The following is a 57,252-nucleotide window of genomic DNA, read 5'->3' on the forward strand; positions in this document are numbered from 1 at the left end:
CAGCGGGAGGTGCGGGCGGCGGCGTCGAGGGGCGCGATCCGCCGGCGCCCGGAATGAACGAGAAATCTTCGGCCAACGACGAGGAAATCCACGGCACCTGCTCGCCGCGCGAGGCGCGGGTGACGCCCATCTTGGTGCGGTTCAGCGTCTCCTCGGCCATCAGGTCGGGAACGCGGATTTCCTTCAGCAGCTCCTGGACGAACAGGCTGCGGTCGCCGCCGGCGTCCGAGACCACCGAGGCCAGCGCCGCCGAGTACATCACCAGCGTGCCGTTCGGTGCGATCACCGGGGTCAGGCCCGCTGAGAAGCTGCGGAACCGGCGCTCGAACGGGTTGCGCCTGGACGCATCGACCAGCGCGATCTTGACGCCGGCGCCGCGGGTGTTGAGCTCGCCGAGGACCGTCTCGAGGCTGAAGCCATCGCGGCGCACGTCGGACTCGGTCCAGATCTGCGCATCCACCGGCAGCAGGTAGCTCTGGCGCGCGGACTGGATGCCGAAACCCGAGAAGAACACCAGCGCGACCGAGCCCGGCTTGATCTTGCCGTAGAGCTTGTCGAAGGCGCGGCGCATGGCGTCGCCGGTCAGATTCTCGCCGAGCTCGACCGAAAAGCCATCGCGCTTGAGCTCGTCGGCGACGGCGCGCGCATCGTTGATCGGTTCCTTCAGCGGGGCATCCGCATCCGGATATTTGGCGTTGCCGATGACCAGCGCAAAACGGTCGCCGGCCGCAAGCGAGGGGGCCGTCGGGACGAGCGAGATCAGCAAGGGCAGAAGAAAAAAGAAGCGAATTTTCATAATCAGCGCGGTCCAGCCAAAAGGGCGCCGTTCCAGCTTGCGCCGCGGCGACCTTAACTTACGCTTACCTCATTATCAAACCGGGGACGGAGGGCGTCAACTGCTTGGAGATTCGACCTTATCCCGATGATGGACCGCAGCGGATGGGCATGCCGCGAGAGGAATGGATGGGTTGTCATGACGGTCCTCGGTACCTCGATGCTGTCGGCGGACCCTAGCGCAGCCAGGGCGGTGAAGACGTGATCGATCTCACATTGCAGCCTCGCCTCCGGGTTTGACCTTTCCTGCCGGCGGTGGCTTGGTGTGCGCGATCGTCCAGGATCCAACTCTAAAAAAAAGCGAGCCCATGGGAAACGTCTACGAGATCTACGCCCTGCGCTATGCGACGATGTCGCCGCGCACCCCCCACATGAACTTCCTCGTGCCCGACCCGCATGACAGCGCGGCGCAGGACCTCGATTATTTCGTCTGGCTGGTTCGAGGGCACGGCCGCGACATTCTGGTCGATACCGGCTTCAACGCCGAGGAGGCGAGCGCGCGGGCGCGCAAGCTCACGCTCAATCCCGTCGATGCGCTGGAGCGTTTCGGCGTCGCGGCGTCGGCCATTCGTGACGTCATCGTGACGCATCTGCATTACGACCACGCCGGCAATCTCGACCGCTTTCCCAACGCGCGCTTCCATCTGCAGGAGCGCGAGATGACCTACGCCACCGGGCGCTGCATGTGCAACGGCTTGCTGCGCCACCCGTTCTCGGTCGAGCATGTCACGCTGATGGTGCGCCACGTCTATGGCGAGCGCGTGACCTTCTATTCCGGCGACGGCGAGGTTGCTCCCGGCGTGACCGTGCACCGCGTCGGCGGCCATTCCGACGGCTTGCAGGTGGTGAAGGTCGAGACTGCGCGCGGCTCCGTGGTGCTGGCCTCCGATGCCGCGCATTACTACGCCAATCTGCAGCGCAGGAGCCCGTTCCCGATCGTCTACAATGTCGGCGACATGGCGCAAGGCTGGGACACGATCGAGCGCCTCGCCGGCCATCCCGACAGGTTTATCCCCGGTCATGATCCGATCGTGACGGAGATCTATCCCCGCGCCAGCGAGAAGGTCGATGTCTGGGCGCTGCATTTGCCGCCGACGCGCTCGTTTGCGAAGTGACGGCGAAGCTGTCATTCCGGGGACGCGCGAGCGCGAACCCGGAATCCAGACGTCATCGCGCTTCAGCTTGTCGTTGCGCATAGCCTTTCCGGCAAACCGCACTTGCACGTTTCCGGATCATGCTTCAGACGATGAAATCGGTCGCGTGTAGGTCCGCCGTATGGACGCCCTGAAGGGTAATCGTGTCGCTGGCCGTCAGGAGAATCACGGCATTGCCCGAGCTGTCGTCGCTGATCAGGCTCTTCAGCGCACTCCAGTCCGCAAAGCCGTAGTCGCGCACGTCGATCAGATCGTGCTCCGGCGTCGTGCCGCCGACGGTCATGTTGCCTTGATCGAAGTGGCTAACGATGACAGTCGTTTCGATACTTTTGCGGTGTCGCTCAAAGGATGTTAAGCAAGGGGATCACAATTTGGCTCACGAGCCGTTCCCGGCGACTGCAATCATCCAACCTCTAAAGGGGCGCGATCATGCTCGTATCCGGCAGGACTTCAGAGGTCGATATCTACATCGAAGTGGCGGATCAGGAGAGGCTGTCGTGAGGCTTGGACCGAGCGGAAGCCGCTCCTTCAACGGGTAACGGCACTTCGGCCTGTGGCCCTCAGTCGACCTGGCAAGCGGATGGTGCAGCGGACGCCCCTCTGAAAAGTCTGGAGATGGCCTATGAAACTCGCGCGTGATGGCGTGCAGCTGTCGTTTGACATTGCAGGCGAGGGACCACTTCAATTCCTGTTCGTCCATGGCCTGGGCGGGGATCGCACGCATTTTGCGCCGCAGATGGAGTATTTCGCCCGCCAGGGTCGGGCGTTGAATGCCGAGCTGCGGGGGCATGGCGAGAGCGACAAGCCGCAACAGGAATATTCGATCGAAGGCTTCGCCGACGATCTCGTCTGGCTGTGCAACCGGCAGCAGATCACCAATCCGGTCATCGTGGGTCAAAGCATGGGCGGCAACATGGCGCTCGAAATCGCCGCCCGCTATCCGGACTTTCCTGCAGGTCTGGTGTTGCTCGATTCAGGGGTGCTCTTCCCTGCCTCGGCAGGGGCGGTGTTCGCCGGTTATCTGGAGGGCTTACGGGGCGCGGATTTTGCCAGCGAGGTGCGGAGGATCGTGGCGGACTCCTGTCTGCCGACCGACAGATGCCGCGCCCGTGTTGAACAGACCTTTCTGGCGACGCCACAGCACGTGCTGGTGTCCACGTTTACAGGTCTGTTCCCCTGGGATTTGCATCGGGCGCGTGAGTGCGCCCAGGCGTGCCGGGTCCCACTGCTCTACATCGAAGCGGCCCATCGGCTCGCGGATCTGGATCGTTTTGCGGCGCTGTGTCCGCAACTGGTCACGGCCAAGGCCGTCGGCTCCGGGCATTTCCTGTCGCTTGAGGTGCCGGAGCAGATCAACCCGATGATCGATCGGTTTATCGCGCTCTACGTGCGAAGACACAGGTAAGCGTTATCGCTGCCGGGCAGTGCGGCGATCGACCGCCTCACTCACGCCGTGGCATCACGATAGCCAACGCACCAGGCGACAGAGCTGATCGTTCACCGCGTCTGCTTCGAGAGTAGAGCAGACCTGGCCTGTCTCGAATGCCCCGAAGCTGCCTATGCTCCGCATTGTGAAATTGCCGATCAAGGCTCAAATTGATGTAGGCTGAACGGCGCGAAGCGAGGTGATACTTGTTCTGCCCCCGCTGACTGTGGAAGCGACATGCGGAGATCGTTGGCGCCCACTATCGTATTGGCTGGAATAGGATTGCTTGCGGGCGGCATCTATCGTTACCTTGTCGACGACCCGGGCGAAGCTACGCTTGCAAACTACCTCCGCAGCGGCCTGCATGGGATGGGTGTCGCACTCGCGGCTTGGGCGGTTCACCTCCATTTCACCTCGCGCAGCAGCGCGTGGGTGACGAAATGGCCGCTCGTCGGCGAACTGCTCGTCAAATCTGTCGTCATGGCCATCGTGGTCGCGGTGGCTGCGATTGGGCTGCAAGCCGCACTCTATGGACACCGGATTGACGCCGCGTGGCTCGCGGCGGGCCTGCCTCGCATCGTCGGCGTCGCTTTCTTGATGTCAATGCTGATCAGCTCGGCCTACGAATTGATACGGCTTATCGGCGGCCGTGTTCTTCTCAGCGTCGTCCTCGGTCGATACCGGCGTCCGACGCGTGAAGAGCGCGCGCTATTGTTTCTCGATCTTGTAGGCTCGACATCACTCGCCGAGTCGATGGGCGAGTTGCGAATACAGGAGCTTCTCACCCGCGTGTTTTTCGACATAGATGAAGTCATCCTCGCTCATGGCGGCGAGGTGCACGCCTACGTCGGGGACGAGGTTATCGTTACATGGCGGGTGACTGCCAATCTGTCGGCGCGGCGCTGTATCGGTTGCTTCTTCGCCATCCAGGACAGGATTGTCGACCACGCCGCTTTTTATGTTCGCGAATTCGGCATAGTGCCACGCTTTCGCGGAGGAATGCATGCCGGCTTGGTGGCGATCAGCGAATGCGGCGATTCACGCCGACAGATTGCCTATTTTGGCGATACCGTGAACGTCGCGGCGCGGTTGCAGGAGCATTGCAAGGAGATCGATCGACCGCTGCTTGTTTCAGCCGACCTGTTGCGCTTGGCGAATCCTACCGCCGACCTTGTGGTCGAACCATTGGGGCCAACGCGGTTGCGCGGACGCCGCGCGCCAATCGACGTGCTCGCCGTCGAGCGCCGTCCATTGACCGACGCGTGAGCCCCTTGCTCAGTAGCAATACGAAAGATTGAGGTGAACTCTAGGTCTTCGGCTGCCTGATGAAGCCAAAGTAAAGGCAGACCAAGAAGAGAATGAAATGGACGACGGAACGGCCGCCGCTGACCAGCGGTGTCTCGACGAAGTCTGTTCCCAACAGAGGCACAGAAACTTCGGCGACAAAGAGATAGAACAAGATGCCTGATGATACAAAGAATGCGCCTGCCAAGAATTTGCGAAATTCCCTGTTTCGCCACGCGAAAAAGAGGCTTCCGACGGCCATGATGAGGCCTGCGGCGACGTAGAGGACAATGATCATGTTTTCCTCACGGGATCAGGCGCGGTCCACAAAACTTAGTTGGTCGCCAAATTCAGAAGCGCCAGATGCTCTGCCCAGTGGTTACATGTAGGTCGTTCCCCGGCGACCGGTCGGCATCTGCTGCACTGCGCAAGTCCGGAGTTGGCCCATCATGCCGCTATCCGGTCAGCACGGCCCGACAAATGACGCCCCTGACGAACTCAGAAGGAGAGAAGGATGCTAGAAAAAGCGAAGGTCGCCGCCCGTCTTCCAGCCAAGGATTTAGATCGGGCGCGGGCGTTCTATTCCGAGAAACTCGGGCTCGACCCGGTCGAACAGCGCGAAGGTGGTCTGCGCTACGTCTGCGCAAGCGGAGAGTTTGCAATATTCATCTCGGCCGGAGTGCAATCCGGCACGCACACGCAGATGGGCTGGGAAGTCGAGGACATCGAATCGACGGTGCGGGAACTTCGTGCAAGGGGAGCAAAGTTCGAGGAATACGACTTGCCCGGCCTGAAGACCGTTGACGGGATCGCCGAGATAGCTGGGAATTACGCAAGCAAGGGCATCGGTGAGAGAGGCGCATGGTTCCGCGACAGCGAAGGCAACCTTCTTGGAATTGGGCAGCCTATTCGATCTTGACAGTCGGACATTGCGGCTCGCTCAACGACGGCTCGTTCGCAGCTCTCACTCTATCGTTGCACTCACGGTCATGACCGATCGGCCCGAGCCGTATGGACCCTTTCCTTCACCATAGATGGCGAACGTATCGTTGCCCTTGTAGCCGGATGCCGCGGTGTACCTGAACGTCGTGACGTTGACCTGTCTGAGCGTGCCGTGCGCAGGTTTCCGGGACACGCCCGATCGATGCATTGCTCCCGGAATCCGCATCGGGAAATTGCACGTTTCGCCCGACCTAACCGTGAAGTAGGCCGTCATGTCCACGCCAAACACGGATGGGTTACCGGTGACTCTGCACTCGGAGATGGCGAAGGCCGTAGCCGGCGTCAGGCTCACGACAGCAGCGAGAGCTAATATCCGCATGCGCATCTCCCCTCGGGATCAAGCGGCAATTGATCTCGAGGCATTGGGGATGACCATTGATATGAATCAACATATCGGCCGCTAATACGCCTGCTTGGCGTCGGCCTCTTCGCTGGTCTGGATCAGATCGAGGCTCTGCTCGATCTTGCCGAGCAGAGCTCGTAGATGGGTTGAGCCCTTGCGAAACCCATCGATCCATCCGCGATGACGCATGATAGGTTTCGCAAGGGCTCAACCGATCCTACGCGCCGAGACGGGCGGCGGACGCGATGTCAACGAGCACCGGCAGGATCCGGGCAAGCAACGATGTCGCGAGGAGATTTTCGAGCCGCCAGCTCCGGAGGAGAGAATACTGCGAGGTATCCTCCGTCCCCTGCGAGCTTATAAGTGGCGATCTCGCGATAGTCGAGGGCGGTCAACTCGCAGCGCAAGAGCTCAATTGGCGTGCCATGCTTCGAGGTCGGAAGCTCAAGATCGACAATTCCGACCCGCGCACCTTGCTTCAAGGCGGGCGCGAGATTGTAGAGGAAGGCATACGGTTGGGCTATCTCGTGATACATATGCACAAGGATTGCGGCGTCCAGCGAGGAAGCGGGCAGACGCGGGTCGTGTGGTTCGCCGAGCGCGAATTGCACGTTCGTCAACTTCAGAAGTCTTGTTCGCCTGGCGAGTTCGACGAGGTAATCCCGCGTGACGTCCTGGGCAACGACAGAGCCGGCGGGGCCGACGAGGTGCGAGAGCCTGACCGTGTGGTAGCCGCTGCCTGCTCCAATGTCGCCGACTGTCATACCTGGTTTCAGTTCAAGAACGCGCGCGATTTGACCGGCCTCATTGAGGGCGTCGCGGCGCTCTTCGGCGGAGCGGCGCGGGCTGACGATCCGTGCGACAGGACGCTGGGGTGAGGGAAACTCGTTTGCAGCGACTCCAGGGGGAGCCAGATGACCTATGTCAGCGGCGTGTGCGCGAGTCGCGGCAAACGCCACAAGTAGCATCGCAATATACGTTGCTGCCGTCACGGTCCTACCTAGCTTTCTCAACCGGACTCCCAAAAGCTGACGTCTGCGCCCTATGGGTGGGCGCCCTAATACGCCTGCTTGGCGTCGGCCTCTTCGCTGGTCTGGATCAGATCGAGGCTCTGCTCGATCTTGCCGAGCAGCGCCGAGAGCTGCTTGCGCTCCTGCGCCGAGAGGCAGGCGAGGATTTCGTCCTCCCGCCGCAGCAATTGCGGGAACAGCTCCTCGTAGAGCGCGCGGCCCTTGCTGGTCAGTTGCAGGCGGAATTCGCGGCGGTCGGCTTCGTTCTCGACCCGCTCGATCAGGCCGTCGCCAAGCAGCGTCGTCACCGCGCGGCTGATGGTCGATTTGTGCGTGCGGGTGCACTGCGCGATGTATTGCGCGCTGCAGGCATCAACGCGGAAGCCGAGCGTGGCGATGACGCGCCAGGCCGGAATGTCGAGGCCGTGGCGCTCCTGATATTCGACCGACAGCGCGGAACTGACCTCCGCTGCGAGTCGGTTGAGCCGGAACGGCACGAACTTGAACAGATCGAGCCGCGGCTTTGGCCTCGTCGAAGCCTCGTCGGCCGCGCGCGCCTTGAGCGCGATGTCGCTGGATGTCCTCGCCAAGGAGATTGCTCCGAATTCCAGTTGACGGCCGGCCGGCTCCGGTCCAAAATAGTTGCACGTGAGACTATCTAGCAGATCGATCCTGTCCTGACCAGAGCCGAGGTTCGTGTATGGCGCCGGCCAATACCCCTCACGCCAAAACCCAGTTCGGCTATCGCCGTCACCCCGATCAGGGCCGTCCCGGGTCGAGCCCCGCGGCGCATCCGGTCGTGATCGTCGGTGCGGGCCCGGTCGGCTTGTCGCTGGCGATCGATCTCGCCCAGCGCGGCCAGCGCGTCGTGCTGCTTGATGATGCCGACCGCATCGGCGAGGGCTCGCGCGCGATCTGCTTCTCGAAGCGGTCGCTGGAATATTGGGACCGGCTCGGCGTCGGCGACCGCATGGTCGAGAAGGGCGTGGTGTGGAGCGTCGGGCGGATCTTCCATGGCGAGTCCCAGCTCTATCAGTTCAACCTCCTGCCGGAAGACGGCCACAAGCGGCCGGCCTTCATCAATCTCCAGCAATACTATGCCGAGGCCTATCTGGTCGATCGCATCAACGAGCTGCCGGAGATCGACCTGCGTTGGCGCAACAAGGTGACGGCGCTCGAGCAGCGCAACGATTCCGCCCTGCTGACGATCGAGACGCCGGAGGGCGCCTATCGCCTGAATGCGCGCTATGTCATCGCCTGCGACGGCGCGCGCTCCTCGCTGCGGCAGATGGTTGGTGCGGAATTCGCCGGCCAGGTGTTCGAGGACCAGTTCCTGATCGCGGACGTCAAGATGACCGCGGAATTTCCGACCGAGCGCTGGTTCTGGTTCGATCCGCCGTTCCATGCCGGGCGTTCGGCGCTGCTGCACCGGCAGCCCGACGACGTCTGGCGCATCGATCTCCAGCTTAACCGTTACGCCGATCCGGTTCTCGAGAAGAAGCCGGAAAACGTGCGGCCGCGGATCGCGCGCATGCTGGGCCATGACAAATTCGAGTTCGAGTGGATTTCGCTCTACAAGTTCCAGTGCCGGCGGATGGATCGCTTCATCCATGGCCGCGTGATCTTCGCCGGCGATTCCGCGCATCAGGTCTCGCCCTTCGGCGCGCGTGGCGCCAACTCGGGACTCGAAGACGCGGAGAATCTGTCCTGGAAGCTCGACCGCGTGCTGCGCGGCAAATCGCCCGCGAGCCTGCTGGAGAGCTACCATCTCGAGCGCAGCATGGCGGCCGACGAGAACATCCGCGAATCCACCCGCTCGACCGACTTCATGGCGCCGAACTCGCATCAGGAGGCGCGGTTGCGCAAGGCGGTGCTGTCGCTGGCCAAGGAGACCGAATTCGGCAAGCGCATGGTCAATGGCGGCCGGCTCTCCGTGCCGTGCAGCTACGAGACGCCGCTGTCCTCGCTCGATGCGGATACGTGGCGCGGTGGACCCTCGCCCGGCAGTTCGATGCTCGACGCGCCCGCCGCAACGCCCGCCGGCGAGCCGATCTATCTGACGGACGCCTTCCGCAAGGGTGGAACGGATTTCACTTTGCTGTCGTTCAGCAATGGCGCGCCGATCGATGCGCCTGCCGGCATCAAGGGCATCCGCATTGGTGTCAAGGACGGACTTGCCGATCCCTCAGGCCTGGTTGCAAAGCGCTACGGCGCCGAGCCGGGTGCCGCCTACCTGCTGAGGCCCGACGGTTATGTCGCGGCGCGCTTCCGCCATCCGACGCGTTCGGCGATCGCGGCGGCGCTGGCGCGAGCCGAAGGTTTGTATTGAGGTTCCGCATGCCGCTCTCCACCAGCTCGAACTTCGCGCGCCCCGACGATGCGTTCCGTGCCATCGTCGAGGCGCATCGCGACCTGACCGAGGAACAGAGCGCCGATTTCGACGCGGCGCTGGTGCTGATCCTCGCCAACCATATCGGCGACATCGACGTGCTGCGCGAGGCGATCGGGCTCGCCAAGCGCCGCATGATCGACGGCCAGCAGCAACAACAGCAACAACAATAGCCTCGTAAGGACGAATTCATGGCGAAGAACTTCGCATCCACCGGCGATCTCTCCGAGAAGAAGATCACCTTCTCCGAGATCGGCACCGATCTCTATGCCTTCACCGCCGAGGGCGATCCCAACACGGCCGTGATCGTCGGCGACGACGGCTGCCTCGTGTTCGACGCCCAGGCAACGCCGGCGATGGCGAACAAGGTGATCGAGCGGGTGCGCGCCGTGACCGACAAGCCGATCAAATATGTCGTGCTGTCGCACTATCACGCCGTGCGCGTGCTGGGCGCCTCTGCCTATCACGCGCAAGGCATCGTCGCGTCGCAAGAGACCTATCGTCTCATCGAAGAGCGCGGCAAGCAGGATTGGGATTCCGAGTACGGCCGCTTTCCGCGCCTGTTCCAGGATGCGCAGAGCATTCCGGGCCTGACCTGGCCGACGCTGACCTTCGAAGGCGAGATGTCGATCTACCTGGGAAAACGCGAGGTGCGCCTGATGCAGCTCGGCGCCGGCCACACCTCCGGCGACATCGTCGCCTGGGTGCCGGATGCGGAGGTGATGTTCTCCGGCGACCTCATCGAATATCACTCGGCCTGCTATTGCGGCGATGCGCATTTGCGCGAATGGCCGATGACGCTGAACGAGATCCGCAATTTCAATCCGAAGGCGATCGCGCCGGGGCGCGGCGATGCGCTGAAGGGCACCGCTACCGTGCGCGAGGCCATCGCGATGACGCGCGACTTCGTCACCTCGCTCTATGGCGCGGCCGAAATCTCGGTCGCCAAGGGCCGCAGCTTGAAGGAATCGATGGCGGCGACGCGCGAGGTGATGGATCCGAAATTCTCGAGCTTCGCCATTTACGAGCACTGCCTGCCGTTCAACGTGTCGCGCGCCTACGACGAGGCGTCCGGTATCGACGACCCCGTGATCTGGACCGACAAGCGCGATCAGGAAATGTGGGCCGCCTTGCAAGGAGGAGGATAGCCATGAACATCAATACCTCGCCTGACCAGATCATCCGCAGCTCGGCCCAGGTGACGCCGGGCTACATGTCCGGCTTCGGCAACTCTTTCGAGACCGAGGCGCTGCCGGGCGCGCTGCCGATCGGGCGCAACTCGCCGCAGCGCTGCGCCTACGGACTCTACGCCGAGCAGCTCTCGGGCTCGCCCTTCACCGCGCCGCGCGGCAGCAATGAGCGCTCCTGGCTCTACCGCATCCGCCCTTCCGTGAAGCATTCCGGCCGCTTCGAGAAGGTCGATGCCGGCCTGTGGCGGTCGGCGCCGTGCCATGAATACGACCTGCCGATCGCGCAGCTGCGCTGGGATCCGACGCCGCTGCCGAAGGAAGAGGTCACCTTCGTGCAGGGCGTGCAGACCATGACGACGGCGGGTGACGTCAACACGCAGGCCGGCATGGCCGCGCATGTCTATCTCATCACCAAGTCGATGGTGGATCAGCATTTCTATGATGCCGACGGCGAGCTGATGTTCGTGCTGCAGCAGGGCAATCTGCGCCTCGTCACCGAGTTCGGCCGCATCGATGCCGAGCCCGGCGAGATCGTGGTGATCCCGCGCGGCGTCAAGTTCCGCGTCGAGATTCCGAACGGTCCGGCGCGCGGCTATCTCTGCGAAAATTACGGCGGCGCCTTCACACTGCCGGAGCGCGGCCCGATCGGCGCCAATTGCCTTGCCAATGCGCGCGACTTCCTGACGCCGGTGGCAAACTACGAGGACAAGGACACGCCGACCGAGCTCTACGTGAAATGGGGTGGCTCGCTGTTCAAGACGGCCCTGCCGCATTCGCCGATCGACGTGGTTGCCTGGCACGGTAATTATGCGCCGTACAAGTATGATCTGCGCACCTTCTCTCCCGTCGGCGCGATCGGCTTCGACCATCCCGATCCCTCGATCTTCACGGTGCTGACCTCGCCCTCGGAGACCGCGGGCACCGCCAATATCGACTTCGTGATCTTCCCCGAGCGCTGGATGGTCGCCGAAAACACCTTCCGGCCGCCCTGGTACCACATGAACATCATGAGCGAGTTCATGGGCCTGATCTACGGCGTCTACGACGCCAAGCCGCAGGGCTTCGTCCCCGGCGGCATCTCCTTGCACAATTGCATGCTGCCGCACGGTCCCGACCGCGACGCCTTCGAGCATGCCAGCAATGGCGAGCTCAAGCCGGTGAAGCTGACCGGCACCATGGCCTTCATGTTCGAGACCCGCTACCCGCAGCGCGTCACCGCCCATGCGGCGAACTCGTCGACTCTGCAGGACGATTACGCCGATTGCTGGAACGGCCTGGAGAAGAAGTTCGATCCGAATAGGCCGTAAGTTTCGCTGTCCGTCATCGCCGGGCTTGACCCGGCGATCCATCCCTCTTGAAATGATGGATGCCCGGGTCAAGCCCGGGCATGACGATTTTCCGATTGGAGAATTCGCGTGCCTCACCCCAACGACCCCAGCCTCCGCTCCTTCATCGACGTCGATCCCGCCTCCGACTTCCCGATCCAGAACCTGCCCTATGGCGTGTTCTCGGCGAATGGATTGGCGCCGCGCGTTGGTGTCGCCATCGGCGCCTACATTCTTGATCTGTGGGAGCTCGAGCAGGATGGCCGCCTCGATGTCGGGCAGCCGGGGACCTTTGCGGCAGGCAGCCTGAATCCGTTCATGTCGTTGGGCCCGAAGGTGTGGTCGACGACCCGTGCGCGGATCAGCGAGCTTTTGCGGCACGACAATCCCGAATTGCGCGACAACGAGGAGCTGCGCAAGCTGGCCCTGGTGCCGATGCGCGATGCCAGACTGCATCTACCCTTCACCGTCTCCGGCTACACCGATTTCTATTCGTCAAAAGAGCATGCCACCAATGTCGGCGTGATGTTCCGCGGCAAGGACAATGCGCTGCAGCCGAACTGGCTGCATATGCCCATCGCCTATAACGGCCGCGCATCGACCGTCGTGGTCTCCGGCACGAAGGTGAAGCGGCCGCGCGGGCAGCTGAAGCCGCCGAATGTGGAGCTGCCGAGCTTTGCGCCGTGCAAGCGGCTCGATTTCGAGCTGGAGATGGGCGTCGTCATCGGCCAGCCGTCGCCGATGGGCGGCATGCTCACGGAGCAACAGGCCGAGGAGATGATTTTCGGCTTCGTGTTGCTCAACGACTGGAGCGCGCGCGACATCCAGCAATGGGAATATGTGCCGCTTGGCCCGTTCCTCGCCAAGGCGTTCGCGACATCGATCAGCCCCTGGGTGGTGACGCGCGAGGCGTTGGAGCCGTTCCGCTTGAACGGGCCGGAGCAGCAGCCGGTGCCGCTCGATTATCTCAAGCAGACCAAGCCGCAGAACTACGATGTCGCGCTCGACGTCTCCTTGCGCGCTGCGGGTGCCAATGCGCCCGCCAGCATCAGCCACACCAATTTCAAGTACATGTACTGGTCCTCGGTGCAGCAGCTGATGCACCACGCCTCAAGCGGCTGCGCCATGAATGTCGGCGATCTCTTAGGGAGCGGCACCATCTCCGGCCCGGAGAAGAACCAGCGCGGCAGCCTGCTCGAGATCAGCTGGAACGGCACCGAGCCGGTCGAGCTGCCCGGCGGCGCCAGGCGCGCGTTCCTGGAGGACGGCGACAGCCTCGTCATGCGCGGCTGGTGCCAGGGCAACGGCTATCGCGTCGGATTCGGCGAGGTCGAGGGGACGATCGTGGCTGCGGAGTAGCCGCGGTCGCTGCCACAAGCACCGTCATTGCGAGCGCAGCGAAGCAATCCAGTATCGCAGCGGCAGTCTGGATTGCTTCGTCGCAAGGGCTCCTCGCAATGACGGCGTGGACAGAGCTCACCGCCTCTCCGGCGGCACGTCGCGCACCCGCGCACAATGCGCCGCGACATCCTCCAGGCTGTACTTCAGATGCACCCGCTTGTCGGACGGCGCCTGCCTGGCCGTGCACACGCCCGGCCGCCATTCCTGCGCCGGCCTGATCGGGCGCGGGGCAAAGCCGCCGCCGCAATTCGGGCAGACGTTGAACAGCTTGGTCTCGACGCAGTCCGCACAGAATGTGCATTCATAGGAGCAGATCCGCGCATTGGTCGCGTCGGGCGGCAGGTCGCAATCGCAATATTCGCAATTCGGTCGCAGCTGGAGCGCCATGTTGAATCTCCACAACTAGAGCTGCGATCATCGCAGATCGTGCAGCCACCGCGAATGCCATAGTTCCCTCGATTTCAGCCGGGCTTGATCTCCCTCAGCGGCAGCTTCGAGCTCTCCTTCAGCCTATCAAGCACGATCGAGGAGCGCACATGCGCCACGCTCGGGTGCGGCATCAGGACGTCGTTGACGAGATTGGACAGGCCCTTGAGATCGCGCAGCACGGCCTTGAGCACATAGTCGGCATCGCCTGTGAGCGAATACGCCTCCTGGATTTCGTCGATCCGGTTCACCAGCGCGCGGAAGCGTTTCGAATTGTCCGGCGAGTGGGTCGCCAGTCCCACCTGGATGAAGGCGATCACGCCGAAGCCGAGCGCCTCGCTGGAGAGGTCGGCGTGGTAGCCCGCGATGACCTTCTCCTCCTCCAGCCGCATCCGCCGTCGCGAGCATTGCGAGGCTGACAGGCCTGCAAGGTCGGCCAGCTCCTGGTTGGTGAGGCGGCCGTCGTCCTGCAGCGCACCCAGGATCTTGAGGTCGAACGCATCCACGTTGATCATGCGTGTTTTGTCCATTTGATGCACGGATCGTGCATAGAATAGCCGAACCCCGTCTCGTTTGCACGCTCATTGCATGGCTCATGAAGGATAGTTCCTGCCAGCAGCCATTTGGGAGAACAGCATGGGTCCGTTTCCGCACGATGCACCGCCGGCCACAGTGAGTGCCGACAACCCGATGGGTACCGACGGCTTCGAGTTCGTCGAATATGCCCATCCCAATCCGGAAGAGTTGCACGCGCTGTTCAAGCTGATGGGCTATGCGCCCGTCGCACGGCACAGAACCAAGAAGATCACGGTCTATCGCCAGGGCGACATCAACTATCTCGTCAACGAGGAGCCCGGCACCCACGGCTATGAGTTCGTCGCCGCGCACGGCCCCTGTGCGCCATCGATGGCGTTTCGCGTCGTCGATGCCAAGGCGGCCTATGACCGCGCGATTGCGCTCGGCGCCGAGCCGGCCGACCTATCGTCCGCGCAGAAGACGTTGGACGTGCCCGCGATCAAGGGCATCGGCGGCAGCCTGCTTTATCTGGTCGATCGTTACGGTGCCAAGGGCTCCGCCTATGATGCCGAGTTCGAATGGCTGGGCGCGCGCGATCCCAGGCCGCATGGCGCCGGCCTGTTCTATCTCGACCATCTCACCCACAACGTCCATCGCGGCCGCATGAATGTCTGGGCGGGATTCTACGAAAAACTGTTCAACTTCCGCCAGATCCGCTTCTTCGACATCGAGGGCCGCGCCTCCGGCCTGTTCTCGCGCGCGCTGACCAGCCCCGACGGCAAGATCCGTATTCCAATCAACGAGGATGCCGGCGATTCCGGCCAGATCGAGGAATATCTGCAGACCTATCGCGGCGAAGGCATCCAGCACATCGCCTGCGGCTGCCGCGACATCTACCGCACCATCGAAGGCCTGCGCGAGGCCGGCCTGCCCTTCATGCCGTCGCCGCCCGACACCTATTTCGAGAAGATCGATACGCGCCTGCCCAAGCACGGCGAGGACGTCGCGCGACTCAAGAAAAACGGCATCCTGATCGACGGCGAGGGCGTGGTCGACGGCGGCCAGACCAAGGTGCTGCTGCAGATCTTCTCAGCCAACGCGATCGGCCCAATCTTCTTCGAGTTCATCCAGCGCAAGGGCGACGACGGTTTTGGCGAGGGCAATTTCAAGGCCCTGTTCGAATCGATCGAGGAGGATCAGATCCGGCGCGGGGTGCTGAAGGTGGATGCGGCCTGACCGTCATTCCGGGGCGCGCGTCAGCGCGAACCCGGAATCTCGATGTGACAATCTCCAGATTCCGGGTTCGCTCGCAGCGCGAGCGCCCCGGAATGACGTCAGCCTTTCCACGCCTTCATCACCGCCCCGATCTCCGCCGCCTCCGGCTCGCGTGCCGCCGAGGGCGTGCGCGAGAACCGCGGCGCAGGGGCCGGCTGCTTCACGCCGTGACGCTCGATGAAGACGTTGCGGGCGACCATGTGCGGATGTTGCGTGGCCTCCGACATGGTCAGCACCGGCGCGAAGCAGATGTCGGTGCCTTCCATGATCTTGCACCAGTCCTCGCGCGTCTTGCTCTTGAACACGGACCGGAGCTTCTCCTTCAGCGCCGGCCAGGCCTTGCGGTCCATCTGCGCGTCGAAATCGGCGTCGGTGAGGCCGGCATGCTCGCGCAGCAGCGCGTAGAATTGCGGCTCGATCGAGCCGATCGAGACGAAGTGCCCGCAGGCGCATTCGTAGACGCCGTAGAAATGCGCGCCGCCGTCGAGGAAGTTCTGGTCGCGCTGCTCGGTCCAGCGGCCCATCGTGGTCATGTCGAAGAAGAACGACATCAGCGAGGCCGCGCCGTCGCACATCGCCGCGTCCACCACCTGGCCCTTGCCCGACCTCTGCGCTTCCAGCAGTGCGGCGAGCACGCCGACGACGAGATAGAGCGCACCGCCGCCGAAATCGCCGACCAGGTTGAGCGGCGGCACCGGCGCTTCCTTCGTGCCGATCGCGGCCAGCGCGCCGGTGATGGAGATGTAATTGATGTCGTGGCCGGCCGCATTGGCGAGCGGGCCTTCCTGGCCCCAGCCGGTCATGCGGCCATAGACCAGCTTCGGGTTGCGCGCGAGCACGACGTCCGGCCCGAGGCCGAGCCGCTCCATCACGCCGGGGCGAAAACCCTCGACCAGCGCGTCCGCGCTTGCGAGCAGATCCAATACTTGCGCGATCGCCGCCTTGTCCTTGAGGTCGAGCTCGATCACCTTGCGGCCGCGCCCCGCCACCGACTTCATGCTCTTCTTCGCGCCGACGCGGTCGAGCGTGACGACGTCGGCGCCCATGTCGGCAAGCATCATGCAGGCGAACGGGCCGGGCCCGATGCCGGCGAATTCGACGATGCGGAAGCCCGAGAGCGGGCCGGAGCTGCGGACGGAGGAGGTGGGGGCTGGTTTGTCGAGCACGTTGTTGTTTCCTCGGGTCGCGGGCGCATGCCGGCGTCGGCAATCGCCTCTGACGTTTCTTCTGTTGAGCGAGTTAATCGGCTGATTAACTTTTCTCGCCTTCACGCCGGCGAGGCAAGCGGTTTTCATGCCGCACGGCCAAAATAAAACGGCGCGCACCGAAGTGCGCGCCGCGGAAAATTTGCGTGGAGACGCTAGAGCATGATCCGGAAAAGTGCGTAGCGGTTTTCCGAAAAGATCATGCTCAAACAATAACCTAAAGCGCGATGACGATTCATCCTAATCGCATCGCGCTTTAGCCGAACTGTCAGCGCGCGGCGGCGACCGCGCGTTGTGCCATCACCTTGATCAGGTTGGCGCGATATTCCGCCGTGCCGTGGATGTCGGCCAGCAATCCGTTCGCCGAGATGCTGACGCTGTCGATCGCGGATGGCGACCAGTTCGCCTTCAGCGCGGCTTCGATCGCGCCCACCCGCATCACGCCGGTTTGCGAGGCGCCGGTGGCGGCGACCCGAACCTCGCCCGACTTGGTCTGCGCCACGAACACGCCGGTGAGCGCGAAGCGCGAGGCCGGATGCCGCATCTTCTCGTAGCCTGCCTTCGCCGGCACCGGGAATGACACGGCGGTGATGATCTCGCCGTCTTCCAGCGCCGTCGTGAACAGGCCCTGGAAGAAATCATCCGCCGCAATCGACCGCTTGTTGGTCTTCACGGTGGCGCCGAGCGCGAGCAGCGCCGCCGGGAAATCCGCAGCCGGATCGTTGTTGGCGATCGAGCCGCCGATCGTGCCGCGATAACGCACGGCGGGGTCGCCGAGCACCGAGGTGAGATAGGCGATCGCGGGGATCGCCTTCTTCACGTCGGCATTCGTCATGATGTCGTAATAGGTCGTCGCGGCCTTGATGGTCAGCGTGTCGCCCGACAGCTCGACGCCCTGCAGCTCCTTGATCCTGCCGAGGTCGATGACGTCGGAGGGACCTGCGAGGCGCTGCTTCATGACCGGCAGCAGCGTCTGGCCGCCGGCGAGGAACTTCGACTCGCTGCCCTTGGCGAACAGGCTGACGGCCTCGTCGACCGAGGAGGCGCGATGATAGGTGGTCTGGTACATCTTCGGTCCTCCCTTAAGCCGCGTGGATCGTGCGCCACACCCGGTCCGGGGTTGCGGGCATTTCCAGGTTGTTCTTGCCGATCGCGTCCGTGATCGCGTTGATCACGGCCGCCGATGCGCCGATCGCGCCGGCCTCACCGCAACCCTTGATGCCCAAGGGATTGCCCGGGCAGAGCGTCGTGGTGTGGGACAGGTTGAACGACGGCACGTCGTCGGCGCGCGGCATGGCGTAATCCATGAACGAGGCCGTGACCGGCTGGCCGTTGGCATCGTAGATCGCATGCTCGAGCAATGCCTGCCCGATGCCCTGCACGAGGCCGCCATGGACCTGGCCCTCGACGATCATCGGGTTGATCAGCCGGCCGAAATCGTCGGCCGCGACGAAGTTGACGAAAGAAGTCTTGCCGGTGCCGGGATCGACCTCGAGCTCGCAGATATAGGCGCCGGCCGGGAAGGTGAAGTTGGTCGGGTCGTAGAAGGCGCTCTCCTTCAGGCCCGGCTCCATCCCGTCAGGCAGGTTGTGTGCGGTGTAGGCCGCGAGCGCGACCATCGGCAGGGCGATGGCCTTGTCGGTGCCTGTTACCTTGAACTCGCCGTTCTCGATGACGATGTCGGCTTCCGATGCCTCCAGCGCATGCGCGGCGATTTTCTTGGCCTTGGACTCCATCTTCTCCATCGCCTTCAGGATCGCGGTGAGGCCAACGGCCGCCGAGCGCGAGCCGTAGGTGCCCATGCCGAACTGCACCTTGTCGGTGTCGCCATGGACGATCGAGACCTGGCTGATCGGAACGCCAAGGCGCTCCGCGACAAGCTGGCAGAACGTGGTCTCGTGACCCTGGCCGTGGCTGTGCGAGCCGGTGAGGATCTCGATGGTGCCGACCGGGTTGACGCGCACCTCGGCCGATTCCCATAGGCCGACGCCGGCACCAAGGCTGCCGACCGCCTTCGACGGCGCGATGCCGCAGGCCTCGATGTAGCAGGACACGCCGATGCCGCGCAGCTTGCCGTCGGCTTTCGCCTTGGCCTTGCGGGCAGGGAAGCCGGCATAGTCGATCGCCTTCATCGCCGCATCGAGGGAAGCGTTGAAGTCGCCGGTGTCGTAGGCCATGATGACAGGCGTCTGGTGCGGGAACTGGGTGATGAAGTTGGTCCGGCGCAACTGGGCCGGATCGACGTTCAGCTGCCGCGCCGCCGTTTCCATCAACCGTTCGATCAGATAGCTCGCCTCGGGCCGGCCCGCGCCGCGATAGGCGTCGACCGGCGTGGTGTTGGTGTAGACGCCGATCACCTCCGCATGGATCGCCGGGATGTTGTACTGGCCCGACAGCAGCGTCGCGTAGAGATAAGTCGGCACCGAGGACGAGAACAGCGACATGTAGGCGCCGAAATTGGCGTAGGTCTTCACCTTGAGGCCGATGATCTTGTTGTTGGCGTCGAAGGCCATCTCGGCGTGGGTGATGTGATCGCGGCCATGCGCGTCGGTGAGGAAGGCTTCGGTGCGGTCGCCGGTCCACTTGACGGGACGGCCGACCTTCTTCGAGGCCCACAGCGCCACCATCTCCTCGGGATAGATGAAGATCTTGGAGCCGAAGCCGCCGCCGACGTCGGGCGCGATCACGCGCAGCTTGTGCTCCGGGGCGATGTTGTAGAACGCCGACAGCACGAGACGCGCGACGTGGGGGTTCTGCGACGTCGTATAGAGCGTAAAGTGCTCCTCCGCGGTGTCGTAATCGGCGATCGCCGCGCGCGGCTCCATCGCATTCGGCGCGAGGCGGTTGTTGGTGACGTCGAGCTTCACCACATTGGCGGCTTTCGAGAAGGCGGCATTCACCGCGCCCTCGTCGCCGATCACCCAATCATAGACCTGGTTGCCGGGCGCCTCGGGATGAAGCTGCGGCGCGCCGGGCTTGATGGCGGCGTGCATGTCGGCGACCGCGGGGAGCTCCTCGTAGTCGACCACGACGGCTTCCGCCGCGTCGCGCGCGAGATTCTTGCTGTCGGCGATCACGACGGCAATTGCCTGTCCGACGAAGCGCACCGTCTCCGGCGCCATCGCCGGCCATGCGCCCATCTTCATCGGGCTGCCGTCCTTGGAGGTGATGGCCCAGCCGCAGATCAGGTTGCCGACCTTGTCGTCGACCAGCTGCTGGCCGGTGAGCACCGCGACCACGCCCGGCATCTTCAGCGCCGCGGACGAGTCGATCTTCTTGACCTTGGCGTGCGCGTGCGGGCTGCGGATGAAATAGGCATGGGTCATGCCCGTCAACTTGATGTCGTCGACGAAACGGCCCTTGCCGGTAATGAAACGCTTGTCTTCCTTGCGCACGACGCGCGCGCCGATGCCTTCAACACCCATGACTGGTCCTCCCGACCGGAAATTTCCTTGATCGCGCCGTCCATCGACAGCTGCGACGGTTGTTCTTGTTTCGAGGCGCGCCGCTTACTCGGCCGCCTGCGAGACCTTCATGCGGCCGGCCGCATCCAGCACGGCCTTGACGATGTTGTGATAGCCGGTGCAGCGGCAGATATTGCCTTCGAGCTCGGTGCGGACGGTCGCTTCGTCGAGCTGTCCACCATGGCGGTGCACGATGTCGATCGCCGACATGATCATGCCCGGTGTGCAATAGCCGCACTGCAGGCCGTGATTGTCGCGGAAGGCGGCCTGCATCGGGTGCAGCTCGTCGCCCTTGGCGATGCCCTCGATCGTCGTGACGTTGGCGCCGTCGGCCTGCCCTGCCAGCATGGTGCAGGATTTCACTGCACGGCCGTCCATGTGGACGACGCAGGCGCCGCACTGGCTGGTGTCGCAGCCGACATGGGTCCCGGTCAGGTTGAGGTGATCGCGCAGGAGCTGGACCAGCAGCGTGCGGTCCTCGACATCGACAGCAACGGCCTTGCCGTTGACCGTCAGTTTGACTGTAGACACTTGAAGTCCTCCCAAAGTGATTTTGATTGGTTCTAATTAGAGACAGCGCAAACGAAACTTTGCAACTGGGTTTTTGCTGAACGCGGTCATGGAAGGGTCATCGTGATGACGGTCGCCGATCTGCGATTCGGCCACGACGTCTCGTGCCGCCGCCGTCACGTGCTGCGACATTGTGGGAGACACACGGAAAGTCGCCGCCGCATCCGCGATGGCGTGCTCGGCTGCCGCCAAAAGAGGCGCGCGGCCTGATCGCGCGTGCCGTGGTCATCTCGCCGCTTGCCCCTGGACCTAGGCGCGGTCGTGCGTCGTTCCTCCCTCGAATGCCTTGCTCGTTGCGCGAATAGGAGCATGCGCCCCCGCCTTTGTAATCGCGATCTTGGTAGTAGGACGAGACAGCTTAAGCCATTGATTTTGCTTACGGCAATGCAGCGAAGTGCCGCCGTCAAGCCGCGTCGGCCAGGACAACCTATTCCGTCATTCCGGGGCCCGAGCGGAGCGAGTAGCCCGGAATCCATCGGGCCGCAGTGTCCGCGGGTAGATGGAATCCGGGTTCGCGCCAGAGGCGTGCCCCGGAATACCATCGCGTGAATGGTCCGAAAAAGCAGCACTAGTACTTCCTGGCGATTGAACGCAGCCGCGCGTCCTCCTAGTCGAGCGGTACAAGCAACGGCCAAAAGGGTGGAAGCGATGCAGATGAACGACAGTCAGCGGATTCCGGCGTCGAAGGCCAAGGTGTGGGCTGCGCTCAACGATCCCGAAATTCTCAGGCGCTGCATTCCCGGCTGCCAATCGCTCGAGATGGCGTCGCCGACCGAGATGACGGCGACCGTGGTGCTGAAGGTTGGTCCGGTGAAGGCGACGTTCAGCGGCAAGGTGACGCTGACCGATATCGATGCGCCCAACGGTTATCGCATCGTCGGCGAAGGCGCCGGCGGCGTCGCCGGCTTTGCCAAGGGCGTCGCGAAGGTCAGGCTGGAGGAAGAAGCCCCTGATGTCACCATCCTGCACTACGAGGCCGATGCGCAGATCGGCGGCAAGCTCGCACAGCTCGGCTCGCGATTGATCGACTCGACGTCGCGAAAACTCGCCGCGAACTTCTTCGAAAGTTTTGCCGGCGTGGTAGCGCCATCATCGTGATCGATGCGCGACGCCGCCTTCATTCGAGCGCGCATTTCGAGCTGCAAAACAAGGGCAAGACGTAAGTCGGCACAACGGGATGAGCCGCGAAAGCCGCCAATGATTTGCACTACTACCTTCCGCCTATACTAAGCGCGAAAAGGCGATGCTGTAATTTCGAACGATGGCTCGCAGGCGAACTGCGCATCACGAGCGCAAGCCGCTCAGGCGCCCAACGAGGCGTGCACAACAACATCGCGGAGGGAATACATGACCTTTGGAACGAAGGGCTTCTTGGCCGGCATCTCCATGATTGCGATGCTCGCCGCCGTTACACCGGGCGTTCGCGCCAACGACTCGGTGCTCAAGGCGCAATCCGATTCGAATCAATGGGCCGTTGCCGGCCACGATTACGGCAACACGCGCTTCAGCCCGCTCAAGCAGATCAACACCGAGAACGCCGGCAAGCTGACGCTCGCTTACTCCTTCTCGCTGGCGTCGCTGCGTTCGAACGAATCCTCGCCGATCGTCATCGGCAACACGCTGTACGTTTCGAGCTCGTGGGGTCCGAAATACGTCTATGCGCTCGATGCGGCGACGGGGCAGCGCAAATGGACTTGGGAGCCCGATATTCCCGAGGACGTGCTGCAATACGCCTGCTGCGACGTGAACAGCCGCGGCGTCTCCTATGCCGACGGCAAGATCTTCGTTGGCCGCCTCGACGGCAAGCTGACGGCGCTCGATGCCACGACCGGCAAGTCGCTGTGGACGGCGAAGGTGGTCGACTACAAGCAGGGCTCGGTCATCACCTCGCCGCCGCTCGTCGTGCGCGACAAGGTCATCACCGGTTTCGGCGGCGGCGAATACGGCGTGCGCGGCGCGCTGCTGGCCTTCGACATCAACAGCGGCAAGCAGGTGTGGCAGACCTACACCGTTCCTTCGCCCGACGAGCCCGGCGGCGATTCCTGGAAGGGCGACTCCGCCCAGCATGGCGGCGGCGCGGCTTGGCTGGTCGGCTCCTACGATCCGAAGACCGACACGGTCTATTGGGGCACCAGCAATCCCGCCCCGTGGAACACGGCGGTGCGTTCGACCGGCGACGGCAATTTCGGCAAGCTGACCAACCTCTACACCGCCTCGACGCTCGCGCTTGATCCCAACACCGGCAAGATCAAGTGGCACATCCAGACCACGCCGGCCGACGCCTGGGACTATGACGGCGTCAACGAAGCCGTGCTCGCGGATCTCAAGATCGGCGGCAGCACCGTTCCGACGCTGATGAAGGCCGACCGCAACGGCTTCTTCTTCGTCGCCAACCGTGAGACCGGCAAGGTGTTGTCGGCAGAGAAATACGTGTTCTCCAACTGGGCCAAGAAGTGGGACGTCGCCACGATGCGCGCGGTCGAGGATCCCGACAAGCGTCCCGGGCCCGGCCATCCCGCCAAGGACATCTGCCCGAACCTGATCGGCGGCAAGAACTGGCAGCCTATGTCGTTCAACCCGCAGACCGGCCTGGTCTACATCCCGTCCAACAACGTCTGCATGGACTGGTCGGTCAGCGACGTCACCTACAAGCGCGGCGTGTTCTATCTCGGCGCCGAATTCCCGACCAAGGAAGGCCCCGGCGGCTTCCTCGGCGAGCTCGTGGCCTGGGATCCGGTCGCCCAGAAGAAGGTCTGGTCGATCAAGGAAGACCTGCCCTTCAACGGCGGCACGCTGACCACCGGCGGCGGTCTCGTGTTTGCCGGCAACATCCATGGCGACTTCCGCGCCATCGATGCGAAGTCCGGCAAGGTGCTGTGGAGCAAGAATCTCGGCTCCGGCATCGGCGCAGGCCCGGTGACCTATCAGGTCGACGGCAAGCAATATGTCGCCATCGTCGTCGGCCGCACCGCTGCGCTGCCTGCGTTCCTGGGCGAGGTAGGAAAGAAGATGACGGCCGCAGCCCCCGAGGGCGGCTCGCTCTTCGTGTTCTCCGTCCAGTGACAACTCGCGCGCGTATCCTCGAGGTGACGGGATACGCGCGCGCTTTCTCCGGACTTTAGCTGCGGCATCAGCCGATGCTGGGTGCCGCTGCGCCTGGCTCAACAAGCTCCGGCGCAACAACCGCAGCGCCAAGAGAAACGTCAAGAGAAACGTCAAGCGAAACGCCAAGGGAGACGAGGATGCGTCCGAATCATTCCGCCACCGGTGCGAGCCGACATCGCGCCATCGCAGCCCTGCTCGCATGTGCCACTGCTGTGCTGATCGTTCCGGCCTCGCCGCTGCAGGCCGACGAGGCGCAGCCGTTCCGTCTCTGCGCCGATCCGACCAACCTGCCATTCTCGAGCGACAGCTCGTCGAAGCCGGGCTTCTACGTCGAGATCGGACAAGCCCTGGCGCAGGCGCTCGGCCGGCCGATCGCCTATGACTGGCACAAATCCTATTTCGGCAAGCGCACGGTGCGTGTCACGCTGCTCGGCAAGCAATGCGACGCCATGATCGGGTTGCCCAGGTCCGAGGATTTCATGGGTCCGGCCGTGATCTTCTCCGACACCTTCGCCAAGGAGGGCTATGCCCTCGTCGCCGCCAAGGAATCTGCGAAGGGCGCGGCGGTCGGCGGCATTGACGGCCTCAAGGGCAAGCGTGTCGCCGTACAGTTCGCCAGCACGCCGCAAAACCTGCTCGCGAGCCGCGACGACATCCAGAAAGTGACGGTGCTGTCGCCCGAGGAGGGCATGCGGGCGCTCGACCAGGGCCGGGCCGACGTCGCCTTCATCTGGGGACCGGTCGCCGGCTGGCTGAATAAGACCAGCTACGACGGCCGCTACCAGATCGAGCTCACCGAGGGCGAGGGCCTATCATGGGATGCCGCCATTGGCTTTGCCAAGACCTCGACCGAGCTGCGCGACCGCGTCAATGCCGTGCTGCCGCAGCTTCAGGGCAAGATCGGCGAGCTCGCCGTGAAATACGGTTTGCCGGGCGGCGCGCCGGTTCGCTTCGGCGCAGCGCCGACGCCAGCGCCGGTGACGACGGGCACGGGAAGCGGAGCCGGCGTCGCCCAGGTCGCCAATGTCGTGGCGACCGAGACCAAGGGCGATGCGGTCGCGCCGGGCCTTGAGGCCGTCGGTGCGGGCAAGGAGATCTTCAACGGAACCTGCGCGCACTGCCACGGTCCCGATGCGATCCAGAGCGAGCGCAAGATCGATCTGCGGCTGCTGCGTCACCGCTACGGCGACGAGATGCGCGAGAAATATTTGACCACCGTGCAGGAGGGACGGCCGAACAAGGGCATGCCGGCCTGGAAGGAGGTCTATACCGAGGACCAGTTCAACAGCATCTATTCCTTCCTGCTGACGGTCCAGGTCGAATCGAACGACTGAACGGTCTTGACCGAACCCGATCGGGAGGATGTGGTAGCGTTCATCCGGCGCCATCCCGGTGCCGGATTGATGCCGGATGGTTCCGCCTCTACGGCGGCGGATGCCCATACGGTGCAGCATTCGGCGGTGCAGTCCTGTGAAGGCGCCATGACCAGCTTCCTGATCATCGACGATCATCCGCTGTTTCGCGAGGCCCTCGGTAATGCGGTGCGGCTGGCCTTGCCGGAGGCGCGGATTGTCGAAGCGATGTCGATCGAGGACGCCCTTCACATCCTGACGGCCGAGCAGGGCGAGGGCATCGACCTCGCCCTGCTCGACCTCCTGCTGCCGGATGCAACCGGCTTCTCCGGCTTTCTGCGCTTGCGCGAAGCCCATCCGCGCCTGCCCGTCGCCATCGTGTCGAGCGAGGAGGACCAGCGCGTCGTCCGAGAGGCGCTGGAGCTGGGCGCCGCCGGTTTTCTGCCGAAGTCGCTGTCGAAGCGCGAGCTGGCGCAGTCGATCGAGGGCGTGCTGAATGGATCGGTGTCGGTGCCGAAGGATTTCGTGGCAACGTCGCAGCGGCGGCGGGCCGAGGCCAGCAAGGCGCTCGAGGTCAAGCTGCGCGAGCTCACGCCGCAGCAGCTTCGCGTGCTCGATCTGCTGCGGCGCGGCTATCCGAACCGGCAGATCGGCCAGGAGCTTCAGCTCGCCGAATCCACGGTGAAGGCGCATATCACCGAAATTCTGCGCAAGCTCGGCCTGTTCAGCCGCAACAAGGCGATCATCGAGATCGGCAAGGTGGACCTGCCGGATCCCAAGGCCCGGCCCTATGCGCGGGCCGACCGCGGGCGGCCGCAATGACGCGCAATGTCCTGCTTGATCTGAATCAAGCCGGTCTGGTCCGGCTGCGACATGCTCGTTTCGGCGTCGAACCCGTCGATCATCTGGCCAATCAACCGGGAATGGCTCACGCGTGATGCGATTTCTGATCGTCGAAGACCATCCGTTGTTTCGCGAGGCCCTCGAGGGCGCGCTCCAGATGGTGGCGCCGGCGGCCGAGATCCTTCAGGCGACGTCGATCGACGGTGCGCTCGAGCAGGCCGCGGCGGCTGCCGAGCTCGACCTCATCCTGCTCGATCTGTCGATGCCGGGCACCACGGGCCTTTCGGGCATCATCCGCATCCGCAAGGCCTTTCCCAGGATTCCTGTCGTCATCGTGTCGGGGCATCAGGATGCGCAGATCGTGGCCGGCGCCTTGTCGCTCGGCGTCTCCGGCTACATCCTCAAATCGTCCTCGAAGCAGGAGCTGGCGCAGTCGATCGGCGAGGTGCTGCGCGGCGCAGTCTGTGTCCCTGCCGTCTATCGCGGGCTGGTCCGCCCGCAACGCGCCGCCGGCCCGGCGCAGGACCTCCTCAAGCGCCTGCACGAGCTGACGCCGCAGCAATTGCGCGTGCTCGAAATGCTCAAGCGCGGCCTGCAGAACAAGCAGATCGCCTTCGAGCTGAACATCTCCGAGACCACGGTGAAGGTCCACGTCTCCGACATCCTGCGCAAGCTCAACGTGCTCAGCCGCACCAAGGCTATCGTCGAAATGTCCCGGATCGATTTCGCGACCCTGGCCGGCGAGGGGGCAAGTGCAAAGCAGGAGCGCTCGCGGACTGATCCGCGATCGGGATAGCTAGGCTGTCTGTTTACCCATAAATCGGGGTTGTGTGACAGTCATGCAAATGCATTCTGGTCACTCGCGGATCGCCTTGATGGAGGGTTGAATCGTAAGACGGTAGGCGACAAGTGCACTACCATCAAACTTCTCTAAAACCTCGCCGCAAGCAAGGCAACGATATTCCCCTTGCGTGCCAGGCACTGTCGCTAACTCAAGACGCCGAAAACCGGCTCCGCAGCCAGAGCACGTCACATCGCCCTTTTTCATAAGCTACCCCGTAAAACCCCCCGGCGCGGCTTCATAACATGAGTTAAGGCAGAACTGAGGACGGCTTACCCGCCGAGCATCAGCACGATCGCCGCCGAAATCTTTGCCAACCCGATCGTTCGGACGATAATGGCATCGCGCATCATAAGGCCGGAGCTTGGCAGCCATCGTGGTGCTTCGATAGCCATACCTAAGGATGCTTGAAGTCGTTCTGGACTCGTTCCGAGCATCAAATTCCTCGATCTGTCGGCCGAAAGGTAGCTTGCGGAAATTATTGGGACACCACGGGATTTAGATTAGGACACAAAGGCTTAATTGTGCCGCAAGCGGAAGTCGGCGCCGCAGCACGCCTCCTGTCTACAACGCCCTCAGCCGGCTCACCCTTTTCCGGGCTGCTCGCAAGAGCGGTCTTGCAGCCTGATCCTCCCGTCCAACGAGGACGCCCGATGCAAAGGCGCGAGCGCGTCGGTTGTGAGGCGGTGCATTGAGGGCCGCATCGAGCGCCATCTCCCGGTGCGCAAGATAATCATTAACTGCCCCCAATGCGTCCTGGAGCTTCTTCGAATGTTTCTCGAGTTGCGCAAGCCGCTTGCGCTGACCCCTGGAAGTGAACAGACTTTCGAAGAACCTCGCCGCATATCTGACCTTCTTGATCCTGATCCGCAGCCTGTGCCGCGCGCGAGCTGATAATTCCTCAAGCTGCTTGCCATCCTTCTGTATCTTTTGAATGCGGCGAACAAGAACTGTGGCGGCGAATTTGCGGATCGGAGTGTGGCCGCCGGAGCCGTGATGCGCCATCTCCACCCATTCCACCACGTCCAGCAACAACGTCCGAAAGCGTTTTGAGTCGAGGGCACTTGATGCCCGCTCGAAGGCCTCGGCGCGTCGCCGCGTGAACTCCTGCTTGACAGCCGCGATGCCGCGCCGTGGAATGACGTCACGAGCCGCGGGACGAATTGTCTGGTTGAGAAAGACGTCGAGCTCGCGAGCCGCCGCAAGCTCGCCCGTCAGCCACTTCAGCTCGCGCTTGACGTTTTCTGTGCTCGATTTCGGCAAGAGCTTCGAGAAGAGCGAAATCGCTGCGCGCAAGCGCCGCAATCCAACTCTCATTTCATGGACTCCTTCGGGATTGTGGTCCCGCACGGCATCGGCATTTCCCACGAAGTGCCGGATCGCGGAGCGAGCGACGATCCGGAAGGCGTCGCTTGCCTCCATTCGCTTGTCCAGCTTGATCGGGGCGGCGAAACTGACAGGATTGACTTGCCCGTCAGCGAGGTCATAGCCCCGTTCGGCCTTTGATCGCAGATACAGCTCGGCTTCCGTCCGTCGCGCCAACGCATCCGCTGTCTCGAACAGATCACGCGGCTTACCGCGCTTGAGTTCGATCTCCACTTCGTCGACCGGCTCCGAACGATGCCCCACCATGATCTTGCCACGGTCGATCGCGAGCTCGATCTCACTGCCCTTTCTCTGGATAGGCAGAGTGACGCGGTGCACGGAGGTCTTGAAGATCGGCTTGAGTTTCTGCCTCAGCTTTTTTGAGGAAAACGCCTCAACCGGGGAACCGTTGAGCTTTGTGAGATCGGGTGTGCCGCTTTCGATCAATGTTTCCCATTCGCCGCGGCCAAACCGCCCGTCCGTCTCCGATTTTACGGTTTGGACATACGTCTTCCTGTCGTGGCGAACGCGGAGAGAGAGACCATGTCTCTTTAGCTTGTGTCTTGGCGTATCAAAATACGTCGAAAGCAGGTCGGCTTCTGCCGGACATCCCAGCTTCGTGCCCGGAAGTCGCCCATGCTCCACTTGCTTCAAGGCACGATGTGGAATGTGAAATTTTAACTCGGCCTCGAGTCCCATGTGCCATTTCTCCTACTTTGCTCACGGAACCAGCAACGGATCGCAATGCAGAGATCGACGACAAAGACGCCTCTACTAATCCGGTTACGGACGCGTCTGTTCCGTCCTTCCCAAGGAGCGACATCCCCGTAAGCAAAGAGGCCGCTCTAACCGGGCGGCCTAGCAACTACTTCCTGCGGGGCAACGCGATCGGAATATGCTGCGTGGTACTTATCACGATGTGGGGTTTATCATCGGACGCGTGACTTCTCAGCGTCTCCAACACCAGAAAGAACTTTTCCGCAAGCATGGCAGTCAACCTCGCTGACGAAGGTATCTCCGGATCGCGACGAGGCGGATTGGGGAAAAGTCAATCACTCGCGCCGAGCGCTAGCAAATGAATTTGCGCGACAGAGTTGGATATTGGCTTTTTCCTCGTTCTTTTGTCCGCGCTGCGTTCCGCCGAGCGCTCAACGACAGAGTTTTGTCGGACAACGGTAGGGCGATACGCGACTTCCCTCGAACCATCCAAGACCTCGATCAGGGCATCGCATACGGGACAGCGGTATTGACCAGGCGCGCTCCTACGCGATGCGAGCTCGATCCGGCGGAAGCCGGCGGTGCAGTCGGGACACGTGACATCGCTCATCTTCATGGGGCCTGATGATGCGTCGGTTCCATCGAGAGTGCCAGTTCTTGATAGGACGTTTCGCAAACCGACAGCATGACTTGGCAAGGCACGAGCATGCACCGCAGGATCGGCAGTGATTCAGTTCGCGCTTTTTTTTCCGGCGGACGTCCCGCATCCTGGAAGTAATTCATTGATACATCAGAGGGATGATTTGCTGTAAGATGCTACCGGTACTGTGCATGGGGTTGTTTTGCGACTTTGGTTGCGCGCTTCAGCTCAGCAGGAACGACAGCAGCGCCCGCATCTCGGCCGGCTTGATCGGCTTCTTCAGCACTTCGAGGCCCTGCAGGCTCGCCTGCTTCACCGCCTGTTCGGAATAGTCGGCCGTGATGATCATGGCGGGCGTGTCGAGTTTCAAATGCTCCCGCACGTCGGCGATGGCCGACAGGCCGCTCTCGCCGTGATCGAGATGGAGGTCGGCGATCACGACATCGGGCGCGCCGCCGAGCTCGCTGAGGCGCACGAGCGCGTCCGCCCCCGATCGCGTGGTCGCGACGTCGCAGCCCCATCCCTCCAGCAGCGCGGCCATCGCCTCCGAGCCGTTCGGATCGTTCTCGATCAGCAGGATCTTGGCGCCTTCGAGCCCGCTGTAATCGTAGTGCCGCGCGGCGGGCGCGACCTCCTGCGCCTCGTCGGCGACCTCGGCGAGGTCGGCCGGCTCCAGCTCCAGGGTGAAGGTCGATCCCCTGCCGAGCTGTGACGACAGCCGCACCTCGTGCCCGAGCTCGCTGGCGAAGCGGCGGACGATGGAGAGGCCGAGCCCGAAGCCGGCCTGGTCGGCCGCATTGGCATCGCCGCGCTGGAATTCGCGGAAGATCGCCTCCTGCTGCGCCTGCGCAATCCCGGGTCCGGTGTCGGAGACCTGGACGCAGATCCGTCCGCCGCGCGGCCGGCATCCCATCACGACGCCGCCGCTGCGGGTATAGCGAATGGCATTGGCGAGCAGGTTCTGCAGGATCCGCCGCAGCATCATCGCATCCGACATCACCGCGAGCTGAGCGGGGCGGATGCGCAAGGACAGGCCTTGCCGCGCGGTGACCGGCTCGAATTCGTTGCGGAGCTGCTCGAACAGGGGCGCCAGCGCGATCGCGCGCACGTCGGGCTTGAGCGCGCCGGAATCGAGCTTGGCGATCTCCAGCAGCGAGCGCAGCAGGTCCTCCAGCATCACCAGCGAGCGGCTCGCCTGGTCGATCAGCACGCCCGCTTCCTGCGACTCCATCATCTCCGTCAGCGCGGACAGGGTCAGGCGCGCCGCGTTGAGCGGCTGCAACAGATCGTGGGTGACCGAGATCAGCACCGAGGATTTCAGCGAGCTTGCCGCCTCCGCCTGCTGCTTGGCGCGGTAGAGTCCCTCATTGGCGCGCTCGACCGAATGCAGCGCCTCGCGCAATTGGTGCGTCCGGTCGCGAACCTTGTGGTCGAGCGCAATGGCGGTTTCGAACAATGAAAAGGCGTTGAGCTGCTGGTCCATCGAGCGCTCGACGCGCGACATCAGCGCGGCATTGATCTTCCTCAGCTTGGCGGCCTCGCGCCTCAGCTGGTCGACCGCATCGGGGCCCTGCCACATGTCCGTCACGTCGGGCGCCTTCCGATCGCAACCCCCGTGAAGGTCTGGTTCACATGCATGGAGCCGAACTGCTCGCCGTAGGTGTGAAAGCCGACCACGCGGTTCTGCCGGTACAGTTCTGACATGTCGCGGGCGAGCTGATGCTGCTCGGCATCGAGCCGGCGGAGCAGGCATTCGAAGCCGATATAGAGCGAGACGTCACCGATCTGGTCGCGGATGTCGGCGAACGTCTCGCGGGCCGCGCCGACCAGGCTTCGTGAGGTCGCGGCGGTCAGCACCATGCCCTCGTCGATGGCGCAGAAGAAGTGCAGCGAGCCGTCCGGCTCGACGCGCTGGATCGAGCGCGCGTAATAGGCGCCGCCGACGCGCACCAGCACCGGATGCGAGGCGAACGAGAACGGATCGAGCTTGGCGTCCATGATGCCGACCACGCGCGAATATTCTTGCGCGGCAGGCTCGGCGTTCAGCTCCCGGACCGTGCGGTTTTCGATGTCGGCCTCGGTCACCACCATCTTCTGCGCCTGCGGCTCGAAATTGTCGCACTTGAAGACGCGGAACGGCAACGAGGTGTTCAGCAGGATCAACAGGGCGGCATTGCCGTGTGCCTTGCCGTCGAAGAACACGAATGTCTTCTCGAAGCGCAGCCCGTCGCCTGCCGACCCGCCGACGACCGGAATATCGTCCAGCGATGCATAGATCGCGGACATCACCGCTTCTTCGCGGCGGCACAGGCCATCGATCAGGACCAGGCCGAAGGGACTGCCGCGCTCGACCTGCGGCGTGGCCCGCAACAGCTCGTGCCGGAGCTCGCCGCCGATCCTGCGGCCGTCCTCGACGCGGAAGCTGTCGAGGTTGAAGATGGGCCGCACCACCGCTGAAAAGTCGGCGCGGCTGAACGCCAGCGCCACGACGCTGTTCTCGTCCCAGCCATCGGGGGCAAGCTCGCCCGCGGTGGTACAACCGCAGACCTCTGTGTCATCGAATTGCCGGCTGATCTCGGCGATGAAGCGATGGGGGTCGTAGCTGGGGGAGAGGAACACCAGGATCAGTGCCAGCCCGTCGGACGGGAGCTGGGCGGCCAGCTCGGCCACGGCGTCATCGACGCTCGCGGCCTTCGACTTGGCCACGGCAACGCCAGACGCACCGTCAAACCGAAAATCGGTTTGCCCCACTCCGTTTCTCCCTCGAGGCTCGGTCTGATGCCAAGTGCCTGATAAGTATTCGAGAGTAGGGCGTTTTGCAGGTCGCCGCAACACGGCACCCGGTCCCCGCAAGCCCGGACGGATTTACCACCCCTTGAGGATTCTGCCCTAATTTTGCGCATGGTTCGGAGCGGGCTGCTTCCGAGTCGCAGAATGCTGCAAGAACATGAGCTGGGGGTTGGGAATGTCCGGGCGTACCGCATCGCCGTCGAAGCGTTCACTGTTTCCGACCCTCAAGTTCCGCGCAAAGATCATCCTCGGCTTCGCCGCCGTGCTGGTGATCTCCGCCGGCAGCATGGCCTTCGCCTATTTCGGCTTCGAGCGGGTCGCCGCCGGGGTTGGATCCTACCGCAGCAGCGTGTCGGAGGCTGATCTCGCCCGCAATATCGACCGTGAGCTGCTCGCCTATCGTTCGGCCGCCAAATATTTCGTCGTCACCGGCAAGGAAGACGACGCCAAGGCGACGCTCGATGCCGAGGCCAGCCTGAAGAACGCCATCGACCAGGCCGTCAAGGCCGCCACCAAGCCGGCGCGGCAGGAAAGCCTTGGCAAGCTCGCCAAGGAATTCTCCAATTTCTCTGTCACCTTCGCCAAGGTGCTCCAGGCCAAGCGCGACAGCGCGCTGCTGGTGCAGAACCAGCTCCAGCGCAACGCCAACCTCCTGAAATACAAGCTCGACGACATCGGCAACAACGCCTCCGACGCCGAAGCGCAGGCGATCGAGTTCGGCACCAAGCAGGTCAATGCCCAGTTCCAAACCGCGAGTGCGGCGGCGACCAATTTCGTGCTGACGTCCGACCAGGCGATCGCCACCAGCGCGCTGGCGCGGCTGAAATTCGTCGAGAACTCGCTCGGCGCGGTCTACTCGATGGACGACAAGGTCGTCGCCGGGTTGAAAGATGCCAAGGTGCTGCTCGCCGCCTATCGCGAGGCGCTGGAGAAGCTGATCGCCAACGCCAAGCTGGTCGATGACCTCGTCACGGAGATGAGCGGCTCGGCCGGCGCGATCCAGCAAGGCGCCACCGCCATGAAGGCGGACCTCGTCGCCGAGCAGCAGCGGCTGGATTCGGAATCGGCGGCGACCATCGGGCAGACTGAGCAGCTGGTGCTGATGCTGGCCGTCGGCGGCACGCTGCTAGGCGCGGTCCTCGCCTTCCTGCTCGGCACCGGCATCTCGCGGCCGATGATCGCGATGTGCAAGGCGATGCGCGAGCTGGCCTCGGGCAATTTCGACGTCGTGCTGCCGGGCCTCGGCCGCAAGGACGAGATCGGCGAGATGGCCAGCGCGGTCGAGGAGTTCAAGATCCAGGCCGTTGCAAAGGCCGAGCGCGATGCCGCCGCCAGCGAAGTGCAGAACCGCGAGCAGGCCGCAAGCCGCCGCGCCGAGCTGATCCGCTTTGCCGACGATTTCGAGAGCGCGGTGGGTGCCATCGTCTCCAACGTCTCGGCCTCGGCCGTGCAGCTGGAATCGGCCGCCTCGACGCTGACCCGCACCGCCGAGACCACGCAGAGCCTGTCGAGCCAGGTCGCCGGCGTCTCCGAGCAGGCCTCCTCCAACATGCAGTCGGTCGCGACCGCGACCGAAGAGCTGTCGGCCTCGGTCGAGGAGATCGGCCGCCAGGTGCGCGATTCCAGCCGCATCGCGGAGGCTGCCGTGATGCAGGCCAAGGAGACCGACGGCCGCATCGGCAAGCTCTCGCATGCGGCCCAACAGATCGGCGAGGTGGTCAAGCTGATCACCGCGATTGCCGAGCAGACCAATCTGCTCGCGCTCAACGCCACCATCGAGGCGGCGCGCGCCGGTGAAGCCGGCCGCGGCTTCGCCGTCGTGGCGAGCGAGGTGAAATCGCTGGCGAGCCAGACCGCGAAGGCGACCGACGAGATCTCCTCGCACATCACGGGCATGCAGGGCGCCACCGCCGAATCGGTTGCCGCGATCAAGGAGATCGGCGCGACGATCGGCCAGATCTCGTCGATCTCGACCTCGATCGCGAGCGCGGTGGAGCAGCAGGGCGCCGCCACCCAGGAGATCGCCCGCAGCGTCCAGACCGTCGCCCAGGGTACCCAGACCGCGGCCACCGATATCGGCGAAGTCAACCGCGGCGCCGCCGAGACCGGCTCGGCCTCGGAAGAGGTGCTGAACTCGGCCAAGACGCTGTCGAGCGAAAGCACCCGCCTTCGCGCCGAGCTCGACCGCTTCATGGCGAATATCCGCGCGGCGTAGTAAAGCGCACCTTAACAAATCCCCTACGTCACCTAACCGCCAGTTGCGGCGCCACAAGTTTACCGCAGCTTATCCTTTGCCGGTTACCGTGCACACGAGTCGGGAAGCGGGCTGCTTCCCGGCTGCGCCTGGTTTTCCGCGAATGGAATGGGGTGGGGGAATGTCGGTCACGTCCAAATCGAGCCAATCGAAGTCGCGCCATTCGAAGCTGCCAACGCTGCGTTTTCGCGCGAAAATTATCCTCGGCTTCGTGGCGGTGCTCGCCATCCTCGCCGTCAGCATGGCGTTCGCCTATTTCGGCTTCGAGCGGATCGCAGGCGCTGTGGCCTCCTACCGCACCAGCGTAGCGGAAGCCGATCTGGCGCGGACGGTCGATCGCGAGCTGATCGCCTATCAGGGGCTGGCACGGGCCTATACCCTGACCGGCGCGGCCGATGACGAGACCGCAGCCAAGGCCGCTGAAGGAAATCTGAAGAGCGCGATCGCCAAGTCGATGGCCGCCACCACGGGCGCGCCTCGCCGCGAGCAGGTCGGCAAGCTCGAGGCCGAGTTCCAGAGCTTTACGAAAGTCTTCAGCGAGATCATCACGCTGACGCGCGAGAACAACAAGATCGCGGCCGACGAGCTCAACAGTGTCGGCAACAAGATCCGCTTCAAATTCGACGATCTCGCCGACACCGCGGCCCTGGCGGGTCTCGGCTCGGTGCAGACCACGGCCAAGGACATCACCTCGCAATATCTGGCGGTCTCGACCTCGGTCAGCGCCTTCGTCGCCAAGCCGGAGCCGAAGACCGCCGACGGCGTGATCGCCCGCATCAAGTTCCTCGAGACGCTGCTGGTCTCCGTCTACGCGAACGACCAGAAGATCACCGATCGCGTCAAGGAGATCGGCGATCTCTTGAAGCAGTACCGCACCTCGTTCGCAAAGCTGACCGAGAACGTGAAGGTCATCGTCAAGCTGAACGGCGAGATGACCAAGACGGCGGCGACCATCCTCAAGCTCTCGGCCGAGCTGCGTTCGGATCTCACCGCGGACCAGCAACGCATCGAGGCGAGCGCCAATGCGACGATCGTAGAGACCCAGCAGCTGATGCTGATGATGGCGCTCGGCGGGCTGGCCATCGGCATCGTGCTGGCCCTGTGGCTCGGCAACGGCATTTCGCGGCCGATGATCGCGATGTGCAAGGCGATGCGCGAGCTCGCCTCGGGCAATTTCGACGTCGTGCTGCCGGGCCTCGGCCGCAAGGACGAGATCGGCGAGATGGCCAGCGCGGTCGAGGAGTTCAAGATCCAGGCCGTTGCAAAGGCCGAGCGCGACGCCGCCGCCAGCGAAGTGCAGAACCGCGAGCAGGCCGCAAGCCGCCGCGCCGAGCTGATCCGCTTTGCCGACGATTTCGAGAGCGCGGTGGGTGCCATCGTCTCCAACGTCTCGGCCTCGGCCGTGCAGCTGGAATCGGCCGCCTCGACGCTGACCCGCACCGCCGAGACCACGCAGAGCCTGTCGAGCCAGGTCGCCGGCGTCTCCGAGCAGGCCTCCTCCAACATGCAGTCGGTCGCGACCGCGACCGAAGAGCTGTCGGCCTCGGTCGAGGAGATCGGCCGCCAGGTGCGCGATTCCAGCCGCATCGCAGAGGCTGCCGTGATGCAGGCCAAGGAGACCGACGGCCGCATCGGCAAGCTCTCGCATGCGGCCCAGCAGATCGGCGAGGTGGTCAAGCTGATCACCGCGATCGCCGAGCAGACCAATCTGCTCGCGCTCAACGCCACCATCGAGGCCGCGCGCGCCGGTGAAGCCGGCCGCGGCTTCGCGGTGGTTGCGAGCGAGGTGAAGTCGCTGGCGAGCCAGACCGCGAAGGCGACCGACGAGATCTCCTCGCACATCACAGGCATGCAGGGCGCCACCGCCGAATCGGTTGCCGCGATCAAGGAGATCGGCGCGACGATCGGCCAGATCTCGTCGATCTCGACCTCGATCGCGAGCGCTGTGGAGCAGCAGGGCGCCGCCACCCAGGAGATCGCCCGCAGCGTCCAGACCGTCGCCCAGGGCACCCAGACCGCGGCCACCGATATCGGCGAAGTCAACCGCGGCGCCGCCGAGACCGGCTCGGCCTCGGAAGAGGTGCTGAACTCGGCCAAGACGCTGTCGAGGGAAAGCACCCGCCTTCGCGCCGAGCTCGACCGCTTCATGGCGAATATCCGCGCGGCGTAGGTTCGCTGTTCCTGTAGCTCGCGGCCCCGAAAGGCCGCGCTATCGCCTTACACTCCGCTGTCCGGAACGACAGCGGAGTGAGTTCACTCCCTTCCGAACGCCCGCTTCAGCTCGACCTTCGCGCGCTCCAGTCGCGTGCGCTGCGTCTTGGGCAGCGTCTTGCCGGCGCGGTTGATGTAGAAGGTCAGCATCGACAGCGCCGAGCGATAGGCGCCAGTCTTGCGTCGCGAGCTGTGCTCGGCCGAGCGCTTCAGCGAGGCCGCAATCCTCGTCGCGCTGGTCAGCTTGAACACCCCTTGCTTGAGGTCGAGCGCATCGCTCTCCTCCGTCACGCCCTGCGACCAGCGCCTTGTGGCGCGTTTGGTGCTCTTGTGGGCGGTCCCGCTCCGCCGGGTGTTTGCCTTGCGTGCCGTCTTGCGCGGGCTGCTGTTTCGAGAATGTGTCGTCATTCTGACCTGAGCCATGCGCCAACTCCTTGCGGGTCCAGCGGAACGAGCGGTGCTCGCTGGCGTTCCCGCGGGAACCCGGGCCCATCGCAAACGTTGTCGCAAGGTGGCAGGCAGAATGCCGCACCCCGATGATCGGATCGACCCCGTCCACGTCATGTGAACCGGGGCCGCTTCCATTGATCAGACGCAACAACCCGATGGAATTGCAGCAGAGCCCAACGCTGAACTATGCACCCGTAGTCCCGGCGGCGGCCGTGACCGACCGCATCGTCGAGACCAGCATTCCCTCGCGGCTCGATGCGCTGCCGTGGAGCGGCTTTCACACCCGCGTCGTGCTCGCGCTGGGCATCACCTGGATTCTCGACGGCCTCGAGGTGACGCTTGCGGGTGCGCTCTCCGGGGCGCTGAAGCAGAGCTCGTCGCTGAATTTCTCCAATCTCGATCTCGGCATCGCCAACTCCGCCTACCTCGCAGGCGCCGTGCTCGGCGCGCTCGGCTTCGGCTGGCTGACCGATCGTATCGGCCGCAAGAAGCTGTTCTTCATCACGCTCGCGCTCTATCTCTCGGCAACGGCCGCAACCGCGCTATCGTGGGATATCGGGAGCTACGCGCTGTTCCGCTTTCTCACCGGCGCCGGCATCGGCGGCGAGTACACCGCGATCAACTCGACGATCCAGGAGTTGGTGCCCGCACGCTATCGCGGCTGGACCGATCTCGTGATCAACGGCAGCTTCTGGATCGGCGCCGCGATGGGCGCGGTCGCCGCCATCGTGCTGCTCGATCCCGCAGTATTCGCTCCCGATCTCGGCTGGCGCCTGGCCTATCTGATCGGCGCCGCCCTCGGCCTCGTCGTGCTATTGATGCGGATGTGGATCCCGGAAAGTCCGCGCTGGCTGATGATTCATGGCCGTCCCGACGAGGCCCATGCCATCGTCGACGGGATCGAGCGCTCGGTGATCGGGCACGACCAGGATACGAGTGACGGACGCTTCACCAAGATCCGCCTGAAGATGCGCGATCATACGCCGATCGCCGAGGTGGTCCACACCTTGTTCTCGGTCTATCGCCAGCGCGCATTGGTCGGCCTCGTGCTGATGAGCGCGCAGGCGTTCTTCTACAACGCCATCTTCTTCACTTTTGCGCTGGTGCTGACCGATTTCTATGGCATCAGCGCCGATCACGTCGGATGGTACCTCTTGCCGTTCGCTGCCGGCAATTTCCTCGGGCCGCTGCTGCTCGGCCGCCTGTTCGATACGCTCGGCCGCCGCATCATGATCATGTTCACCTATGGCGCATCGGGCGTGCTGCTGGCGCTGTCAGGCTATCTGTTCTCGATCGGTGTCCTGAGCGCGCAGGGGCAGACCATCGCCTGGATGGTGATCTTCTTCTTCGCATCGCCCGCCGCGAGCGCGGCCTATCTCACCGTCAGCGAGACCTTTCCCCTCGAGGTTCGCGCGCTGGCGATCGCGGTATTCTATGCGGTCGGCACCGGCATCGGCGGCGTGATAGGGCCGGCGCTGTTCGGCGCGCTGATCGACACGGGATCGCGCACCAGCGTGTTCGCCGGCTATCTGCTGGGGGCCGTCCTGATGATCGCGGCTGCGATCGTGGCGTGGCGCTATGCCGTTGCCGCCGAGCGCAAATCGCTCGAACACATCGCGCGGCCGCTCGCCTTTATGGAGTAGACTGATGAAATCGGAACTTGCGGAAGTGGCGTTGGACCAGAAGCTCACCATGCCTGATGACGACGAGACGCCGGAAACGGTGCCGGTGCCGCATGCGTTGGTGCCGCATCTCGATGAAATCGCCATTCTGCTCGACATCGATGGCACGCTGCTTGAGCTGATGCCGACGCCGCGCGAGGTGTGGGTGCCGCCGGGCCTGTCGGAAACGCTGAAAGCTTTGACCGAGCGCACCTCGGGGGCGCTGGCGCTGGTCAGCGGCCGCTCGCTCAACGACATCGACCTGATCTTCGCGCCCGACGTGTTCCGCGCCGTCGCCGGTCATGGCGCGGAGATGCGGCTGGCGGTGGACAGTGAAGCGGATGCCCTGCACGCGCCGCCGCTCGACAAGGAGCTGAAGCGGCGCCTCGCCGCCATCGCCAAGCTCAGCCCCGGAATCCTGCTCGAGGACAAGGGCTATTCGCTCGCGCTGCATTACCGCCTCGCGCCGCATGCGGAGAAGGCGATCTACGAATCCGTCTCACTGATCCGCGCCGATCTGCCCAATGCGCCGATCGAGGTGCTGCCGGGCAAGTTCGTCTGCGAGATCAAGCATTCCGGATTCACCAAGGCGAGCGGCGTGCGCGAGTTGATGAAGCGCGAGCCGTTCAAAGGACGTCGTCCGCTGTTCATCGGTGACGACGTCACCGATGAGACCGTGTTCGCGATCATGCCCGACATGGACGGGCTGGCGTTCTCGGTCGGCCGCCGCGCCATGGGCGTGAATGGCCATTTCGATGCGCCGGCGGATGTGCGTGCGTTCCTTGCGCACCTGCTCGATCCCAGGTGAAACCAAGCCAGCGTCATCCCGCAGACACAAAGGCTTCCATTGCGCGCTGCGATGCATGCAGCGCAAACGGGCCGGAAATGCTGTCTTTTTGCGGCGAAATGGCTGAGTTCCGCGAGCGAAACCAGTTCCAACGCGCACGCCCGATTTTGGTTTCAATTGGTTGAAACGATGATCAGGAACCATATTGATGAACGGCAGTTAAATGGGGCGGAATGAACAGGAGGGGACGACCTGTGAACTTGATCGTCGTTTCAAATCGCGTCGCCCGCGGCAAACCCAATGAGCCCATGACGGGCGGCCTTGCGGCGGCATTGCTTCCCGTGGTGGAACATTCGGGTGCGATCTGGGTCGGTTCCTCCGGCCGGGTGCGTGATGGCCATCAGAAGGAGCCGTTCGCCGAGATCGAGGCGCTCGGGACAGGCGCGATTGCGACGCTGGATCTGCCGGCGGCCCATTACGGCGGATACTACGAAGGCTTTGCCAATTCGGCGCTGTGGCCGGCGCTGCATTCGCGCAGCGATCTGATCCGCGTCTCGCGTGAGGACTATGTCAGCTATCGCGAGGTCAACGCCTTCATGGCGCGCGCCTTGATGCGTTTCCGCAAACCGCAGACCGCGTTCTGGGTGCAGGACTATCATTTCCTCGCGCTCGGCGCCGAGCTGCGCGACCTCGGCGTCGATGACCCCGTCGGCTTCTTCCTGCATACGCCGTGGCCTGTCACTGCCGTGATGCAGGGCGTGCCCAACCATCGCGAGCTGATCACGGCGATGCTGGCCTATGATCTGCTCGGCTTCCAGACCGAGGAGGATCGGCAGAACTTCCTCTCTTATGTGGGCGGCGAGCTCGGCCTCACCATCGAGGATGGTGTCGTGATCTCGCAGCACGGCCGCACGCGCTGCGAAGTCTTCCCGATCGGCATCGATGCGGAGAAGTTCGCCGCCTATGCGGCGAAGTCGGCCGCGCATCCTGATGTGTCGCGCCTGCGCCGCAGCCTCAACGGCGAGCGCCTCGCGATCGGCGTCGACCGGCTCGACTATTCCAAGGGTCTCGTCAACCGCATCAGCGCGTTCGACCGGCTCTGGACCGAGCAGCCGCAGTTTGCGCGCAGCATCTCGCTGCTCCAGATCGCCAATCCCTCGCGTGGCGGCATCGAGGCCTATGGCAATCTCCAGAACGAGGTCGCGCGCCTCGTCACCGACGTCAACGGCCGCCACGGCGAGGTCGACTGGACGCCGATCCGCTATTTGAACAAAGGCTTCAGCCAGGCCGTGCTCGCCGGTCTCTACCGCACCGCGCAGGTCGGCGTGGTGACGCCGCTGCACGACGGCATGAACCTCGTCGCCAAGGAATACGTCGCCGCGCAAAACCCCGCCGATCCCGGCGTGCTGGTGCTGTCGAAATTCGCCGGCGCCGCCAACGAGCTCGACGCCGCGCTGCTGGTCAATCCGCACGACATCGACGGCATGGCCCGCGCGATCGCGGTCGCGTCATCCATGCCGCTCACCGAGCGCAAGATGCGCTGGGACGCGATGATGAAGAAGCTGCGCGGCCACACCATCCAGCAATGGTCCGCCGATTTCGTCGCCGAGCTCGAGAAATGCCGCACCCAGAAGGCGGCCGTCGCGCCGCTCGCAGCCCAGCCGCCGCAGGCGCTTCGCTGGCTGAAGTCGGCGATATCAGGCGTGCGGTTGATCTAATCTCAGCTTGGCTCGATCCCACCCTCTCCCCTTTGTGGGAGAGGGTGGCTCGGCGCGACAGCGGCGAGACGGGTGAGGGGTGTCTCTCCACGCGTGAACGTCTCGCAGCGAGATTCGTGGACGCAACCCATCATCCGGCGCTTCGCGCCACCTTCTCCAAGGGGAGAAGGCAAGAGCGCCCCTCAATAGCAATACGACACGCCGTCCAGGATCGCGCATTGCCGCTTGTGCGGCGCGTTCGGATCGTCCAGCGGCACCACGCCCTTGCCCTGACCGACAAACACGCCGGTCCCGACACGCACCGAGCTCTTGTTGCCGATGATCACGCTCTGATGTGGCGTCGAGCTGGAGCGCGTTCCGTCCGGCCAGAGGATGGCATCGCCCGAAAGCACCCCGCGCCGGCCGTCGTCGCAGCTGACGTCGCTCCCCTGCCGGGTGCAAACCTGGGCCAGGGCAGGCGCGGCAAAGGCGGTGCCGAGGGCCGAAATGAGGCTCAGGGCGACGATGGTGTTGCGGATCGTCATGGTGTCACCGGTCGTGTTTGGCGGCTTGCCGTGAATCGTCGCGTCAAACCCGCCTGCGGTTCAGCCGGCAGGCGGGCTGCGGCACGTGGGAGGCAAGATATTATCCTGTAAATACAACAGGTTGCTGAAAAATCGTCGGATATCCCCGCGATCCCTTGCAAAATCGTCGGCGCCCCTTCAAGAGAGGGCGCTCCGGAGAGATGGCCGAGTGGCTTAAGGCGCACGCTTGGAAAGCGTGTGTGCGGGAAACCGTACCGTGGGTTCGAATCCCACTCTCTCCGCCATTGTCATTGAAATCGTTAGATAATTTCTGCGCTTCCCGTAAGACCCCCGGCTCAACCCCCGGGGAGGCGCGCATGCTCGCTCCACCCAGGAACGGGTGGCGAACATCTGAGCCACACTCCCTGAATCGGAAGTCTCGCCCTAACAGTCGCTCATCGACGAATGGGGCGCCAATGGTATCAAAACACCACACCCGCCGCGGGAAGGTACTAGCGCGCGCGTAGCACGTTCCATGCCAATTCCTGCCGAATCCAATTAACGATTCTTTAACCATGATGGAGTCCGTTAACCATCGTGATGTTGCAATTCCGTCGAAGTGAGAATACAGTGACTCGCATGGACGACGACATCCGCAATTTGCTTGAAGCTAGGAGGAGTGAGATCGAAGCGTCACTGAGCGAACTTGTGAAAACCCGAAATGAACTATGGGACGAGTTCCTCAAACTGGACGGCAAGATCGATCAAGTCAGGTCTCAGTTGGAGAAAATCGATGTTGCTCTAAGCGCGATAGACGATCGCGCTTCCAAGAAGACACCAACAATTATGCAAGCAGTAATCGAGGTCCTGAAGAGCAAACCGGATGGAATGACGGCCCAGGAAATCCTCGCTGAGATCAACAAGAACTATTTTGACGGCACTATCGTGAGGACGAGTTTGTCACCACAGCTATCGCGGCTCAAAGATCGCGACAAAAAAATCGATCTGAGGGGCACTCGCTGGTTTCTCTTGCCAGAGCAGCCGTCTCTGTTTCCGCCAGTCAAGAGGCGGTTCTAAAGTTAAGGCCCCGGATTTCCCGGGGCCTCGCTGCACAGCGGCACACCGGCGAGTGCTTAGTTCACCGGAAGAAAGGAGAAGCCAAGTGTTCGTACACACCAGCGACATGAGTCTCGGCATGCACAGCGACAAGAGCAGTTCTTGTTCCTGTGGTGGCTTCGGCGCGCCAACGCTGAAGCCGTATCCGAGATCAATAATAGAGAAGGGGCGATTACCGCCCCCGGAGCAATTCGAACGATAGCGCACGGAAACAGCTTGGTCAACAAGGGTATGCTGAATCCGAAATGATTCCAATGCGTTGAGCTGACTCGCTGCGAGGGCGGCCTTTCACTTCCCTAATTGGTCTTGCGGGTCCCATCTCGCGGAGCTTCCAAGCAGCCATGAATCAGACTTCTGCCGTGACTACTTCCGTCGCCTCATTGAACGGACAATGGATTGGAATCTACTCAAGCAAACGCAATAGTGACGGTCTTCTCGTCGTTGAACTAGACGACGTCGGCTCTCAATACGAGGGCTCGGTTTATGCAATAGCCAACGACCGAACCGTCCCTGCATCCTATGGTGAGCTGTCTATACCAAAGGGTCAAGAGACCGTGTCCGTTCGAGTGCCGCTGGTCCTGGTAGAACGAGGAACCGGCAACACCATTACTGACGATAGCATCAAGAAGACTCATCCCGATGCGACCATCGCGAAATTTGCTGACGTCAATCTCGCGATTTCAGAGCGAGAGATTCAGATACATTGGTCGACGGATACTGGTACCCGTGGTGAGGGGTTTCTTAAGAGGAGCGAGGGAGGAGAAGAATCCTCGCTCTCGTCCATAGAGAGATCGTGGGACGAATTTAACTGGTCTACAACGAGCGCGCTTTCTGTTTCGCGGGCAGGAAAGTAACAGATGGAAACTGCGTACTGCATTTCATAGAACGGGGCGCGCCAACCTCACCAAATTCATGCATCAAGACATTCCCGCTCTTTATCGGCACCTTACGGGTCTCACGACACACCGGTTTAATCTTCAGGATCCGAACGACTACGCTGCCTTTCTGGCCCTTGTTCAACATCACGGATACCCAACTCCGCTCCTCGATTGGACACTGTCACCGTTTATTGCGGCTTATTTCGCCTTTCGTAGCCCTACCTTGCGAACGATGCCGCCCGACGCCAGGGTCCGCATCTTCGTATTCGACGGCTACCTCTGGAATGAAACGTATGAAAGGGCTCCCGCACTTAGCCCCGGCTTCCTTCATGCGACCGTTTTGGAACCCTTGGCCCTCAACAATCCCAGAGTCTTGCCGCAACAAGGCTTTTCGCTGGTCACCAACGTTGACGATCTCGAATGGTACATTCCTTCAATGGAAAAGGACGGACGAAAGTTTCTGACCGCAATCGATATTCCCGTTGCCGAGCGACCCAGAGTGCTGCGAGAGCTTGAGTTGATGGGCATCAATGCAGGCTCGCTCTTTCCTGGACTCGATGGAGCATGCAACCAAATGAAAGAACGATTTTTTGAGCTTTGATCAGGCCTCAACGCCCAGAATCAGAGGCCGCATCAATCGCGCGCAAAGGATCAGGGTGGAATTTCGATACGCCATGCTGGAGCATGCGCTGTAACAACTTCGCGGCCTTGTAGTCGGGATGCGCCTTGCCCAACGCGAGGACGGCCTCTGGATCATCAATTGAGGCCGGTGGCGAATGCCAGGGCTTCAAGCATAATGCAGCGATCTGCTCACTGTAAGCGGCGAACCGGGCGACATCGGCCCAAGGCTCGCTTTCGAGCTTCGCCTTTATCTGATCGTGGTGCGCGTGCTCCGGGTTGCCCAAGATGCGCAAGATGGCCAGTTCGAGGGCGGCGTGATCGTCTTCACTCGTCGTCATCGTCGTTTGCTTGGTCATAATATGAAGCTTTCGCCCGTCGCGCGACCAACCGTCCCGCGGTCTTGCGATCCAAGCGGCTCTGAGGGCTGAGCCTCAATTTGGTTGCTAAGCTCGCCTGCAACCGCGCCATTCTTTCCAGCGATGCATACCCTCCGGACGACGGCTTCCGGTTGGCGACCGCGGCGAGCTTCCGGACTGCAATGACCACCTGCACGTATGACGCCAACAATTGAACGTCGCCCCTCGCGAAGTGCCGAGAATCGGTCTCGCTCACGATGTCCCGAAACAGCGCGCGTTCGGCAGTCGTGAGAGAGGAGGGCGCGACCAGCGGCGGAGGTGCGCCGGTCAGGTCGAGATGGACAACGGACGTTCGCTGGTTAGGTGCTGTTCTCATGCTGAAAAATAAAGGACACGTGAAGATTGTCGCTCTGCGGGCCGGTCTTCTATCTTGGACTGTAAGTTATAGATGACCTCCCCCCGGGTCTTTGATTGTTTGAGGCGGCTCCGATCCCTTTGCGGCGTTCTCGCCAAGAAACCGGAGCCGCGTTGCCGGAGGTTGCACCGATGATCGAAAGGAATAAAAATCATTGGCGCATCTCGACGGCAGCCGAAATCGAAAGAGTAAGTTCATCCGTTAGCTCGTCGACACATTCGAGCATAGTGGAGCGAAGCACAGAGCGCGAAAGTGGATCGGCGCCAGCGAGCGCCATCGCGACGATACAAAGGCCGGAGGCGGTGCGCATCGGATTGAACTCGCGGGCCTTCAGGACAGCGTCGCAAATTGCTCGCATGTTCGAAGCGATTGCTTCATCGCTGGTCGGGTTGTGCTGGGTCAATTCGATCCTCGCTCGCTTTACGTCTACGTCGCCGCTTCAGCGCCTTTACTTCGGCGCGCAACGCGTCAATCTCTTCGAGACATTCGGCGCGTGCTGCCGCGATGACTTGAACGAGCAACTCCTGCGCAAACTCGGTGCTCATAAGGCGAGCTGCTTCGAGATCGGCGGAGGTGTTGATTGGAAGTCGCGGATATCCTTCCGCAACGGCGACCAATCCGAAGGGGAAATCGGCGCTGGTGAGAGTGACTTCCTGCTCCGTTGGAGAGGCATCCGCGACTGAAGGAGCCGAATAAGGCTTTGGAATCAAACCAAGTGCCTCGCGAGCGCGGCGGTCGGCAATCTCTTCGTGGATACTCGCTGTTCGGGCGAGCGCTTCGTGAGCGCGGGCGAGAGTGGCGCGGGCTCGTTCGTAGCTCACCACGATGCTCCGGTCAGAAACGAAATCGCCAAAGGGCTCCGAAGGCCCCAAGAGACTTGCAAGATAACGCGCAATGCGATTGTGTCGCTTTGGAAGAGCGAACGCGCCGGGGCTGCGACGACGTTGGGTGTGCCAACAGTGCTGATCGGCCCAGCGGCGTCGTCCATAACAAGTGTGGCTTCGGACGCAAGCTCAAATCGAGGCACAGCATCGATCGCGCTCGCGAGCCCATTAGGTGCAATCGCGATCACCGTGCCGGCTGCGAGCGCGGCGGACGGCAACACCGTATAGGTCTCGCGATGTTGACGTAGTCGCAACGCGACCGCCTGATCTGTCGCGGCAACGAGAACGGCCTCGCCGATGGGCGCGACAGCCGAGACTAGCACCGTGATGTCTGCGACCATCGCGTCTTGAGGATTGGTGGCGGTCGAGGGTGTGAGCGGCGCGATACCGAGCAATAATCCGGGCGGACGAATGGCGCTCCCGGCTGAGTCGCTGAACAGTGCTGCGTCGGTAGCGAGGCCGAGGCTTTCGGTGAGCACTGTGCGAACAATTGCTTCGATGTTCGGCGTTGAGTGTTCGAAAATCTCGCGAGTGAACGGGACGATTGTTGCGAACTTGCGGCGCTCTAGCCGCGGTCCATCGAAACTCAATCCCTTAACTGGGATCGGCGCGGCTTCGCCGACAAAGCCGGCAATGTTCGCGTCGGCGACAACTCCCGGCATCGCGATGCCGTTGGTGTGGTCAAATGTGAATTGATGTCCTGAACCAAAAACCGTTGCCGCAGCGCTCGCCCCGCCCATGACGGAAATGAAATCGGCGACTGCTGCCGAAGCGAGCGAACCGGCCCAAGTGCTTGAAGATGTCGTTGCCGGCGAGGTCGCGGCCTTGAGCAACATCGGTACATCGATGTCCCCGGGCCAGTTTTGTTTTGCGACGTGGCCCGGGAAGGAATTGTGGACGCTCGCGAGGAGCGTGGCGGTCGCGGCGCGGACAAACGGCGCGGCGCGGTCGCGGCGGAAACGATCTGGGTGTGAACTGCTCATAATCCGAAATATAGCCGGCTCCCAGATCGACCTTGGCGACGCAGTAGCGAATTATTTTTTGGGGCGGGACAACTCTGCCCATTCGACCTGGAGGAGCCGCCGGGCCAGCTTCCCGATCGCGTCCCGGTTTCGGCGGTCGGCCGCGGGCAGTTGCTTCCGGTCCACGACCTCCTCGACAAACTCCTCATCGAGTTCAACGGGCACGACGATCCGCCCCCATCCGCCCGCCTTCTTTCGCTCCCGGTATCGGCGCCAGGACGCGCGTCGCTTCGCGGAGGACTTCGGAGGCGGGCGGCGGGAGCGCTCCTTACTCATGGCCCGAAACCCTCCGCCCGCCACGAGCGGGCTGGCAGGAGGGGCCTGCCACGCCTCGGCAGTCTCTCGCGAGCCCCGGGAGCGTTCGCCAGCGTAGGAGGCGGTTGAGCCCAAGGGAGAGAGCCGAAGGGGGTTTAGGGTATTTCCGGGTTTTGCCCCGCCCGCTTCTATAAACAGTCTTCTTTCCTTCCTTCCGCCTTTTTCGCGCGTGGCGTAGGTACAAACCCCGAATACCCCTAAACCCCCCCTCAGTATAGGTCGTCATTCTTCACCTCCTCGTTGGGCGTCGTCGGTCGCGCGGCGTCCGTCTCCTCGCTGGGCACTACCGGAGCGGCCCGACCCTTTTGGGTCTCCTCGCTCGCGACAATCCGATAACTGTGACTCGTCTTTGGGTCCTTCTTCACGAGTTCGATCTTGTGCCCAATCGACACCCGTCCGAGGTCGGCCACGAGTTGATTGCCAATCGACTTGGCGTTTACGTTTCGGCCATCGCGGCTGTAGACCACGATCAAGTTTGGATAGGCGGGTTTCGGAAAGCCGCCACCCGCCATCGTCGTTTCCATCGCTTTGTTGTAAACTTGGGCCGCAGTGAAATCGCTATTCGCGCCGATACATTCGAGCAACGCCTTCATGCGATCCGCGAGAGCGCTCCGGGTTGGATCCATCGCCCGAGCATCCTCCATACTCTTCACCGGGTCCTCTTGCCCAAGCCACACGAGAGGTAATTGGACGAAGCGTCTCCAGTCGGCGAAACCCGCGATCGAAGCGGCGTTAGCCTGCGGCGGAGAGCCTGCCGCGATGTAGGCGCGGGCAATCGTGAAGGCCGCGGCGAGATAGGCGCCCCTGTCGGCTCTCACGCGCTCCACGGGGTCAAACGTGAATTCACGCTTCTCGGGTGCCTCAACCTTTGCATCGAGACGGCAAGTCAACGTTCTCCGTACCAGGTCGCCGACGATGCGGATGTTGTTGCCGTTCGCGAGGACCGTCGTCCCCCGGCAATCACACTCGCGCGTTTCGTCGTTCCGGCCAAACAGGCGTATCTTGATCTTGCCTTCGGTGAGCATCTGACAGAGCAGGCCACTATCGAGGTCGTGATCTAGGTTGTTGAGAGAGAGGATCGGTAAGGCTTCGAACGCGGCAGCGCTGAGCCGCTTCTCCATCTCCTCCGTATTCCGTGTCCCAGCCAACGGGACAGCTTCGCGGCCAGTGGCGATGGTCGAGATGACTTTGACGAGGTAGGACTTGCCGGTGCCAGCCTCGGGAGCACTGATGAAAAACATCGGCGCGACCTCAAACGCGCCACGAAGGACCGTTGTTAGGATGGCGGCGAGCGCAACAGACTTGTCCACATTGGGTGCTTTGTCGGTGTCCACATTGGCTGCTTTGTCCGCTTTGTCCCCAGCAAACGGAAATTCTTCGAGCATCTCGGTGAGTTTCGCCAGCGCTATTTTGGCGTCGGCCTTCGTCGGACGTTCGGGCATCGGCGGCAATGAGATATCGCCAGCGGACTTGTACCAAAGCTGAGTGGCGGGATCGTATCCGGGTTTAACGAGCAACGAACCGTCTGGACGCATCGTCGGCGAAGTGACGATCCCCTTCACCGAGGGGAAAGACCAGTGACCCGCCTCCAATAGAGCTTCGATCACGTCTCTCGGTGGATCCACGGGCTTATAGGACCTCGATCTTTGGTCAAAGCGCTCAAATGACGCGGCGTGATGGCCGACAACGTCCCGCAGCCTCGCAACGTTATACCTGACGAAGCTGGCAACGAGAGTGTCGCGATTTCGATCGGCAGACTTCTCAAATCGCCACAGCGGCTGCACGAGGCTGCCGCCGCGGACATAGACTTCGCAATTTTTCGCTCGGATTAGAGAGCGCTCGGTTTGCCGCCAAGCCTCGTCGAGGTTGCTGGTCGTGACTTTGATGACGACCTTGCCCTCAGCATTAACTGGCTCTTTCAGCGCCTTCTCGATCTGCCCTTCCAAATACTTCCGGCCGCCTTCGTCGCTGATATGCTCGAAGATCGATTTGCCGCGGTAGGCCTCATCGAGGCAAAGCGCGATGATCTGTTGTTCATCAAATCCCTTGCGCAAAGCTTCGCACAAAAACGCAAACACCAACTCGGAACGCGACTTATGTCCAGCGGGCGTGGCGCCCGTAGCGTCAAGCATCAGCCGCATTTTGTACGGCAGCTTCTTTCTGCTCCCCAGCGATGGCGTCTCAGCTTTGGCAATCTTCGGCTTCTTAGTCTCCACCGCCGCTGGCGGAAAGGCGGATAGCGGATAGCTGACGTCACAATAGTCGATGACCGTCGCGGGACAGGCCGTTCGGCCCGCCTTCCGTTTCTTCTCGTTGGGCCAATTCGTCGTGCCGGGCACACGTAGGATGCGATCCACGTTGCGCGTCGAGGGATCGGCACCGAAAGCCCGCGCCAGCGCAAAGTTGCGTGCCTCGATATCGTCGATATCTTGCTCACTGGTCAGCGAGACGGGAGCATCGAGACGCCACAACAGTTGGACGCCATTGCCGCTATCGATCACAAAGGTGGGTTGTTGCCCAAACGAGGCAATCAGTGGCGCCAGCCGCTCTTTAAACTGCGCTGGCGTCTCATCGGCGCTCGGATCGGCATCGACGTGGAGATAGTCGACTGAGGCAATGTCCTTCTTCGTCGCCTTCTTGTTGAGGTGCGTTCGTGCCGGGTTGAGGCTGTAGTAGATATTCGAGGTGGCGTTCTGCTTTCGAATGAACGCGCGCATAGCCTCGATTTCCGCGGTCGTGAATGTCCGCGTATCGGTCCGCCCGTCAGGGATGATGGCGGTGAGGACCCAAGGCCCTCCGGGGCGTAGTTGTTCGAGGAAGTCCGCAGCTTCCCTTTCGTCCGGAGAACCGGTAATCTCTTGCACTTGAGCGTCCATCAATGAATCCTTTCATCGAGCCCAGCGCGCCAACGCTGGGCTTTCTTGTTCAAGCTCCTCCACTCTCCTGTATGATCGCGTTCCGCCCGGTCGCCTACGTCGGCGGCCGAAGTCCGTCCAATCGCGCCAACGATGCCCGCGCAAACGCGGCTTGGTGTTCAGTGACCTCGCCGCAAGCCTCTCCGTTCAACGAGTAGCGCGGTGCGCGAGGTGTAACGCAAGCTTCAAAGTATTCGCGCTGCGAGCACCAAATTGCCAGCGCGCTCGCGAGCGCGCGGCCGTGAGCCGAGAACTCCCAATTGGGGGCGTGCTCGCGCGGATACAGTTCGCCGTGAAGCTGCGTAATGATGCCGATCGCGAGCGGCCGGGGCGGCGAGCAGAAGACCTCCGGCCAACGTTCGCGGAGCGTTGGAAGGATGTTGCCGGCCATGACTCACGCGCTCTGCTTTGCCGCCGCTTCTTCTCGCGACCTCTGCCACGCGAGTATCGTGCGGCCGAACCATCCCCGCGCGCGTCCGCTTTCGGACAGAGAGATCGGCTTCGGCACTTCGCCGGTTTCGATCTTTTCGGCCAATACGGTTGGCCCATAACCGTAGAACGCGGGGCCGTCTACCATACGATAAAAATGATCGGGGTGAATGATTGGCGGCGCCGGTCGCCGTTTCGAGCTGCGTTGAGGCATCAATTTTTGCTCCGTATTGCACCGGGTAAATCCGGGTTGGAGCGAACCTTCGCCTAAAAACAGTGCGCCTAAAAAGCCGGTAGGTTTTAGGCGGTAAGACGCCGCCTGCGAGCGGCACCGCTCCGGCCAGACCTAAGATCGGCCAGCGTCTTTGCGGGCATGTTCCATCGGGGCGCCACCTCCGAAACGGCTGCCTTCACGGGCCATCCTTCTTCGATCAACGTCTGGACGGCATTTAGCGCAAGGTGGTTTCTGATCTGGATGTGCGTAGGTAGGATGCTCGGGCGTCCGGGCTTGCCGCTCAATCTCGCAGTGAGGAGGGCCGCGAGCATAGGCATGATTGAAGCAGGGACCTGCTCCTTGGAGAGCAAAGCGACTAGGCGGCGTGGGTCGTGCTTTGTGTTGGCCGCATAAATTGCATCTATCCAAGGCCACTCATGCGCTGGGATAGCGAGCGTTGAGGCATTGTCGCTCGGCCACTCGCTGAGTCCTCCTTTGCCGGCATCAGCTTCGAATAACTTCTGTAGCCCGCTCGAATGGCTCGCTCTTCTTGACTTCATCATCGCGCACCCCGCATCGGCACGACCTTCGCGCTTGCAAGCGGAAGAGCAGTGCAATACTGCGCCCAAGCGACCATGAGCCGTCGCCGCTTATTGAATAAATCGCCGCGTCTATAAGCTGCCTCGACCTTATCAGCCACAGCATGCCACAGCGCAGCTTCGCTGACATGGTTCGGGAAATTGGTCGTCTCGCTCACCCAATCTTTGAAGCTCGACCGGAAGCCGTGAACCGTCGCGAGCCGGTCCGGTGTTGTGGAGGGCCAAGCCAGGTCTTTCATCAACTCGGCCATGGCCATGTTGCTTATACCCGACCCGGCTTTGCCGCCGATAAAGAGGTATGGATTGCCGTCTTCAATCGGCAGCCCCTTGAGGATTTCCATCGCGCGGTCGCTTAGCGGGACGCGGCGCGGCTGATCCACGCTGATCTTTGTCTCGGCTCGGTCGGGAGGCACGGTCCAGACCTTCTGCTCGAAATCGACTTCATCGCGTCGCGCGCCAATGACCGCACCGGTGGGGGCGGCGGTGAGTATCAGAAACTCCAGCGCACGAGCCGCGATTCCTTCGCGTCTGCGCAGTTCAGCCATGAAGTCCGGAATTTGCGCATAGGCGAGGGCGGGGTGGTGCTTCACCTTCCGGATACTGCCGCGTGGGGGCAAAACATTGTCGAGGTGGCCTTTCCACCGCGCCGAATTGTCGCCCGTCCGATGGCCACGGACCGTCGCCCAATCCAGAACCTGCTCGATGCGGCCGCGCAGGCGATTGGCCGTCTCCGGAATTGCGTCCCAAAGCCGCTGGTCTGGATAGTTCGCGTGCCGTTGCTCCAGAACCGCGATGACGCGCGGCGTATCGATCTGGCTGATAGCGACGCGCCCAATGAGCGGGAAAGCGTATTGCTCCAACGTCGATAAAAATTGAGCCCGGTGCTTCGGGTTGCGCCACTTTTGCTGATGTTGGTCGAAGTATTGCCGCGCGGCTTCTTCGAATGAAAGCGCCGCGCTCGGCTCGATCGCTTTCGCGGCCTTCTCCGCCTTCCGTTGCTCCATCGGATCGATGCCATTGAAGAGGAGCTTCCGTGCTTCGTGAGCCTTGTCGCGAGCTTCCGCGAGCGAGAGCAGGGAGAGTGGACCAAGGCCTAGCCATCGCTCCCGTCCGCCGCGCTCGTACCTAAAGACCCAACTCGCATTTGTGGCCGAGTTGACTTGGAGCAGGAGCCCTCGCCCGTCTCGATAGCGGCCCGGCTTTTTCAGTGCCCGCTCTACGCCCTTCACAGTTAGCTTCATCGATCCCCGCTCCGAATGACCCCCGGGGCGACCCCCGGATTGGCTCCGACTTCTAGCGGGTAATATCGGGGCTCGGCGATGCGAAGAAAAGGCCTAAGCTATTGTTATTTCATGATTATTGCGAGTTTTAGCGGGCTTTACCGGGGCTCTCCGTTTCCACAGAAATCGGCCACTCTCTCCGCCACCCGCTCAAAAATCAATCGCGCCGGCTTATTTGCCCTCGGGGCCAGCAATCGTCGCCAAGCGCCCGAGCAGGGCCGCCTCGGCCTTGGGAGTCAGACGGTAGCCTTCCGCCATCTCGACCATGTCGCCGCGGGCGACGCACGCGTCCCACCAGTCCCTCACGAAGCCCTCGGCGTACCCGCGCGTCTTGAAGCCGTAAGGTTCGGTGACAACGTCGAAAACGATCATCAGCTCGAAACAAGGCGAGCCGTAGGAGGTTCCGGTCTCGGTACGGCCCACGAAAGCTTCGAAGGATCTGGCCGTACAGAGGCTCGAATAAAGCCAGAACATCAGTCCATACATCAGGTGCGAGCGCTCGTCGTCGTGCAGGGCAAAGAAGCCTTTCTCGTCCACGATCTGCCGGGCCAAGGTGCGCAACATTCGCTCGCCGTGCGGCAGACGGTCGCCGACGGCGGCCAAGGCTCGCACCAGGATCGGCGATAACGTTCCCCGCTCGACGGTTGCGAACGCAGCAGCCCGATCCTCCTCAGTCGTGTCGTACTCGGATTCCGCGACCAAGCCTCGAATGAAGGTCTCGAAGTCCGGCGCAACGACGACGATGCTGTAGTCAGCCTCCTGGTCGACGTACACGACCTGCGGCTCGCCCCGCTTTCCGCAGCTCCGGTAGTCCAGCATAATCAGTTCGTGGCCGCCGGCCGGCGTGTCGGCGATTCCGACGCCGATCGGCGGGTAGCCCCACTCCTCGATCATGAACTTGGCGCCAAACTTCCCGGCGAGCGAATATGTGGACGTACGGCCAAGAGCGAAGAGCCCTTCGATCGCCACGTGGTCCTCCGCCCAGCCTGTACGCTCCTTCATTGGGTGGCAGTTGCGCTTGACCATTCCGCCATTGTGGCGCCGTGCGAGGTCGACATAGGCCGCCGGCAGCCGATACCCACCAATTTCATGCTCAATGGAGGCGATCAGTTCGTCGGTCGGCGGAGGCTCGACATAGTTCTCCAGGGAATACGGACAGTCGTCCCAGAAGCCTTCGAAGTCGAAGTCGTCAAAGAGTCGTTTCGTCGCCATCTTCATGACCTCGTCATGTTACGAGGCGTGTCTAAGCGCCCAGTAGCCAGGACCGTTGATTGCCACACTTCGGAATGAAAACAGCTTATACGTCAATCAGGATTGACTGACCCTCTCCGCCACTTGCTGCCGCTCATAACGGTTTGGTTGCAGGCTCGAGTCCCGCCGGTGCGGTTGAGGCGCTTAGTTGCTTTCATTGCTGGGCAGCGGCTTCATATTCGTGGGGTCATGCCCTCAGGAGCTTATTCCGTGCCGCAAGCGATCCTATCCGCGCAGAGCCGCCCCTTCCGCTCCCGTGCCGAGTTAGCCTCCATCATCATAAGCGCCTATGAGCGCATCGAGCGGGACCGGCGCCGCAATTGCTGGATCTATGTGCGGCCCATGGAAGAAGCGCTGGCTGAGGTTGATGCCCTTGTGCGACGAGCGGAAGAGGGTGAAGTCCTGCCGCTTCTTGGCGTGCCATTCGGCGTCAAGGACAATATTGACGTTGAGGCCATGCCAACGACAGCAGCCTGCCCGTCATTCCAATATAGGGCTGCCCAATCGGCCAGATGCGTCGAGAAATTGGCGGCCGCGGGTGCGATCTGTCTTGGCAAAACCAACCTGGATCAGTTCGCAACCGGACTGTCCGGCGCCCGCTCTCCCTATGGCGCCTGTTCCAGTGCGGCGAACGATCTGTATGTCTCCGGCGGTTCGAGCTCCGGCTCGGCTGCTGCCGTAGCATCCGGCCATGTTGCCTTCGCTCTCGGCACAGATACCGGCGGCTCAGGCCGGATTCCCGCAGGTTTCAACGGAATCGTCGGGATCAAGCCAACCGTCGGCCTCGTCTCGTCCCGGGGACTTGTGCCGAACTGTCCGACCCTCGATTGTCCCTCGATCTTCTGCAATTCCATTGCCGAGGGTCGAATTCTGCTCGGGTTGATCGAAGGATTCGACGACAGCGATCCCTATAGCCGTCAACGGATTGCCTCGTCCTCCCCATCTCCTCGCAAATTCCGGTTCGGCCAGGTCCCTGTCGATCATCTCAATTCATTCGGCATGCCGGAATGCGATGACCTTTACAGGCAGGCCTGCACGAGGTTTTCGGGACTGGGAGGTCAAGCCAGGACAATTGACTTCGCGCCTTTCGCCGAAGCCGGTGAAATGCTCTTTTCAGGGCCTTGGATTGCCGAACGTCATGCGGCGATCAGCAAGCTCCTGGACGTCGATCATGGAGACCTGCTTGACGTCATCCGCAACGTGCTGAGCGGAGCTGCCCGGTTTTCCGCCGCAGATGCGTTCGCCGCGCAACATCGACTTTTGAAGCTGCGACGCCAGATCCACGCGCTTTTCGAGGAGATCGACGTCCTGGTGGTGCCGACCGCGCCACGCCCTTTCACGATCGCGGAGATGATGGAAGATCCCATCACGCTCAACAACCGCCTCGGTTACTACTCCTATTTTGCCAATCTCGTGGACTTGTGCGCGGTGTCGGTTCCCAACGCAACGCTCGGCAACGGCATGCCGATGGGTATCACTTTGCTGGCGCCTGCGTGGCGCGACCATGTTGTTCTCGACTTTGCCGAACGATGGCTGCCCGATGCGAAGGCCGGACTGTTCGATCTAAAGGAATATCCGAAGGCCGCCTCCTAGACGACTTCGAGATCGAGAGCGCGCAGATTGAGGATCACAATCAGGCCCCGGTGATAACGGATGACGCCTCTTGCCTGCATGCGGGAAAGCTGCACTGTCACCCATTGGCGGGTTGAGCCGATCAGATTGGCGAGATCACCATGCGTGAACGGGATCCCGATCACGATCTCGCGGCCCTGCTGCGAACCGTAGATCTTCGAGAGGAAGACCAACAGACGATGCAGCCGCTCGGTCACCGAGCGGGTCCCCAGCATTTGCGCCATGGCCGAGTAGCACCGTGCCTTGAAGGCGAGCGCATCCAGCAGCGCGACTGCGATACTTGCCGATTGAAGCGCCAGCGCGCGCAGGGCGGGGCCGGGCAAGAACGTCACTCGGCTTCGTTCCACTGCAACCGAAGACCATACGTGGGCACCAGTACCGAACAGATCGGGGCCGCCGACGAAATTGCCGGCGAACCAGTAGGCCAGCGTCACCTCGCGCCCGGAAGGCGCCGCGTAGTAGCTGCGAATACGCCCCTCTTCGATCAGATAAATGCCGTTCTGCAGATCGCCCTGACGCCAGACATGCTTGCCTGCCTGCAGAACCTCCTCGCGGCCGATGGCGAGGACACGACGCCGGTCAGCCTCACACAACGGATCCAACAAGCTCGGCAGCGACCCGACCAGAGCATCCGATCCCGCCAGCATGATGCCGGTCGCATTCCCGAGACTTGCCGCTGACATCTGCTCGCTCCCCTGCCGCCGCAGGGGAAAGCCATTCAAGAGCCATGCCAGAACATATCGTCAGGCGCCTACGTCTTGATTTCCATCTGCTCGAAGGCCCTGCGGCCTTCCGAGCGGATCAGGTCAAGGCAATCCCGCTTGAGGGCGAGATAGGCGGCCTCCGCGACGATGGCGCTGGTGCGCGGCCGCGGCAGGCTCACCTGAAGATCCCTGAGGATGCGGCCAGGTCCGGCGCTCATGATCAGCACACGGTCAGAGAGAAGGATCGCTTCATCGATGTCGTGCGTGACGAAGACGATTGTTGCATTGATCCGCTCGCGGAGCTCGAGCAGATTGTCCTGCATGACCGCCCGGGTCTGCGCATCCAGCGCTCCGAACGGCTCGTCCATCAACAGGACACTCGGCTGATTGGCAAGAGCACGGGCAATCGCAACCCGCTGCTGCATGCCCCCGGATAGCGTGTGCGGATAGGCCGACGCGAATCTGGTCAGGCCGATCATCTCGATGAGGCCGTCGGCAATCCGCAGCGCCTCCGCTTTCGGCTTGCCGAGGGCGCGGGGCCCGTGCGCGATATTCCGGCGCACCGATTTC

Annotated in this window: 53 protein-coding genes, 1 tRNA gene and 1 pseudogene (1 of these 55 only partly in view); 25 read left to right on the forward strand and 30 right to left on the reverse strand. The window is 62.6% G+C overall.

The annotated features are described in order from the left end of the window. On the reverse strand, window positions 1-796 hold a 796-nt coding region (locus P0R31_RS30320; RefSeq protein ID WP_275518154.1), incomplete at its 3' end, for a caspase family protein. Window positions 797-1,142: 346 nt separating this feature from the next. On the opposite strand from P0R31_RS30320, the gene P0R31_RS30325 reads away from it, so the two are divergent. Further along, on the forward strand, window positions 1,143-1,949 hold the full coding sequence (locus P0R31_RS30325) for an N-acyl homoserine lactonase family protein (protein WP_275518156.1): 807 nt from the start codon (window positions 1,143-1,145) through the stop codon (window positions 1,947-1,949). A 124-nt stretch (window positions 1,950-2,073) separates the two neighbouring features. On the opposite strand, the gene P0R31_RS30330 is transcribed toward P0R31_RS30325, so the two are convergent. After that, window positions 2,074-2,271, reverse strand: a complete 198-nt coding sequence (locus P0R31_RS30330; protein WP_343299346.1) for a hypothetical protein — start codon at window positions 2,269-2,271, stop codon at window positions 2,074-2,076. A gap of 339 nt (window positions 2,272-2,610) precedes the next feature. Between P0R31_RS30330 and P0R31_RS30335 the strand changes: the two genes are divergently transcribed. Together P0R31_RS30335 and P0R31_RS30340 are read left to right on the forward strand one after the other, a co-directional pair. Further along, window positions 2,611-3,393 carry an alpha/beta fold hydrolase gene (locus tag P0R31_RS30335; RefSeq protein ID WP_275518158.1) on the forward strand — a complete coding sequence of 261 codons (783 nt, stop codon included), beginning with the start codon at window positions 2,611-2,613 and terminating at the stop codon, window positions 3,391-3,393. Between the two features lie 270 nt (window positions 3,394-3,663). Then, entirely contained in the window at window positions 3,664-4,680 is a 1,017-nt protein-coding gene (locus tag P0R31_RS30340; protein ID WP_275518161.1) for an adenylate/guanylate cyclase domain-containing protein, read from the forward strand. A gap of 40 nt (window positions 4,681-4,720) precedes the next feature. On the opposite strand, the gene P0R31_RS30345 is transcribed toward P0R31_RS30340, so the two are convergent. Then, window positions 4,721-4,996, reverse strand: coding sequence for a hypothetical protein (locus P0R31_RS30345; protein WP_157287004.1), 276 nt, complete (start codon window positions 4,994-4,996; stop codon window positions 4,721-4,723). Window positions 4,997-5,212: 216 nt separating this feature from the next. On the opposite strand from P0R31_RS30345, the gene P0R31_RS30350 reads away from it, so the two are divergent. Next, window positions 5,213-5,617 carry a VOC family protein gene (locus tag P0R31_RS30350; RefSeq protein WP_275518163.1) on the forward strand — a complete coding sequence of 135 codons (405 nt, stop codon included), beginning with the start codon at window positions 5,213-5,215 and terminating at the stop codon, window positions 5,615-5,617. A 45-nt stretch (window positions 5,618-5,662) separates the two neighbouring features. On the opposite strand, the gene P0R31_RS30355 is transcribed toward P0R31_RS30350, so the two are convergent. The 4 genes and pseudogenes from P0R31_RS30355 to P0R31_RS30370 form a co-directional block, all read right to left on the reverse strand. Then, window positions 5,663-6,019 (reverse strand): hypothetical protein, encoded by a 357-nt coding sequence (locus P0R31_RS30355; protein ID WP_275518164.1) that lies wholly within the window; start codon window positions 6,017-6,019, stop codon window positions 5,663-5,665. Window positions 6,020-6,100: 81 nt separating this feature from the next. Further along, a pseudogene (locus P0R31_RS30360) lies at window positions 6,101-6,184 on the reverse strand (MarR family winged helix-turn-helix transcriptional regulator); the annotation flags it as partial. 107 nt (window positions 6,185-6,291) lie between these two features. Beyond that, the gene (locus P0R31_RS30365; protein ID WP_430516877.1) at window positions 6,292-7,011 is read right to left on the reverse strand and encodes a class I SAM-dependent methyltransferase; all 720 of its coding nucleotides are present in this window, start codon (window positions 7,009-7,011) and stop codon (window positions 6,292-6,294) included. Between the two features lie 89 nt (window positions 7,012-7,100). Then, window positions 7,101-7,643: a MarR family winged helix-turn-helix transcriptional regulator gene (locus P0R31_RS30370; protein ID WP_275518167.1), complete on the reverse strand. Its 543-nt coding sequence runs from the start codon at window positions 7,641-7,643 to the stop codon at window positions 7,101-7,103. 110 nt (window positions 7,644-7,753) lie between these two features. Here P0R31_RS30370 and P0R31_RS30375 point away from each other — a divergent pair, with 110 nt between their 5' ends. From P0R31_RS30375 to fahA, 5 genes are all read left to right on the forward strand, one after another. Next, complete coding sequence (locus tag P0R31_RS30375; RefSeq protein ID WP_275518168.1) at window positions 7,754-9,382, forward strand: FAD-dependent oxidoreductase; 1,629 nt, start codon at window positions 7,754-7,756, stop codon at window positions 9,380-9,382. Between the two features lie 8 nt (window positions 9,383-9,390). Continuing rightward, window positions 9,391-9,615: a DUF2783 domain-containing protein gene (locus P0R31_RS30380; protein ID WP_275503143.1), complete on the forward strand. Its 225-nt coding sequence runs from the start codon at window positions 9,391-9,393 to the stop codon at window positions 9,613-9,615. 18 nt (window positions 9,616-9,633) lie between these two features. After that, window positions 9,634-10,590: an MBL fold metallo-hydrolase gene (locus tag P0R31_RS30385; protein ID WP_275518170.1), complete on the forward strand. Its 957-nt coding sequence runs from the start codon at window positions 9,634-9,636 to the stop codon at window positions 10,588-10,590. Between the two features lie 2 nt (window positions 10,591-10,592). Beyond that, on the forward strand, window positions 10,593-11,939 hold the full coding sequence (gene hmgA / locus P0R31_RS30390) for a homogentisate 1,2-dioxygenase (RefSeq protein ID WP_275518171.1): 1,347 nt from the start codon (window positions 10,593-10,595) through the stop codon (window positions 11,937-11,939). Window positions 11,940-12,047: 108 nt separating this feature from the next. Next, window positions 12,048-13,316 (forward strand): fumarylacetoacetase, encoded by a 1,269-nt coding sequence (gene fahA, locus P0R31_RS30395; protein ID WP_275518172.1) that lies wholly within the window; start codon window positions 12,048-12,050, stop codon window positions 13,314-13,316. 117 nt (window positions 13,317-13,433) lie between these two features. Here the strand turns inward: fahA and P0R31_RS30400 are convergent, their stop codons facing one another. Further along, window positions 13,434-13,745: a DUF1272 domain-containing protein gene (locus P0R31_RS30400; RefSeq protein ID WP_275518173.1), complete on the reverse strand. Its 312-nt coding sequence runs from the start codon at window positions 13,743-13,745 to the stop codon at window positions 13,434-13,436. 74 nt (window positions 13,746-13,819) lie between these two features. Beyond that, window positions 13,820-14,299, reverse strand: a complete 480-nt coding sequence (locus tag P0R31_RS30405) for an Lrp/AsnC family transcriptional regulator (RefSeq protein ID WP_275518174.1) — start codon at window positions 14,297-14,299, stop codon at window positions 13,820-13,822. Window positions 14,300-14,420: 121 nt separating this feature from the next. Here P0R31_RS30405 and hppD point away from each other — a divergent pair, with 121 nt between their 5' ends. Further along, on the forward strand, window positions 14,421-15,536 hold the full coding sequence (gene hppD / locus P0R31_RS30410; RefSeq protein ID WP_275518175.1) for a 4-hydroxyphenylpyruvate dioxygenase: 1,116 nt from the start codon (window positions 14,421-14,423) through the stop codon (window positions 15,534-15,536). Between the two features lie 98 nt (window positions 15,537-15,634). Here the strand turns inward: hppD and P0R31_RS30415 are convergent, their stop codons facing one another. From P0R31_RS30415 to P0R31_RS30430, 4 genes are all read right to left on the reverse strand, one after another. Further along, on the reverse strand, window positions 15,635-16,741 hold the full coding sequence (locus P0R31_RS30415; protein WP_275518176.1) for a CaiB/BaiF CoA transferase family protein: 1,107 nt from the start codon (window positions 16,739-16,741) through the stop codon (window positions 15,635-15,637). Window positions 16,742-17,048: 307 nt separating this feature from the next. Further along, window positions 17,049-17,849 carry an FAD binding domain-containing protein gene (locus P0R31_RS30420; protein ID WP_275518178.1) on the reverse strand — a complete coding sequence of 267 codons (801 nt, stop codon included), beginning with the start codon at window positions 17,847-17,849 and terminating at the stop codon, window positions 17,049-17,051. A gap of 13 nt (window positions 17,850-17,862) precedes the next feature. Then, window positions 17,863-20,205: a xanthine dehydrogenase family protein molybdopterin-binding subunit gene (locus tag P0R31_RS30425; RefSeq protein WP_275518179.1), complete on the reverse strand. Its 2,343-nt coding sequence runs from the start codon at window positions 20,203-20,205 to the stop codon at window positions 17,863-17,865. Between the two features lie 84 nt (window positions 20,206-20,289). Next, the gene (locus tag P0R31_RS30430; protein ID WP_225143293.1) at window positions 20,290-20,775 is read right to left on the reverse strand and encodes a (2Fe-2S)-binding protein; all 486 of its coding nucleotides are present in this window, start codon (window positions 20,773-20,775) and stop codon (window positions 20,290-20,292) included. Between the two features lie 693 nt (window positions 20,776-21,468). Between P0R31_RS30430 and P0R31_RS30435 the strand changes: the two genes are divergently transcribed. From P0R31_RS30435 to P0R31_RS30455, 5 genes are all read left to right on the forward strand, one after another. Then, window positions 21,469-21,912 (forward strand): SRPBCC family protein, encoded by a 444-nt coding sequence (locus tag P0R31_RS30435; protein WP_430516876.1) that lies wholly within the window; start codon window positions 21,469-21,471, stop codon window positions 21,910-21,912. A gap of 249 nt (window positions 21,913-22,161) precedes the next feature. Further along, entirely contained in the window at window positions 22,162-23,877 is a 1,716-nt protein-coding gene (locus P0R31_RS30440) for a PQQ-dependent methanol/ethanol family dehydrogenase (protein ID WP_275518181.1), read from the forward strand. 179 nt (window positions 23,878-24,056) lie between these two features. Then, window positions 24,057-25,253, forward strand: coding sequence for a c-type cytochrome (locus P0R31_RS30445; protein WP_275518183.1), 1,197 nt, complete (start codon window positions 24,057-24,059; stop codon window positions 25,251-25,253). A gap of 147 nt (window positions 25,254-25,400) precedes the next feature. Then, on the forward strand, window positions 25,401-26,093 hold the full coding sequence (locus P0R31_RS30450) for a response regulator (protein ID WP_036016149.1): 693 nt from the start codon (window positions 25,401-25,403) through the stop codon (window positions 26,091-26,093). Window positions 26,094-26,208: 115 nt separating this feature from the next. Then, window positions 26,209-26,910, forward strand: a complete 702-nt coding sequence (locus P0R31_RS30455) for a response regulator transcription factor (protein ID WP_275518259.1) — start codon at window positions 26,209-26,211, stop codon at window positions 26,908-26,910. Between the two features lie 609 nt (window positions 26,911-27,519). Here P0R31_RS30455 and P0R31_RS30460 read toward each other — a convergent pair. The 3 genes from P0R31_RS30460 to P0R31_RS30470 form a co-directional block, all read right to left on the reverse strand. Next, entirely contained in the window at window positions 27,520-29,019 is a 1,500-nt protein-coding gene (locus P0R31_RS30460; protein ID WP_275518184.1) for a CYTH and CHAD domain-containing protein, read from the reverse strand. 881 nt (window positions 29,020-29,900) lie between these two features. Next, entirely contained in the window at window positions 29,901-31,256 is a 1,356-nt protein-coding gene (locus tag P0R31_RS30465; protein WP_275518261.1) for a hybrid sensor histidine kinase/response regulator, read from the reverse strand. A gap of 5 nt (window positions 31,257-31,261) precedes the next feature. Then, complete coding sequence (locus P0R31_RS30470) at window positions 31,262-32,428, reverse strand: FIST N-terminal domain-containing protein (RefSeq protein WP_275518185.1); 1,167 nt, start codon at window positions 32,426-32,428, stop codon at window positions 31,262-31,264. Window positions 32,429-32,642: 214 nt separating this feature from the next. Between P0R31_RS30470 and P0R31_RS30475 the strand changes: the two genes are divergently transcribed. Together P0R31_RS30475 and P0R31_RS30480 are read left to right on the forward strand one after the other, a co-directional pair. Then, complete coding sequence (locus tag P0R31_RS30475; protein ID WP_275518186.1) at window positions 32,643-34,682, forward strand: methyl-accepting chemotaxis protein; 2,040 nt, start codon at window positions 32,643-32,645, stop codon at window positions 34,680-34,682. A gap of 160 nt (window positions 34,683-34,842) precedes the next feature. After that, complete coding sequence (locus P0R31_RS30480; protein ID WP_275518187.1) at window positions 34,843-36,891, forward strand: methyl-accepting chemotaxis protein; 2,049 nt, start codon at window positions 34,843-34,845, stop codon at window positions 36,889-36,891. Between the two features lie 83 nt (window positions 36,892-36,974). On the opposite strand, the gene P0R31_RS30485 is transcribed toward P0R31_RS30480, so the two are convergent. Next, window positions 36,975-37,355, reverse strand: a complete 381-nt coding sequence (locus P0R31_RS30485) for a DUF3175 domain-containing protein (RefSeq protein WP_275518188.1) — start codon at window positions 37,353-37,355, stop codon at window positions 36,975-36,977. Between the two features lie 182 nt (window positions 37,356-37,537). On the opposite strand from P0R31_RS30485, the gene P0R31_RS30490 reads away from it, so the two are divergent. From P0R31_RS30490 to P0R31_RS30500, 3 genes are all read left to right on the forward strand, one after another. Next, window positions 37,538-39,025: an MFS transporter gene (locus tag P0R31_RS30490; protein ID WP_275518262.1), complete on the forward strand. Its 1,488-nt coding sequence runs from the start codon at window positions 37,538-37,540 to the stop codon at window positions 39,023-39,025. Between the two features lie 4 nt (window positions 39,026-39,029). Next, window positions 39,030-39,851: a trehalose-phosphatase gene (otsB, locus tag P0R31_RS30495; protein WP_275518190.1), complete on the forward strand. Its 822-nt coding sequence runs from the start codon at window positions 39,030-39,032 to the stop codon at window positions 39,849-39,851. Between the two features lie 233 nt (window positions 39,852-40,084). Continuing rightward, entirely contained in the window at window positions 40,085-41,548 is a 1,464-nt protein-coding gene (locus P0R31_RS30500; RefSeq protein WP_275518191.1) for a trehalose-6-phosphate synthase, read from the forward strand. A 182-nt stretch (window positions 41,549-41,730) separates the two neighbouring features. Here the strand turns inward: P0R31_RS30500 and P0R31_RS30505 are convergent, their stop codons facing one another. Next, a complete protein-coding gene (locus tag P0R31_RS30505) occupies window positions 41,731-42,072 on the reverse strand; it encodes a hypothetical protein (RefSeq protein WP_275518192.1) in 342 nt (113 codons plus the stop codon). 194 nt (window positions 42,073-42,266) lie between these two features. Between P0R31_RS30505 and P0R31_RS30510 the strand changes: the two genes are divergently transcribed. From P0R31_RS30510 to P0R31_RS30525, 4 genes are all read left to right on the forward strand, one after another. Next, a tRNA-Ser gene (locus P0R31_RS30510) sits at window positions 42,267-42,356 on the forward strand. 334 nt (window positions 42,357-42,690) lie between these two features. Beyond that, complete coding sequence (locus P0R31_RS30515; RefSeq protein WP_275518194.1) at window positions 42,691-43,128, forward strand: hypothetical protein; 438 nt, start codon at window positions 42,691-42,693, stop codon at window positions 43,126-43,128. Between the two features lie 380 nt (window positions 43,129-43,508). Then, window positions 43,509-44,021, forward strand: coding sequence for a hypothetical protein (locus tag P0R31_RS30520; RefSeq protein WP_275518195.1), 513 nt, complete (start codon window positions 43,509-43,511; stop codon window positions 44,019-44,021). Between the two features lie 10 nt (window positions 44,022-44,031). Continuing rightward, complete coding sequence (locus tag P0R31_RS30525) at window positions 44,032-44,646, forward strand: FRG domain-containing protein (RefSeq protein WP_275518264.1); 615 nt, start codon at window positions 44,032-44,034, stop codon at window positions 44,644-44,646. 7 nt (window positions 44,647-44,653) lie between these two features. Here the strand turns inward: P0R31_RS30525 and P0R31_RS30530 are convergent, their stop codons facing one another. From P0R31_RS30530 to P0R31_RS30575, 10 genes are all read right to left on the reverse strand, one after another. Next, on the reverse strand, window positions 44,654-45,022 hold the full coding sequence (locus tag P0R31_RS30530; protein WP_275518196.1) for a hypothetical protein: 369 nt from the start codon (window positions 45,020-45,022) through the stop codon (window positions 44,654-44,656). Between the two features lie 566 nt (window positions 45,023-45,588). After that, the gene (locus tag P0R31_RS30535) at window positions 45,589-45,840 is read right to left on the reverse strand and encodes a hypothetical protein (protein ID WP_275518199.1); all 252 of its coding nucleotides are present in this window, start codon (window positions 45,838-45,840) and stop codon (window positions 45,589-45,591) included. Continuing rightward, window positions 45,812-46,258 (reverse strand): hypothetical protein, encoded by a 447-nt coding sequence (locus P0R31_RS30540; protein ID WP_275518201.1) that lies wholly within the window; start codon window positions 46,256-46,258, stop codon window positions 45,812-45,814. The genes P0R31_RS30535 and P0R31_RS30540 overlap by 29 nt, the downstream gene beginning before the upstream one ends. Next, a complete protein-coding gene (locus tag P0R31_RS30545; protein WP_275518203.1) occupies window positions 46,255-47,157 on the reverse strand; it encodes a phage major capsid protein in 903 nt (300 codons plus the stop codon). The genes P0R31_RS30540 and P0R31_RS30545 overlap by 4 nt, the downstream gene beginning before the upstream one ends. A 198-nt stretch (window positions 47,158-47,355) precedes the next feature. Continuing rightward, window positions 47,356-47,619, reverse strand: coding sequence for a hypothetical protein (locus P0R31_RS30550; protein ID WP_275518204.1), 264 nt, complete (start codon window positions 47,617-47,619; stop codon window positions 47,356-47,358). Between the two features lie 248 nt (window positions 47,620-47,867). Beyond that, complete coding sequence (locus P0R31_RS30555; RefSeq protein ID WP_275518206.1) at window positions 47,868-50,534, reverse strand: DNA-primase RepB domain-containing protein; 2,667 nt, start codon at window positions 50,532-50,534, stop codon at window positions 47,868-47,870. Window positions 50,535-50,628: 94 nt separating this feature from the next. Further along, window positions 50,629-50,964: a ProQ/FINO family protein gene (locus tag P0R31_RS30560; RefSeq protein WP_275518208.1), complete on the reverse strand. Its 336-nt coding sequence runs from the start codon at window positions 50,962-50,964 to the stop codon at window positions 50,629-50,631. A gap of 3 nt (window positions 50,965-50,967) precedes the next feature. Then, a complete protein-coding gene (locus tag P0R31_RS30565) occupies window positions 50,968-51,216 on the reverse strand; it encodes a hypothetical protein (RefSeq protein WP_275518210.1) in 249 nt (82 codons plus the stop codon). Between the two features lie 559 nt (window positions 51,217-51,775). Beyond that, window positions 51,776-53,056, reverse strand: coding sequence for a tyrosine-type recombinase/integrase (locus tag P0R31_RS30570; protein WP_275518211.1), 1,281 nt, complete (start codon window positions 53,054-53,056; stop codon window positions 51,776-51,778). 210 nt (window positions 53,057-53,266) lie between these two features. Continuing rightward, window positions 53,267-54,313, reverse strand: coding sequence for an SMI1/KNR4 family protein (locus P0R31_RS30575; RefSeq protein WP_275518212.1), 1,047 nt, complete (start codon window positions 54,311-54,313; stop codon window positions 53,267-53,269). A 243-nt stretch (window positions 54,314-54,556) separates the two neighbouring features. Here P0R31_RS30575 and atzF point away from each other — a divergent pair, with 243 nt between their 5' ends. Beyond that, on the forward strand, window positions 54,557-55,939 hold the full coding sequence (gene atzF, locus P0R31_RS30580) for an allophanate hydrolase (RefSeq protein WP_275518214.1): 1,383 nt from the start codon (window positions 54,557-54,559) through the stop codon (window positions 55,937-55,939). Here the strand turns inward: atzF and P0R31_RS30585 are convergent. Both P0R31_RS30585 and P0R31_RS30590 read right to left on the reverse strand, forming a co-directional pair. Further along, window positions 55,936-56,661, reverse strand: a complete 726-nt coding sequence (locus P0R31_RS30585; RefSeq protein WP_275518216.1) for a Crp/Fnr family transcriptional regulator — start codon at window positions 56,659-56,661, stop codon at window positions 55,936-55,938. The genes atzF and P0R31_RS30585 overlap by 4 nt on opposite strands. A gap of 68 nt (window positions 56,662-56,729) precedes the next feature. Beyond that, on the reverse strand, window positions 56,730-57,252 hold the 3' portion of the coding sequence (locus tag P0R31_RS30590) for an ABC transporter ATP-binding protein (protein WP_275518217.1). The gene runs 353 nt beyond the window's last position; only the last 523 of its 876 coding nucleotides appear in the window; its start codon lies beyond the right edge, outside the window; its stop codon occupies window positions 56,730-56,732.

The sequence above is a fragment of the Bradyrhizobium yuanmingense genome, assembly GCF_029167105.1.
In the GTDB taxonomy this organism is placed as follows: Bacteria; Pseudomonadota; Alphaproteobacteria; order Rhizobiales; family Xanthobacteraceae; genus Bradyrhizobium; species Bradyrhizobium yuanmingense_A.

Coding starts and splice junctions, on each gene's coding strand:
- P0R31_RS30325 (WP_275518156.1), top strand. CDS start 1,143: ATGGGAAACGTCTACGAGATCTACGCCCTGCGCTATGCGACGATGTCG.
- P0R31_RS30330 (WP_343299346.1), bottom strand. CDS start 2,271: ATGACCGTCGGCGGCACGACGCCGGAGCACGATCTGATCGACGTGCGC.
- P0R31_RS30335 (WP_275518158.1), top strand. CDS start 2,611: ATGAAACTCGCGCGTGATGGCGTGCAGCTGTCGTTTGACATTGCAGGC.
- P0R31_RS30345 (WP_157287004.1), bottom strand. CDS start 4,996: ATGATCATTGTCCTCTACGTCGCCGCAGGCCTCATCATGGCCGTCGGA.
- P0R31_RS30350 (WP_275518163.1), top strand. CDS start 5,213: ATGCTAGAAAAAGCGAAGGTCGCCGCCCGTCTTCCAGCCAAGGATTTA.
- P0R31_RS30355 (WP_275518164.1), bottom strand. CDS start 6,019: ATGCGGATATTAGCTCTCGCTGCTGTCGTGAGCCTGACGCCGGCTACG.
- P0R31_RS30365 (WP_430516877.1), bottom strand. CDS start 7,011: ATGCTACTTGTGGCGTTTGCCGCGACTCGCGCACACGCCGCTGACATA.
- P0R31_RS30375 (WP_275518168.1), top strand. CDS start 7,754: ATGGCGCCGGCCAATACCCCTCACGCCAAAACCCAGTTCGGCTATCGC.
- P0R31_RS30380 (WP_275503143.1), top strand. CDS start 9,391: ATGCCGCTCTCCACCAGCTCGAACTTCGCGCGCCCCGACGATGCGTTC.
- P0R31_RS30385 (WP_275518170.1), top strand. CDS start 9,634: ATGGCGAAGAACTTCGCATCCACCGGCGATCTCTCCGAGAAGAAGATC.
- hmgA (WP_275518171.1), top strand. CDS start 10,593: ATGAACATCAATACCTCGCCTGACCAGATCATCCGCAGCTCGGCCCAG.
- P0R31_RS30400 (WP_275518173.1), bottom strand. CDS start 13,745: ATGGCGCTCCAGCTGCGACCGAATTGCGAATATTGCGATTGCGACCTG.
- P0R31_RS30405 (WP_275518174.1), bottom strand. CDS start 14,299: ATGATCAACGTGGATGCGTTCGACCTCAAGATCCTGGGTGCGCTGCAG.
- hppD (WP_275518175.1), top strand. CDS start 14,421: ATGGGTCCGTTTCCGCACGATGCACCGCCGGCCACAGTGAGTGCCGAC.
- P0R31_RS30420 (WP_275518178.1), bottom strand. CDS start 17,849: ATGTACCAGACCACCTATCATCGCGCCTCCTCGGTCGACGAGGCCGTC.
- P0R31_RS30425 (WP_275518179.1), bottom strand. CDS start 20,205: ATGGGTGTTGAAGGCATCGGCGCGCGCGTCGTGCGCAAGGAAGACAAG.
- P0R31_RS30435 (WP_430516876.1), top strand. CDS start 21,469: ATGAACGACAGTCAGCGGATTCCGGCGTCGAAGGCCAAGGTGTGGGCT.
- P0R31_RS30440 (WP_275518181.1), top strand. CDS start 22,162: ATGACCTTTGGAACGAAGGGCTTCTTGGCCGGCATCTCCATGATTGCG.
- P0R31_RS30445 (WP_275518183.1), top strand. CDS start 24,057: ATGCGTCCGAATCATTCCGCCACCGGTGCGAGCCGACATCGCGCCATC.
- P0R31_RS30450 (WP_036016149.1), top strand. CDS start 25,401: ATGACCAGCTTCCTGATCATCGACGATCATCCGCTGTTTCGCGAGGCC.
- P0R31_RS30455 (WP_275518259.1), top strand. CDS start 26,209: ATGCGATTTCTGATCGTCGAAGACCATCCGTTGTTTCGCGAGGCCCTC.
- P0R31_RS30460 (WP_275518184.1), bottom strand. CDS start 29,019: ATGGGACTCGAGGCCGAGTTAAAATTTCACATTCCACATCGTGCCTTG.
- P0R31_RS30465 (WP_275518261.1), bottom strand. CDS start 31,256: ATGTGGCAGGGCCCCGATGCGGTCGACCAGCTGAGGCGCGAGGCCGCC.
- P0R31_RS30475 (WP_275518186.1), top strand. CDS start 32,643: ATGTCCGGGCGTACCGCATCGCCGTCGAAGCGTTCACTGTTTCCGACC.
- P0R31_RS30480 (WP_275518187.1), top strand. CDS start 34,843: ATGTCGGTCACGTCCAAATCGAGCCAATCGAAGTCGCGCCATTCGAAG.
- P0R31_RS30485 (WP_275518188.1), bottom strand. CDS start 37,355: ATGGCTCAGGTCAGAATGACGACACATTCTCGAAACAGCAGCCCGCGC.
- P0R31_RS30490 (WP_275518262.1), top strand. CDS start 37,538: ATGGAATTGCAGCAGAGCCCAACGCTGAACTATGCACCCGTAGTCCCG.
- otsB (WP_275518190.1), top strand. CDS start 39,030: ATGAAATCGGAACTTGCGGAAGTGGCGTTGGACCAGAAGCTCACCATG.
- P0R31_RS30505 (WP_275518192.1), bottom strand. CDS start 42,072: ATGACGATCCGCAACACCATCGTCGCCCTGAGCCTCATTTCGGCCCTC.
- P0R31_RS30515 (WP_275518194.1), top strand. CDS start 42,691: ATGGACGACGACATCCGCAATTTGCTTGAAGCTAGGAGGAGTGAGATC.
- P0R31_RS30520 (WP_275518195.1), top strand. CDS start 43,509: ATGAATCAGACTTCTGCCGTGACTACTTCCGTCGCCTCATTGAACGGA.
- P0R31_RS30530 (WP_275518196.1), bottom strand. CDS start 45,022: ATGACCAAGCAAACGACGATGACGACGAGTGAAGACGATCACGCCGCC.
- P0R31_RS30545 (WP_275518203.1), bottom strand. CDS start 47,157: ATGTTGCTCAAGGCCGCGACCTCGCCGGCAACGACATCTTCAAGCACT.
- P0R31_RS30550 (WP_275518204.1), bottom strand. CDS start 47,619: ATGAGTAAGGAGCGCTCCCGCCGCCCGCCTCCGAAGTCCTCCGCGAAG.
- P0R31_RS30555 (WP_275518206.1), bottom strand. CDS start 50,534: ATGGACGCTCAAGTGCAAGAGATTACCGGTTCTCCGGACGAAAGGGAA.
- P0R31_RS30560 (WP_275518208.1), bottom strand. CDS start 50,964: ATGGCCGGCAACATCCTTCCAACGCTCCGCGAACGTTGGCCGGAGGTC.
- P0R31_RS30565 (WP_275518210.1), bottom strand. CDS start 51,216: ATGCCTCAACGCAGCTCGAAACGGCGACCGGCGCCGCCAATCATTCAC.
- P0R31_RS30570 (WP_275518211.1), bottom strand. CDS start 53,056: ATGAAGCTAACTGTGAAGGGCGTAGAGCGGGCACTGAAAAAGCCGGGC.
- P0R31_RS30575 (WP_275518212.1), bottom strand. CDS start 54,313: ATGAAGATGGCGACGAAACGACTCTTTGACGACTTCGACTTCGAAGGC.
- P0R31_RS30585 (WP_275518216.1), bottom strand. CDS start 56,661: ATGTCAGCGGCAAGTCTCGGGAATGCGACCGGCATCATGCTGGCGGGA.